Consider the following 57,671-nt stretch of genomic DNA (forward strand, 5'->3'; position numbering starts at 1 on the left):
GTTGTACAACCCGGTTATTTTAAAAAGATATACAAAAGCTTGGAAAGCAGGAGAACAATTAGAAATGGCATTGCCATTTTATAGGCAATTAGAAGCAAAATTCAACAAACAATTTGATCATCAGCTTCCGGTATATAGACGGTTTGCTTCTATAGAAGAACAAAATCGTTGGTATGAAGTGTGCGACAAACCGGAAATGGCTTCATTTTTGTCAACCCAACTAATTAAAGACTACAATAGCTGCATTGACGCTCCATTTGGATATGGGGAGGTATTAGGGACCGGAAGAATAGCTATTAAAGCACTACAAAAAGCCTACAAAGAATATTTATCCGATAATAAAAAATACGTTTCAGAACCATTTGAATATGAACGTCTGGAAATAGATGGCAATAAGCTTAGCTATAAAGACATAGCTCCAAAAAAAATAGTTTTTTGTGAAGGGTTTGGCATGATAAAGAACCCATTTTTTAACTATTTACCATTGAATGGAACAAAGGGAGAATTGATCACAATAAAAGCTCCCAAATTGATATTGAGCGAAGTAGTAAAATCAGCAGTTTTTATAATCCCATTGGGAGATGATCTATACAAAATAGGAGCAACATATAAATGGAAGGATAAAACCAACAAACCAACTAAAGAAGCAAGAAAAGAACTATTGGAAAAGCTTGCAACCTTTTTGAAATGTGATTTTGAAGTGATCAATCAAGAGGCAGGGATACGTCCAACAGTTGCGGATAGAAGGCCTTTAATAGGACAACATCCAAAGCATAAAAATATATACCTGTTAAATGGATTAGGTACGAGAGGTGTCATGGTAGCCCCTTATGTTTCAAAGCAATTGTATAACCACATTGAATATAGAGAAGAAATAGATAAGGAAATAACTATTGAGCGTTATGAATCAAAATATGTTAATACAACGAGTTAAAACTAGGTTATTTTGAAGAATTAGCGTTGTATTTTATAAAAAAATTGATCCAGATATTTCTGGAAAGCCGCATAATAACAGGCATAAAAGCAATCAATGTGGCGACGATAACAATAAAAGCCACTTTTAACCCTGTGCCGATAAAAAGATAAGAAACCATAAAAGCTGCTAAGGCAAAAGCAATACCTACGGCATAGCTCACGTACATAGCTCCGTAGAAAAAGGAAGGTTCTATTTTGTACTTTAATCCACAATGGGAACATGCAGTGTTCATCATAAGTGTTTCAGAAGGAATGTACATATTCTTAGACCGGTACATGCTTTCAGATTGACACTTTGGACAGGTTCCTGTTAAAATACTGTAGAGTTTCGTTCCTTTTTTTAACATTTGCAAAATGTTTTTTACAAAAATACAATAGGAATCTATTAATTGAGTAACTGTAGTTACAAATATGTTGAACATTCATAATATATCGGTAGTATTTGGGGGAGAAAGTCTTTTTGAAGAAGTGACTTTCAGGTTAAATGCAGGTGATAAAGTAGGCCTAATAGGAAAAAATGGAGCAGGGAAGTCAACCATACTTAAACTTTTGGCAGGCGAAATAACCCCTGATACAGGAACAATAGCATCTGATAAAGATGTAAAAATAGGTTTCCTAAAACAGGATATTGACTTTGAAAAAGGCAGAACCGTTTTAGAAGAAGCCTATGAAGCTTTTGTAGATATAAAAAAACTAGAAAAAAAGTTAGAAGAAATAAATACCCAATTAGTTGAACGGACCGATTATGAAAGTGAAGCGTACCATGATTTAATGGTGGCCCTTAATGATACAACTCATCAGTATGAGATAATAGGAGGATACAATTATGAAGGCGATACTGAGAAAGTATTGATAGGCTTAGGCTTCAAAAGGGAAGACTTTCAAAAGCCGACAGAAACATTTTCGGGGGGGTGGCGCATGCGGATAGAATTAGCAAAATTATTGCTACAAAACAACGATGTGTTATTGTTGGATGAACCGACCAACCACCTCGATATAGAGTCCATCATCTGGTTAGAACAATTTCTAAAAAACTATAACGGAGCAGTGGTCATTGTATCACATGACAAGATGTTTTTAGATAATGTGACCAATCGTACTATTGAAATTTCATTGGGTAGGAGCTACGATTATAATAAGCCTTACTCAAAATATTTATTGCTGAGGAAAGAAATTAGAGAACAGCAGTTAGCTACTCAAAAGAATCAGGAAAAACAAATACAACAAACAGAGCGGCTAATAGAAAAATTCAGGGCAAAAGCCTCCAAAGCCTCCATGGCACAGTCACTTATTAAAAAGCTTGACAAAATAGACCGAATAGCGGTAGATGAAGAAGACAATAGTGTTATGAACATACAATTTCCGGTAGCTGTTCAGCCCGGAAAAGTAGTTGTTGAGGCGCATAGCATATGCAAGCATTATGGCAACAATCAAGTTTTAAAAGATATAGACCTTTTAATAGAAAGAGGTGCGAAAATAGCTTTTGTAGGACAGAATGGACAGGGAAAAACTACGCTAGCAAAAATAATCGTTGGTGAAATACCACATCAAGGGGCCTTGAAACTAGGGCACAATGTACAACTAGGCTATTTTGCACAAGATCAAGCAGCATATTTAAATACAGAGAGAACAGTACTTGACACGATGATTGACGCTGCCAATGAAACCAATAGGGCTAAGGTGAGAGATATTTTAGGCTCTTTTCTCTTTAGAGGAGATGAAGTAGATAAGAAGGTAAAAGTGCTTTCAGGAGGCGAACGTAACCGGTTGGCATTGGCTAAAATGTTACTCCAGCCATTTAACGTATTGGTAATGGACGAACCTACCAATCATTTAGACATTAAATCGAAACATGTTTTAAAACAAGCCCTCAGTAATTTTGAAGGAACCTTGATATTGGTTTCACACGACCGGGATTTTCTTCAGGGACTTACAACCAAAGTGTATGAATTCAGAGATAAAAAAGTAAAAGAGTACCTGGGGGATATTGATTTTTATCTTGAAGAACGGAAAGCGCAAAGCTTTAGAGTCATAGAAAAAAAGGAGAAAACAATAAAACAAAAAGAAACGTATTCAAAAAATAACACCTACGAAAACCAGAAAAAATTAAAATCATTAACTAATCAATTGAGTAAAATAGAACGAAAAATCACGGAAATGGAAGAAGAAATTGCCCAGGCAGACCATAAACTGGCAAGCGACTATGAGACTATTAGCAATTCTTCAGATTTTTTTATTGATTATGAAGTTAAAAAAGACCAATTAAAGAAATACATGGAAGAATGGGAAAAATTGCAGGAAGCGATTGATAATTTGAGTTAATTTTAGGAAAGTTTTAACCATCAATAGCATAAATAAAAAATAGTTTTGTAAACCAACCATCGTATACATTTGTCATATGAGAAAGATCATACTTTCTGTTTTAGGGATTGCACTTATCATCCTCTCCATTTTTTTAGCAAAACTCATTATCGATAGCAAAAAGAAGCCCAAACCTAGAGAAAATAAGATAACAAAAACAGTATTTGCCGATACCATAACAAATGGTGAAGTACCGATTGTTATAAAATCTCAGGGAACACTAACCGCTAAAAGGCGTATTGAACTATTTTCAGAAGTGCAAGGCGTTTTTAGGAAAAGCAGCCGGCCTTTTCTCACAGGGCAGCTATACAAACAGGGAGAAACACTGCTTTATATAGACAATGCTGAATACTATGCCTCGGTACAAGCTCAAAAAAGCAACTTGTACAATATAATTGCGGCTGCTATGCCGGATATCAGGCTTGATTTTTCGGAAGCATATCCAAAATGGCAACAGTACTTTAACAATTTTGACATTGATAAACCTGTTTCCAAGCTACCTGAAGCAGCTTCAGACAAAGAAAAATATTTTATAGCTGGAAGGAACATAACCGGGACGTATTACAATATCAAGAACCTAGAACAACGATTGTCCAAATACACTATTTCTGCACCTTTTACAGGAATATTGACTGAAGCATCCGTAAGGGAGGGGACGTTAATACGAAACGGTCAGAAATTAGGGGAATTTATAGATCCTTCCGTGTATGAGCTAGAAGTGTCTGTAAGTAAATCATATAGTGATTTTTTAAAAACAGGAGCAAAGGTTACCATGTATAACTTTGACAATACAAAGACTTGGGAAGGAATCATTAAGCGGATAAATGGACGCGTTGACCAGCAATCGCAGACCATTCAGGTATTTATAGAAGTTTTGGGGGCCGGATTACGTGAAGGTATGTACCTGCAAGCTGCATTGAATACAAAAAATGAAACAAACGCTGTAGAAATATCCAGAACATTACTCTTGGACAATAAAGAAATATTTATAGTAAAAGACAGTATGTTACAAACGCTTCCTGTGAAACCGGTTTATTTCTCAGAAAAGAAAGCTGTTGTAAAAGGAATTCCCGATGGTACAATAATTTTAGCTAGGCCTGTGCCAGGAGCTTATTCCGGAATGCAGGTGAGTATATACAAATCAGAAGAACAATAACCTGCACACATGAGAAAAATAATTGCTTATTTTATTAAATACCATGTGGCTGTTAATGTTATCATTATTGCCTTTTTTATTTTTGGAACCGTAGGGGCACTTTCCTTAAAATCATCTTTTTTTCCATTGGTCGATTCCAAAATAATTAATATAACAGCAGTGTACCCGGGCGCTTCCCCACAAGAAATAGAAGAAGGGATCATCCTTAAAATAGAAGATAATTTAAAAGGGTTGGAAGGCATAGATAGGGTGACTTCTGTTTCCCGGGAAAATTCAGCGGGTGTTACTGTAGAGATCATGAAGGGAGAAAATATTGACTTTATGCTGCAAGAAGTTAAAAATGCAGTAGATCGTGTCCCTTCCTTTCCTGTGGGGATGGAGCCCATCATAGTAGCTAAACAAGAAGCGACACGGCAAACAATCAGTTTTTCAACCAGTGGAGAAAATATTCCTTTAGTTACACTGAAACAAATAACCCGGGAGATTGAAAATGACCTTAGAGGAATGGAAGGGATTTCACAAGTAGCAATTTCCGGCTATCCTCAGGAAGAAATTGAAATAGCTGTCAAAGAAGATGCACTTATTGCCTATAATTTAACCTTTAGTGAAGTAGCCCAGACAGTTTCCCGTGCAAATATTCTGGTAACGGGAGGAAACATCAAAACCAACACAGAAGAATACCTGATACGGGCAAGCAATAGGTCGTATTATGGAGATGAGCTTGACAACCTTATTGTAAGGGCTTTGCCCAATGGAAATATCATCCGGTTAAAAGATATAGCAAAAGTAAGAGACCGTTTTTCAGAAACTCCAGATGCATCCTACTTCAATGGAAAACTATCAGTAAATGTTATAGTGAGCAACACCAATACAGAAGATTTAATATCTACAGCTGAGAAAATAAAAGAATACATTACTGAATACAACCAAAAGCACAATAACATTCAATTAGATGTGGTAAGCGACTCTTCTATAACACTTACTCAACGGACACAGTTATTGGCAGAAAATGCCATGATAGGAATCTTATTAGTGTTATTTTTTCTATCCACATTTCTGAATACCCGTTTAGCATTCTGGGTGGCTTTTGGGTTGCCGATTTCCTTTTTGGGAATGTTCATCTTTGCCGGAATGTTTGATGTTACCATCAACGTATTGTCCTTATTTGGGATGATTATTGTAATAGGCATTTTAGTAGATGATGGAATTGTAATTGCCGAAAATATTTTTCAACACTACGAAAAAGGAAAATCACCTATAAAAGCAGCCATAGATGGAACCTTAGAAGTAATTCCACCTATAGTGTCTGCCATTGTTACTACGTTACTGGCATTTGCTACATTCTTTTTTCTAGATAGTAGAATAGGAGAATACTTTTCAGAAGTATCAACGATTGTAACACTTACGCTAACGGTCTCACTATTTGAGGCACTGGTTATTCTGCCTGCCCACTTAGCACATTCGAAAGCACTAAAGAAAAAAGAAAACAATAGGGAAGTAAAACCAAATAGGATAGCTATGTTCTTTGCCAAAATGAGGCAAATAAACAAGATAGGTGATAAAATCATGAGGTATTTGAGAGACAAAACATATAGCCCAATACTTCGCTTTGCGCTTAAAAATCAATTATTTACTTTTTCAATCTTTATTGTCTTTTTTGTACTTACCATTGGTGCTATAGGAGGAGGAGTTATAGGAACCACATTATTCCCCAGTATTGCCAGCGACCGTATAAATGTGAACCTAACGATGCCACAGGGTACAAATGAACGTATTACAGATTCGATCATACAAACGATCGAAACTGCAGCTTGGAAAGTAAATGATGAGTATACTACAAAGCAAACAGGTAACAGGCAAGTGATAGAGAATGTCATAAGGAGAATTGGTCCCGGAAGTTCGGTAGCCTCATTGACCATTAATTTATTGCCGGGGGAATTCAGGGATGCTTCAGCTCCTGACATTACATCGACCTTAAGGGAAAAAGTAGGCCCTGTAATAGGGGTAGAGAACCTGATCTTTAATTCTGGAGGAAACTTTGGAGGGAGTCCGGTATCAGTTTCCTTATTGAGTAACAATATTCAGGAATTAAAAGTTGCTAAAGAAGAACTAAAAGCAACACTTTCAAAAAACCCGTTGCTCAAAGATATCAATGACAATGATCCGGCTGGAATAAAGGAAATAAAGATTAATTTAAAAGAAAAAGCATATCTATTAGGGCTAGATTTACAGTCGGTGATGAATCAAGTACGCGCTGCTTTCTTTGGGTTTCAGGCACAGCGTTTCCAGAGAGGACAAGATGAAATCCGTGTTTGGGTACGATACGATAGGGAAAACCGCGAGTCTATCCAATCATTGGATGCAATGCGTATTGTAACACCTACAGGTGAGCGTGTACCTTTAAGTGAAATAGCAAGTTATGAGATAGCTAGAGGGGATATTGCCATCAATCACTTAGATGGATTAAGAGAAATACAAGTGAGTGCCGACCTTAAAACCCCGGGAGAGAGCGCTACAGATATTCTGGAAGACATAAGAACAGTGATTATTCCTGAAATACAGTCTAAATACCCTACGATAAAAGCTTCTTTTGAGGGTCAGAACAGACAGGCCAGTAAATTGCAAAACTCTGCAAAAGCAACTTTTCCGGTTATTTTGTTTTTGATATATGCTGTTATTGCATTTGCCTTCCGTTCCTACAGCCAGCCATTACTTTTATTAATGATGGTTCCATTCAGTGTTATAGGGGTTGCATGGGGGCATTGGCTCCATGGCTTTTCTATAAATGCACTATCATGGTTGGGCATTGTTGCTTTAATTGGGATTATGGTAAACGATGGCTTGGTGCTGATAGGAAAATTCAATACCTTTTTAAAAGAAGGAATGAAATATGAAGAAGCGCTATACGAAGCAGGAAGATCCCGTTTTCGGGCTATCTTTTTAACATCTATCACAACGATTGCTGGATTGGCCCCTTTAATTCTTGAAAAAAGCAGGCAAGCGCAGTTTTTAAAACCAATGGCTATTTCCATTTCATATGGAATTGCCATAGCAACAGTATTAACTTTATTAATGCTTCCTATATTTTTATCAGTGAGCAACTATATAAAAGTAACAGCAAAATGGTTAATTACAGGCAAATCAGTGACAAAAGAAGAGGTAGAACGTGCCATAAAAGAGCAAAAACAAACGGATGAAGCACATTAATCAATACATATCCATTATACTTCTAGTTGCAGGAGTACATATAGTTTCCCCACAAGAAGTGCTCAAAAAACAAATGGCAGTAGAACTGGCATTACAAAACAATTTTGATATACAAATAGCTGAGAACAATGCTCAGATAGCTGAGAACAATGCAGGAATATTAAATTCGGGGTACTTACCCAGCATTACAGGAAATGCAGGAGCTGCCTACAACAAAGACAATCTGGAAAGTACCTTTAGAGATGGTAACACAGTTGAACTTAACGGTGCAGAGACAACCCGTTATAATGCTTCAATTAATTTGAATTATACCTTGTTTGATGGATTGGGAAGATTGTACAATTACAAAACATTAAAAGAACGCTCGGCTCTTTCCGAGTTGCAAGTGAGAGAAACCATAGAGAATACGATTCTTCAATTGTTTTCGGTATATTATGAAGTAGCCCGCATAACCGAAAATGTAGCAAACCTTAAGAAAACATTAGCTATTTCTAAAGACCGTTATACAAGGGCAAAATATCAAAACGAATATGGGCAAAATACAGGATTAGATCTATTAAATGTACAAGTAGATGTAAATACAGATAGTATAAACCTGATAAATGCTGAACAAGCTCTACGCAATGCTAAGCGGGACCTTAACTTGGTATTAAACAGAGACCTGTCAACTGCCTTTGAGGTAGATACTTTAGTTGCTTTTATTCCAGACCTTGTAATGGAAGATCTTTATAAGCAGGCAAAAATTAATAATGTACAGTTATTGCAAACGGCACAAGGTTTAAAAATAAATGATTATACCATAAAGTCACTTAAAGGGAATTATCTCCCAAGTATTGGTTTAACAGGTTCTTATGGCTGGAATAAAAATAACAATAACTCTGCATCTTTTGTAACACAGTCTACTTCAAACGGGTTGTCAGTAGGGGCTTCTTTAACATGGAATTTATTTGACGGCGGCCGTACGATTACCTCAGTAAAGAATGCTAAGATCACTTATGAAAATCAAGAATTGCTCCAACAGCAAACAGAGATGCAGGTAGAACGGAATATTAAAAATGCCTGGGAAACTTATAAAAACACGTTATATGTTTTGGAAGTCCAGAAACAAAATGTACTTACAAACCAAGATAATTTTGACAGGACACAAGAACGCTATAAAATAGGACAAGTAACTTCATTAGAATTTCGACAAGCACAATTGAATTTGCTCAATGCAATTAATGCACAGAACCAAGCAAAATATACAGCTAAACTAGCTGAGTTACAGGTTTTGCAAGTAAGTGGACAGCTATTAAACATTGCGTTTTAGTATTACCTTCATTAAAAAATCATGCATAGTTAGTTTTATAATTAAGGCAGTTATTAACTAATTAAATGTTTTTCAAAACAAAAACTATTTTCGGCATGGGTGTATGGAGGGTAGTTTGGAATTATTTTATAACCTAACTTTTTATACAAAGCGATAGCTTCCGGCTGCCTTTTTCCAGTTTCCAAAATACATTTTTTATAACCCAATTCAATTGCCCAATGCTCTAGTTTAGTTAGTATTTTAGAAGCAACCCCTTTGCCTCTATTTTTAGGGGGCACATACATGCGTTTTATTTCTACAATTCTAGTATCATATTTTTTAAAAGCACCACATCCTACTGGCTTATCGTGCTCATATGCTATAATTACATGTTTTATGCTATCAATTTTATTAAACTGATCATAAAAAGCATGCTCATCCCCATCCCTGATGGCAAGATCAGCGTTTAGATGTTTTACAAGATGGGTAAAATCCTGATTTTTAGAATCTGTTTTTATAAGAGTAATCATGAAAAAAAGCTTTGAAAAAGATAACTACTTATCTAAGATATCAAAAATCGCAGAATATATAAAAAGACAAGAATAGACTTCATTAAATTGAAGTCTATTCTTTTTTCAGATACTATATTCAACAAAGAATATTATTGTGGGCGGCGCATTCTTTTTTGATGGTAGGCAAAAACTTTACCCATTATTTTCCATTTTCCATCAAGATTTTGCCATACCATATAGTCCGTATATAATTTTTTGCCGTCTTGATAAATTTCATTAACTGTTACAGCAGCATCATCTGTTACATTAACATCTAATAACTTGTATTCAATGTTTTCAAATTTCATATTCTTTAGCATATTAACCCAAGTATCAAGATCAAATTTTTTAAGTGTTCTCCCTTGAGGACTCATCATAGGTGCGTGAAATTGAAAGTCTTTATGAAAACCATCTCTGATGGCCTTTTCATTAAATTTTCTAAAAACCCCTTCTACATATGATTCTACTAATACAGCTTCGATAGCCGCTTTTGCATCAGAAGGTTTAGTCTGTGCGGTCATTGTGAACATTGGTGCGGCTACCAATATAAGAACTAATTTTTTCAATTGTTTTTTCATGATTACTTGATTTTAAAATTATTGTATAACATTATTTAATTTCTATTTCTGATTGAAAAATACCTCCTGGGACACGACGCTTGTTCGGGTTGTCAGGATCATGGTACGATACACCATCTACAATAAAACGATAATAGTGCTTACCGGTAGGAAGGTCAATTTTAGTGACCCATTTACCCTTTTCTTTTTTTAATGGATACTTAAACATGTTCCCATTAGTAAATGCGCCATGTACGGTTACCACATGGGCATTTTCATGACCCTTTAACTGAAATGTTGTTTTTCCGCCCATAGTAGGCTCAGGCAGTAATCCCATATGCTTTAATAGTAGTCCTGTAAAAGCATCTTTGATGAAAGTTGCACCATGAGGGTCTCTATTAGATAATATTGCAATTGCATATCCTTCATTCCAATATATCTGTAGCTCCCCATTGGCGCCTCCGCCACCTCCGCCATGACCGGTTGTTTGAATGCCAAAGATGTTGTTTGCATAAAATCCGTATCCGTACATTCCTCTACTTCTACCATCAACCCTTCCCTTTATCATTTCTTCAGTATTCTTTTTGCTAAGTAGCTCATAATTTTTTAAGCAATTAGAAAATTTTATCCAATCAATCACAGTAGAATATCCGCCACCACCTGAATTTCCATCATGGTCATATTCTACTAGTTCTGGTTCACCATTTCCTTGATTCATCCAATTAGAATAATGAGAGGCCATATTCTTTAAGTTTTTGTCATTAAGCTTAAATCCGGTATTTTCCATTTTAGCAGGATCAAAGATGTTTTTTTGGATATAATCAAAATAAGATATCCCAGTCACTTCTTCAATAATCAAACCTAAAACAACATAGCCGGCATTGCTGTAAGACATCCGTTCTCCAGGTGTAAATGCTAAAGGCTCATTTACAAATTGAGGGAGATAATCTTTTAGCTCAACTAAATATTTGGAGGCAGACATTCTTGGTAAAGAAGTAATCCCTGAGGTATGTGTTAATAAATGTTCTACGGTTATTCTACTGGCAGCATCTTTATTTGGATAATCAGGAATGATATCAATTAGTTTGTCACTTAATTTTAATTTTCCTTTTTCTACTAACTGCATAATGGCCATACCTGTAAACATTTTTCCCATAGAAGCATAATTATACTTTGTTTCAATGGTATTTGGGGTCTTTTTTTCCTTACTTGACAATCCGTAAGTTTTTTCAAAAATGTGTTTTCCATCTTTAGCAACAATAACGCTTCCGGAAAAATCCATATTCTTCAAAACAGCTTCAAAGTCGCTAATTAAAGCTTTCTGGTTAACCTTCTGAGCATTTATGCTCAGAATTGAAATGGCCAAGGCAATGATTGTTATAAAATTAGTTTTCATGATTTTTTATTAAATGTTAATTATTATTAATCAAATCAAGTGCTTTTTCTAAGGCTTCCTCAGCGGGCACTTTATGATGAGGTTCTATTCCAGTAGATTGAAACCCTTTCCCTGTGGAGGGATTCCATACTCTTCCTTGAGGTAAAAACATTTGAAGACTTTCACCTACAGGGACCATGCCTCCAAAATGTCCACCGCCACCAGTGTTTTCACCTACAATGGTCACACGATTGTTATTGTTTAGGCCAAATGTGAATGACTCTGCAGCTGAAAAAGTACGCTTACTAGTGAGAATATAAACAGGAATATCAACCAATGTTTTTCCTGAAATATTTTCTAATGTCCACCTTTCTTGTGGGGCATCCCAACCTCTTCGATAGGAAGTAGAAAGATGAGTAGGAGCATTAAAGAGATATGATGATAAATGAAGAACCATTTCCGGAGAGCCGCCAAAGTTTCCTCTTAAATCAATAATTAAAGCATCTACATCTGATAAAAAAGCCATAGCAGCATCTGCTTTTTTGATTGCTTCCGGTTCGGATGAAAACATGGAAAACTTTAAATAACCAATATTATTAGGTAAAATCTCTACATGGTCAAAACCATAATTATTTACATTTGGCACACCTCTTTGTTGAGGTGTTCTTCTAACAACCCTTCTTTCTGCATTTGGTGTTTGCCCTTCAGGTGTAGTTCCGCCAGGAACCATTCTCACAACCCTTCTTCTATTAGCTCCAGGCGCTTCTCCTTCTGTAAACCGTACATATAAATGCCTGTCATTGCTTAGATCAAATAATGTTTTAGTAAGTGCTTTAGAAAATGATTTTTTGCTTTGAACAGTATCAAAAATTCCTTTTTTGTATAGCTTTTTTAGAGAGGTTGCTATCTCTTTTCCTTTATCTTCATATATATATCCCTCTATTAATTGTTTAGAAATAGAGTCTATAGTCACCTTTATTTCTTTTTTATTAATTTCTTGACCATATGAATTAGTCGTAAAAAAACTAACACTAAAACCAATAAATAGTATAAGTAATATGAGTTTCTTCATTGCTTAGTACAATTAATTTTTTGTAAATGTATAGCAGTAATAATATAGATAATAACTTTACTAAGTTTGAACTGATGAAATATGGGAATATTTATGCAAAGTGCAATTATTTATGTGCCAAGTACTTCACATATAAAACAAGTCTTTTTGAACAAAATTCTCAATATGTTTTATTTAGCGCTATTATATGCTGTATTTTTGAAGTTAAATGAAGATAGATAAAAAAAATTATTTTTTTTTCCTCCATGCTCTTTTTTGGGCAATTACTTTTTGGGGCACATATAACATACTGGCTACTGCGAAGTTTTATACCATGAAAATGCACCCTGTTAAGGGAAAGGAAATTGCACTAGAGACTATCCATGAGCCAAACTATATCTACATTATATTAGTAGATGTTTTACTTAAAATGATCATGGTTTATGGAACGCTGTATATACTTATACCTAAATTTATTCCAAGTAAAAGATATCATCATTTTGTTATCTCGGCAATAGTTCTTTTCTCTATTACATTAATGGCAGGGCTCTTTTTTGAACAATTTTTTTCTGGAAAGTATATAGAACAAGATCTTTTTAAAAATTCATCTCGATTTTTAACTAATAGTATTGTTTTCCATATTGGGATATTTTCATTAGCACTAGGATATTACTTTTCTGTAAATTGGTATAAAATAGAAAAGCAACGTCAAAAACTGGAAAAAGAAAAGCTAGTATCTGAGTTGAAATTTTTAAAATCACAAATAAACCCTCACTTTTTATTTAATACGCTCAATAATATTTTTGCGATAGCCAGAAAGTATGAAAACCCACTATTGGCTGATTCTATTAATAAGCTTGCACACTTGATGCGATATATGCTATATGAAAATGATGTTGAAAAAGTTTCGTTGGATCGCGAAATTAAGTATTTAAAAGATTTTATAGAATTACAAAAATTAAGGTTATCAAATAACCAGTACAATACCATTGAATTTAATGAATCTGGCAACGTCAATAAATATACCATTGCTCCATTGCTCCTTATCCCGTTTGTTGAAAATGCTTTTAAATATAGCATTAGTTCAACAAGTAAAATAGAGATAAAGATAGCATTGAATATAGAAAATGAGACGTTAATTTTTACTGTAGAAAACTCTGTAAACTATAATAATGTTAACAACCATGAGGATAGTGGGATAGGCTTAAAAAATGTAAAAAGAAGACTAGAGTTGATCTATCCCGATAAATACAATCTCGAAATAAAAGAACAAAACAAACGATATTTCGTAAATTTAAGGTTAGAATTAGATTCAGAAATTATTCAATAAACAGGTATGAGATGTATTGCTATTGATGATGAGCCGATGGCACTTGAGATTATAAAAGATTATATAGAAAAAATCCCATATATTAAATCATGCCATACATTTACGAATGCTATAGAAGCACTCGCTTATGTTCAACAAAATAGAGTAGACCTTATTTTTTTGGATATTAATATGCCAGATTTATCTGGGATACAATTCTTAAAGGCATTAGACACAAAAATACCTACAATACTTACTACAGCATATTCGGAGTACGCTCTTCAAAGTTATGATTTTGATGTGGTAGATTATTTACTTAAACCAATAGCTTTTGACAGATTTTTAAAAGCTGTTCAAAAAGGACTAAAAGTGCTAAATATAAGTAATGATGTAATTACTGAAGATAATAAGGTAACAGAAAACGATTTTATTTCGATTAAAAGTGGCTCGAAGATATATCGAATAAAAACTTCTGAAATAAAATATATTGAAGGGGCAGGGAATTATTTAAGCTTTATAATGGAGAATAGAAAAATATTGTCTCTTATGAAAATGGATGAAGCTATTAATACATTGCCTTCTTATTTCGTTAGAACCCATAAATCATACATTGTCAATACCAAGCAGATTAATGTTATTGAAAATGACAGTGTAACAATAGGAAGTAAACGGATTCCCATTAGTAAAACATACAAAAATAATATACCAACCCTATAGACATAAGACTGTCTACCCAACAGCAATTTTAACCACATACCCTTCGCTACCCCGTACATTAAAAACAATGCCCTCTTCAAAAATGAGATATTGCCCTTTGATGCCCTTTAAAATACCGGTATATTGAGGTGTTTTATCTAGGTTTAAACTTTTTACTTTTTTAGGATATTCTAATACAGGGTAGTTGAGTTCGTATACTTTTTGGTTATTTTCAAGATAATACGGCTTCACCTCTTCGGGAAGAAAATCATCTAGCCGGTCTTTTTCAGCAATTAAGTCAATAGAGGTGATATCATTGGTTAACATTTTTCGCCAATTTGTTTTATCGCTCATGTGTGCTTTTAAGGCAACTTCCGTAATACCGGCCAGATATCGATTCGGAACCTCCACTACTTCAATGGCGGTATGTGCACCTTGGTCAATCCATCGTGTAGGCACCTGCACTTTTCGGGTAACACCTACTTTCAGATCACTCGATACAGCTAGATAGACAACATGTGGTTGTAACTGCATTTCTTTTTCAAATTCCAAATTGCGGTCTTCTTGCCCTAAATGGGCTTTGCTCAATTCAGGGCGCATTACCCAGTCACCTGTGCGAGGCGTTTCAAAAAAACAGCTTTTGCAAAACCCCTGCCGATAGATAGGCAGGTCTAAATGGCAATTAAGGCATTCGTGTTTTACAAAAGAAATGGTTACTTCCCTATCAAGCAACTGATTTAGATTGATAAAATCATTTTCCATATCCAAGTAATATTGAATAGGGGTTCCTTGTTCCGTTTTCATTTTTGTTAACACACCTTCGAACATGCTAAAAGATTTAGTACTTTTAAACTTTAAAGATAGTATAAAATGCCAATACCGCTGTTTAATTCTATTGCCTCTTGGCTACTAAAAAAACGTATCCACCAAATAGAACTTTTTTTAAAATACCCTGCGGAAGTACAAACCGAAGTATTAAATCAGCTCTTAACACTTTCACAGCATACAGAATTTGGCAAGATGCATGGATTTGAGGGAATGAAAAATTATGAAGCATTCGCTTCAAATGTACCTATAAACCATTATGAAGCTATAGAACCCATGATTGAACGCACCCGGAAAGGCGAACAAAACATTTTTTGGCACACACCTGTAAAGTGGTTTGCAAAAAGTAGTGGGACTACTAATGCAAAAAGTAAGTTTATTCCAGTGAGTGGAGAAGCTTTGGAAGACTGTCATTACAAATCTGCGAAAGATCTTTTATGTCTGTATTTAAACAATAATGAAAACTCGCAATTGTTTACAGGCAAAGGCCTTCGGTTAGGGGGGAGTAAAGAGTTATATGAAGACAATGGCACCTATTTTGGTGATTTATCAGCCATTTTAATAGATAATATGCCTTTTTGGGCTGAATTTAGTAGTACCCCTAGCAACAAAGTATCTTTAATGAGTGAATGGGAAACCAAATTGGAAGCCATCATCAATGAATCCATCCATGAAAATGTCACGAGTATGGCAGGTGTCCCTTCTTGGATGCTGGTGCTACTTAACAGGGTGATAGAAAGAACTGGAAAAGAGCATCTTTTTGATGTATGGAAAAACCTAGAAGTGTATTTTCACGGTGGCGTGAATTTTGGGCCATATAAGGAACAGTATAAGAAGCTCCTTCCAGGGGATCAGTTTAAATATTATGAGATTTATAATGCCTCTGAAGGCTTTTTTGCAATTCAGGACCGAAATGATTCTGATGAATTGTTATTGATGTTGGATTATGGTATTTTTTATGAGTTTATTCCGATGGACACCTATGGAACTACAAATGAATTGGTAGTGCCATTATGGGAGGTAGAAACGGGAAAAAATTACGCAATTATTATTACCACTAACTCAGGCTTATGGCGTTACAATATTGGCGATACGGTGCGTTTCACTTCAATAAGCCCATACCGGATAAAGGTAACGGGAAGAACCAAGCACCATATCAATGTTTTTGGAGAAGAGTTGGTCATTGAAAATACCGAAGAAGCACTTAAAAAAGTTTGTGAGGTTACAAAAAGTGAAATTGTGGATTATACGGTAGCGCCAGTTTTTATGAAAGGAAAAGAGAAAGGGGCACATGAGTGGTTGGTTGAATTTAGAACATCGCCAAAAGATTTAAATCAATTTGAAAGTATATTAGATGAAACATTAAAGTCGTTAAATTCTGATTATGAGGCAAAGCGATACAAGAATATGACACTTAAAAAACCTGTATTTAATGTAGCCCGTAAAAATCTTTTCCACGATTGGTTAAAATCAAAAAATAAATTGGGAGGGCAACATAAAGTGCCTCGATTATCTAATGACAGGACTTATTTAGAGGAGCTATTAACATTAAATCAATAAAAATAATAAACCTCATAGGTTTTTTTTAAAGCCTATGAGGTTTCAATATCAATGTGTTTTTTTACGAAACTGCCTTTAGTTTTTTAATGGTATCTCTTGATAGTTTTTCTTTAGCATATGTTTTGTCTACTACCAATGAGGTTTCTTCTGAGCTAGGGAGCTCAAACATCGCATCAGTTAGGATAGCCTCACAAAGTGAACGTAAACCACGAGCTCCAAGCTTATATTCTATGGCTTTTTCTACGATATAATCCAAAGCACCGTCAGTAATGGAAAACGCAATGTCATCCATTTCAAAAAGTTTGATGTATTGCTTTATAATAGCATTTTTAGGTTCTGTTAGAATAGCTCTTAGGGTCTTAGCATCTAACGGGTTCATATGGGTAAGTACAGGTAACCGGCCAATAATTTCTGGAATTAAACCAAAGTCTTTTAAATCTTTGGGAATAATGTATTGTAGCAGGTTTTCATTATCGATATGCTCTTCACTTTTAGAAGCACTATACCCGACAGCTTGCATGTTAAGCCTTCGGGTAATGATGCGTTCAACGCCATCAAAAGCACCTCCGGCAATAAAGAGTACATTTTCGGTATTAACTTCTATAAATTTTTGATCAGGATGCTTACGTCCCCCTTTTGGAGGAACATTTACTGTAGTCCCTTCCAATAATTTCAACAATGCTTGTTGAACACCTTCTCCGGACACGTCACGTGTAATGGATGGATTGTCACTTTTACGGGCAATTTTATCAATTTCATCAATAAAAACGATACCCCTTTCTGCTTTTTCAAGATTGTAATCGGCGGCTTGTAGCAAACGGGTCAAAATACTTTCTACATCCTCTCCTACGTAGCCGGCTTCAGTGAGTACAGTAGCATCTACAATAGCCAAGGGCACATTGAGCATTTTTGCAATGGTTTTGGCCATAAGTGTTTTCCCGGTACCGGTTTGACCAACCATAATGATATTACTTTTTTGGATATCAGTATCATCGCCCCCTTTTTGCAATAATCGCTTATAATGGTTATAAACCGCAACAGATAAGACTTTTTTAGTGGCTTCTTGTCCAATGATGAATTGATCTAAAAATGCTTTAATTTCTATGGGCTTCTTTAATACCAATTCATTGGAAAGTTCACTTGTTTTGGACTGTCTAGATTCTTCTACGACAATCCCATGTGCTTGCTCGATACAACGATCACATATATGGGCATCTAGCCCGGCAATTAATAAATTGGTTTCCGGTTTTTTTCTGCCACAGAAGGAGCATTCTAATTCTTCTTTTGCCATGAGGATTATTTTTTAAATAGGGGGCAAAATATCATTAGGTTTTTACCAATATTTCATCAATCATGCCATAATCTTTGGCTTCATTGGCTTTCATCCAATAATCGCGATCACTGTCTTCATGAACTTTTTCAAATTTTTGCCCGGAATGTTTCGCGATTATTTGGTACAGTTCGTCTTTTAATTTTAATATTTCCCGTGCGGTAATCTCAATATCACTTGCTTGTCCTTGTGCACCTCCCAATGGTTGGTGGATCATCACCCGGGAGTGTGTTAGCCCGCTTCGTTTTCCTTTCTCTCCTGCACAAAGTAATACAGCAGCCATTGATGCGGCAATACCCGTACAGATGGTCGCTACATCAGGTTTGATGAATTGCATAGTATCATAAATACCCAAACCTGCATATACACTTCCACCCGGGGAATTAATGTATATCTGGATGTCTTTTGATGCGTCTACACTCTCTAAGAAAAGTAATTGTGCCTGTATAATATTTGCAATTTGATCATCTATGGCAGTTCCCATAAAAATAATCCGGTCCATCATTAGCCGGGAAAAAACATCCATTTGTGCTACGTTCAATTGCCGTTCCTCTATAATATAAGGCGTCATACTACTAACAATTTTATTGTAGTACATACTGCTAACCCCATGATGTTGGGTAGCATATTTTTTAAATTCTTTTCCGTAATCCATAAAGGTCTGTATGTTTTTATACACTAAAAATTATAGTGTCATTTAAGATTGAGGAATTGGTTTTATATGCTTTCAAATATAAGTAATTAATTTTTCACCTTACCCGTAAACCTCTTTTACAAAGTTTTCATAGGTGATTTCCTTAGTTTTCAGATTTGCTTTTTCTTTGTATAGGGCTAATAGTTTCTGGCTCATTAATTGTTCTGAAAGCCTTTTTGCTTCTTCCTGATTGGAGAGTATACGGCCAGCAATGTCGTCAACATCTTTATCATCAGGGTTGCTTTGCCCGAATTGCATCATTTGTTTTTTAATGTATTCCTTTGCAAAGTCTTTAAGCTCATCAAAAGTGATGTTGAGGTTGTTTTCTTGAATGATTTTGCCTTCAATGAGTTGATACCTAAGGCCTTTTTCAGATTTTTTATATTCTTCGTCAGCTTGATCTTCAGTTAATGGGTCTTCTCCGGTAGCCTGAATCCATTTTTTAAGAAACTCTGTAGGAAGGTCAAATTTTGTGTTGGATACCAGATATTCAGTAATGTCATTAAGGAGCTTTTGATCGGATTGCTGTACAAATTGTTTTTCACTGTCTTCTTTGATTTTGGCTTTTAATTCCTCTTCAGAGGTTACCACATCTTTTCCAAAAAGCTTATCAAACAATTCTTGATCTAATGATGCCAATTCCCGTTCATTAATTTCCTCTATCTGGAAAGTAACATCTATTGCCAGATTATGTGCGTCATCATGGCTAATCCCCAGATGTTTTATGAGTTCATGATCATCATTAAACAATCCTTTGGTATTGAAAGAAATAGTATCGCCTATTTTAGCACCTATTAATTTTTGGACATTCTTTTTCCCTTTCAAATTTTCTGTTGACAGGGTAGTTTTTTGGCTGATGTCTTTTTCTTCATTAACAAACGTACCGGTTACTTCATTTTCTTTTTCAACAGTATCTTTAGAAATAAGTTTTCCATACTGCTTTCGAATACGGATTACTTGATCATTGACCATTTTTTTATCTGCGATGATCTGATAGTGAGGGATTGTTTTTTTGCTTTTTAGCTGGATATCAAAGATAGGAGCCAGCCCAAGGTCAAATTCAAAGGAAAATTCTTCAGCTTCCCAATCAAAACCTTCTTGTGGTTTTGGTAGTGGATTGCCCAAAACATCTAGTTTTTCCTCAACAAGATATTTATTAAGCGACTCCTGAAGTAATTTGTTTACCTCATCTACGAGAACAGCTCTTCCGTATTGTTTTTTAACCAACCCCATAGGAACATGGCCCTTACGGAACCCGGGAATATTGGCTTTTTTTCGGTAGTCATTTAAAATTTCGGCAACCTTATCACTATAATCATCTTTTGTGATGGCAACTTTCACAACTGCATTCAGGTCATCGATATGTTCTCTGGTAATATCCATAAGTATTGTATATATAAAGTTAAATCAGGAAAACCCTAATAAAAATTAGGCTTGCAAAATTAGAACATTTTTACAAGCTAGCCAAGTTTTTAATACGCTGAAATTCAAAGGATATGTTAATGTTATTTACCCTCTTTTAAAAGTGAAAATAATATAGATTGAAAGAATGACAACAACAAACTGAATATTACGGCCCACCATATTGTAGAAACGCTAAAACCGCCTACAAGCTTATCAGCAAATATGATAATGATGGCATTTATGATAAGTAAAAACAATCCTAGTGTTACGATGGTTACCGGCAATGTAAGGATGACTAAAATGGGTTTTACGATAACGTTTAACAGACTAAGCACCAATGCTACAATAATGGCTGTCCAATAAGTATCTACACTAACTCCTGGCAATACTTCAGAAAGGACTACAACTGCTATAGCTGATAATAATGTTTTTAAAATGAATTTCATTATGCTTGTTTTTACATTTTATAAAGATACAATATTCATTCTAAGCACGTAAAAAGTCAAAGGATAATTTGAAAAACTGCTCCGGGTTTTCAGCATGCAACCAATGCCCCGCATTTTCAATTGTGGCAATAGCCGCTTTTGGGAAATGATATTTGATGATAGTTTCGTCTTCTGGAGCAATATAGTTAGATTTGCCACCTTTTAAGAAAAGAGTAGGGCCTGAATAATGCGCTGTGCTTGAAAGGGCTTTACCAAGTGACTTAATAGTAGCGGTAAGTACTTTAAGGTTGAACCTGAATGCAAATTGGCTTGGGGTTTTCCGATAAAGACTTTTTAAAAGAAATTGCCTGACTCCAAGTTCAGGAATGTATTTGGCCAACTGTTCCTCTGCTTCGCTTCTATTGTTTACTGAATTACAATCAATAGCATTTAGTCCTTCTAATATAGTTTGGTGATGGACAGGATAATATTTAGGGGCGATATCAGCTATAAGCAGTTTAGAAACATTCTCGGGATAACTTGTGGCAAAGAACATTGCTGTTTTTCCACCCATGGAGTGACCGATGATATGTGATGTGTTAATATTATAATGTTGCATATAGTAAAGAAGGTCATCAGCCATCACCTCATAAGAAAATTCATTAGAGTGAAAACTCCGCCCGTGGTTTCTCTGGTCAATAAGATGCACTTGAAAACCATTTTCAGCATAGCTGTTCCCTAGTGTTTTCCAGTTATCGGACATACCTAGAAAGCCATGCAAGATAATAAGCGGAAGCCCTTCTCCTATAATATTAGAATGTAATAGCTGCATATTACGCCAGTTTATGAAGGTACATATTTACAACATTTTCAAATCCATAATACAAGGCCTCTGAAATGAGGGCATGCCCTATGGACACTTCCAGAAGGTTAGGGATGTTTTCTTTAAAAAAACGAATGTTATCTATATTCAAATCATGCCCCGCATTGATTCCTAGGCCTAATTCAGAAGCTAGCACAGCTGCTTTCCTATATGGAGCGATGCCTTTTTCAGCGTCTCCTTTTTCGTAAGCTATTGCATAAGCTTCCGTATAAAGCTCTATACGGTCTGTACCGGTTTCTAGTGCTCCTTCAATCATTTTAAGATCAGGATCCACAAAAATAGAAGTTCGGATGCTATTCTTTTTAAACTCTTGGATTACCTCTTGTAAAAAGATTTTGTTCTTTATAGTGTCCCAACCAGCATTAGAAGTAATAGCATCTTCAGCATCGGGTACTAATGTTACTTGTGTAGGTTTTATGTCTAAAACCAGACCAATAAACCTTTGAATGGGGTTCCCTTCAATATTAAACTCTGTATGAACAATGTTTTTAAGGTCTCTTGCGTCTTGATAACGAATATGACGTTCATCAGGGCGCGGGTGAATGGTAATCCCTTCTGCACCATATTCTTGAATGTCCTTGGCTACTCGCAAAAGATCGGGCACATTAGCACCTCTGGAGTTTCGGAGTGTGGCTATTTTATTGATATTGACACTAAGTTTTGGCATAATTTTTCCATCAAAGTATAAATGAGTGACAAAAATACAAAGTAGCTGCTGCTTATTGTCACAGAAATTAATTAATTTGCTGAAGAATTGATTAGGATGGCCAATACGAACGCATACATACGATATGATATTCAACCTTTAACCCCCACTACCTCAGTAGCAGATGTGAAGGCTATTTTTGCAGTACATACATATACGCATATGCCCGTTGTTGAAAATGATTTTTTAATTGGGAACATTTCTGAAGATGACATCCCTGCATTTGAGGATGAGCACACTATAGAAGAATATAGGTACACATTAGATGCCTTTTTTGTAAAAAAAGATACTATTTGGCTAGATGTGCTGGAAGCATTTGCCCGGCATGACACCAATGTAATGCCTGTTCTGGACGAGAAAAATGAATATATTGGATACTATGAGTTGATAGATATTGTATCATTATTTAATGAAACTCCATTTTTGAATGAGCCTGGAGGGATTTTAGTTGTTGAGAAAGGCATGAAAGATTATTCATTTAGTGAAGTTGCTCAAATTATAGAGAGTAACGAAGGAAAGCTTTTAGGGGCATTTATTTCTGACAGCCATGATGATATTGTCCAAATCACAGTAAAAATATCTGGTTCAGGGCTAAATGCCATTATGCAATCATTCAGGCGTTATAATTATGTCATAATTTCAGGCAATGAAGATGATCTTTACCTAGAAGAGTTAAAAACTAGATCAGATTACCTTAAAAAATTCCTTGATATATAATGAAAGTAGGAGTTTATAGTTATTTCCGACATGATGGTTCCGAAGAGTATGTAAAGCTGCTTTTGGAAGAGCTGGCGAATTACAATATGGAAGTATATGTTGAATCAAATTGTTGGGAAAATGTAAATCAAGAAGAGATTAGCACAGAAGCATACAAGACATTTGAATCTTATGAAGATTTAGATGATTCTTTCGACCTGTTTTTTAGTGTTGGGGGTGATGGAACTATCTTAAGAACTATTTTGTATGTCAGGGACCTTAATATTCCTATTCTGGGCATTAATACCGGAAGGCTAGGGTTTTTGGCAACAGTACAAAAAGAGGATATCCGTAGGGCAGTGAAAGATATGGTTGAAGGGAACTATGAAGTTGTAGAAAGAACATTGTTAGAGGTTCAAACTGATACGGTAATTAATGGTATAGGTGAACTTAATTTTGCATTAAATGAAATAGCAGTGAGCAGAAGGAATACAACTTCTATGATTACAGTAGAAACATACTTGGACGATGCATATTTGACGTCCTATTGGGCAGATGGGCTTATTATAGCGACACCTACCGGCTCTACCGGTTACTCTTTGAGTTGTGGCGGGCCCGTAATAGCACCTGATACTTCGGGATTGGTGATTACTCCTATTGCACCACACAATTTAAATGCACGCCCTTTGGTAATTCCTGATAATGTTACAATAAAACTTAGCGTTTCAGGAAGGGAGAAAACACATCTTATTTCATTAGATTCCAGAATTGCCACTACCAATAATCAAACAACATTGATTATCAAAAAAGCTCCGTTTACTATAAAAATGATAGAGCTTGCTTCCGAAAGCTTTTTAAAAACTCTCAGAAAAAAGATGCTTTGGGGAGAGGATAAGCGCAACTAGGCAATAAAATCATCTAAAAATTGTTTATCAAACACATCGTTTGTGCTTTAAATTGCTATTGAGCAACGAGAATTAGTATATTTGCAAACTCTTAAAATTTATGGGGAAAAACATATTGATGATTATTGCTCTTATTGGAGCAAATGTAGGGGTCGCCCAAAACCATGAATTGGGTGTTTTTATTGGAGGGAGTAATTATGTAGGGGATATAGGCCCTACTAATTATATAAACCCAAACAATATTGCTTATGGGGTTTTATATAAATGGAACAGAAACAGTAGATTTTCGTATAGAGCGAGTTACACGATGACAGATATTGAAGCAAATGATTTGGATTCAGATAGTGGCTCTAGACAACAAAGAGGATTAAAGTTTAAAAATACAGTGAGGGAATTATCGGCAGGAATTGAGTTTAACTTTTTGGATTTTGATTTACATAATTTTAGAAATCCTATTACTCCTTATGTGTATGGAGGTATTTCATATTTCAGTTATACATCCTTATCATTTAATGTCTTTGGGGAAACAGTAGACAATGGTAACAAAAATACATTTGCTATTCCAATGGTAGTGGGCGTTAAGGCTAAAATAGGCCGACATCTCATATTAGGAGCAGAAGTAGGAGTAAGATATGCACTTACAGATAACTTGGATGGTAGCAACCCGGAGAACCTTCCTAGTTTGAGATTTGGAAACATTAATAGTGATGACTGGTATGTGTTTTCGGGAATAACACTCACATATAGTTTTGGTAGAGACGCATGTTTCTATAATCATAGATAGACAAGATAAAAGGCATCATGAGCCAGAAAGACCTCATTAACAAAAAAACACTTCCCAAACATGTAGCCATCATAATGGATGGGAATGGGCGTTGGGCTAAACAAAGAGGAAAGATGCGAGTCTTTGGACATGAAAATGGAGCTAAAGCAGTAAAAGAGGTAGTAGAAGGAAGTGCTGAAATAGGAATCAAAAACTTAACATTATATGCTTTTTCTACTGAAAATTGGAAACGGCCAAGGTTGGAAGTTGAAACATTGATGCGCTTGTTGGTAACCCATCTCCGAAAAGAAGTGAAAACATTGATAGATAATAATATTCGGCTCAAGACAATTGGAAATTTATCTACACTTCCCAAACAAACACAAAGAGAATTAATAGAAGTCATTGAAAAAACCAAAGAAAACACACATATGACACTCACAGTTGCATTGAGCTATGGTTCAAGAGAAGAATTGAAAAATGTTTTTAAGTGTCTGTGTGCCAAAGTTAAAAATAATATAATTTCTGTAGAAAATATTGATGAATCAATTATAAATGCACATCTTTACACCCATGATTTGCCCGATGTTGATTTATTGATAAGGACAAGCGGAGAACATAGGGTAAGTAATTTTTTATTGTGGCAAATAGCATATGCCGAATTGTATTTTACAGACATATTATGGCCGGATTTTAAAAAAGAAGATTTATATTCGGCCCTGTTAAATTATCAAAATAGAGAACGGAGGTTTGGAAAGACAAGTGAACAGCTTAACTAAAAACACTTTTTTTATAAGCGTTTTTTGGTTACTATTAGGAATATTTATTTTATGTAGTCATTCGACAAATGCCCAAGAGACTACCTTTGATAAAGGCAAGAAATATATTTTAGGAGGTATCGAAGTTACAGGTATAAAAAGTTACAATGAACAAACAGTTGTAACTTTTACAGGACTTCGAGTAGGCCAACCCATCACTATTCCCGGAGAAGAAATAAGTAAAGTACTCAACAAACTTTGGAAACTGGAACTATTCAGTGATATCAACTTATACATCACCAATATTGAAGGGGAAACAGTTTTTTTAGAATTAAACATTAAAGAGCTTCCAACACTTTCAGAAGCAAAAGTTACAGGAATAAAAAAACGAAAAATAAAGGACATCGTAGATGATACTGAGCTTAAAAAAGGCAAAAAACTAACAGAAAGCTTTTTGACAACAACCAAAAACTATATTATAAATAAATATAGAAAACAAGGGTATCTCAATGCAAAAGTGAATATGGTTTCTACACCGGATACCACTGACACAAATTCAGTTAAATTATTGGTCAATATAGATAAAGGAGATAAAGTAAAAGTCAGAAATATTACGTTTGAAGGAAATGAAAAGTTAAAAAGGAAAAAATTGCGTTCTGCAATGAAGAACACTAAAGAAAAATTTCCTTTGCGGTTTTGGAAAAAGTCAAAATTTATTGAAGATGATTACAAAGAAGACTTAACGGGTATTATAGATGCATATAAAGAAAGAGGCTATAGAGATGCTCGCATCACATATGATACAGTTAAATATGATAGAAAAGGAAACACCATTGATATTGATATAAAAGTAGAAGAGGGCAATAAATATTATTTTGGAACTATTGATTTTGTTGGCAATACCGTATATACAGATGAGCAATTAAGGCAAGTATTAGGTATTAAGAACGGAGAAACCTACAATGGTGTACTTCTTAAAAAACGAGTTCAAGATAACACAAAACCGGATGCCCAAGATTTGACAAACCTATATCAAAACAATGGGTATTTATTCTCAAGGATCAACCCGGTAGAAGTTTCTGCAGAAAATGATACGATCGATTTTGAGATTAGAATTATAGAGGGAAAACCAGCTTATATCAACAATGTCCGGGTTGTTGGGAATGACCGAACCAATGACCATGTTATTTACAGAGAGATACGGACTAGACCGGGACAATTGTACAGCAAAGAAAATATTATAAGAACCATAAGGGAATTAGGCCAGCTAGGGTTCTTTGACCCGGAACAAATAACTCCGGACATCCAGAATGTAGATCCTAATGCAGGAACTATTGACATCGAATATGGATTGGTTGAAAGTGGGGCAAGCCAGGTAGAATTGCAAGGAGGTTTTGGAGGAGGAGGTTTTATCGGGACCTTGGGGTTGTCATTTAACAATTTTGCTATAAAAGACATCTTTAATAAAAAGGCATACAAGCCCGTGCCTATGGGTGATGGACAGAGATTATCCTTGCGTTTACAAGCTAGCAGGTCATTCCAAACCTATAGCTTTTCATTTTCAGAACCATGGCTGGGAGGTAAAAAACCTGTACAATTCTCAGCGTCATTATCACATACAGTTCAATTTTTGTTCAACCCATTTAATAGAGATGTTGACCGTGACAGAAGATTTTTGATTACAGGGCTTACTTTAGGGCTGGCAAAGCGATTGGAAGTTCCTGACAACTTCTTTACATTATCACACGCAATTAGTTTTCAACATTACAATCTAAAAAATTATAACACAGCGTTATTTACATTTGGAGATGGATTCTCAAACAACATAGCATACACCATAGCATTAAGCAGAAACAATACCTATACAAACCCCATCTTTCCTCTTGGAGGTTCTCAGTTTTCAATTAGTGCAAAAGTTACAGCACCTTATTCATTATTTAATGATATTGATTATGGTGATTTAGAAAACCAAGAAGAATTCCAAGTAAAAGATGCTCAGGGGAGAATTATTGGAATAGACGGCCGACCCATTTCTGAAACTGGATTAGATCCAATTCCAGATAGAGGGAAAATAGATCAGGAACGATTTAAATGGTTAGAATTCTATAAAATTAAATTTAATGGTGCATGGTATACCCGGATAATTGATAAACTGGTATTAAAGACCCAAGCAGAATTTGGATTTTTAGGAGCATATAACAATGATCGTGGGGTAGTTCCTTTTGAACGTTTTTTCTTGGGAGGTGATGGGCTAGGTAATTTCACACTAGATGGAAGGGAAACTATTGCACTGAGAGGATATCCTAATCAATCATTGTCTGACCCTGATGGATCAACCATCTACAATAAGTTTTCATTGGAAATGCGATATCCATTAACACTTAAGCCTACAGCATCTATTTATGGACTTACATTTTTAGAAGGAGGCGCAGCATATAACAATTTTCGGGAATATAATCCGTTTCAATTACAAAGGTCGGCAGGAATTGGAGTGAGAATATTCATGCCTGCATTTGGTCTTTTAGGAATTGATTTTGGCTATGGGTTTGATGATATCAATGGTACAGGACAAGCCAATGGTTGGGAAACACATTTCATAATAGGTCAACAATTTTAATGTTTGGCATGATATTTTCTACACTTAAAACATATAAAATATGAAAGCCAAGATTCTTTTATTAATGGTAGTAAGCTTTGGAGTACATTTAACATTTGCTCAAAGAGGAGTAAGAATAGGTTATATTGATATGGAATATATTCTTCAAAATGTAGAAGAATATCAAGAAGCAAATACCCAACTCGATTCTAGAGTTCAAAAGTGGAAACTAGAAGTAGAGCAAAAAAAGAATGAGATAGATCAAATGAAGAAAGATTTAGATGCTGAAAAAGTATTATTAACAAAGGAACTGATAGCAGAAAGAGAAGAAGATATAAAAATATTAGAAGAAGAGATGTTGGAGTATCAGCAGGACAGATTTGGCCCTAATGGAGATTTGGTGATCCAAAAAAGACTGCTTATTCAACCAGTGCAAGATCAGGTGTTTAATGCAGTTCAAGAAATTGCGGGCAACAAGAGATATGATTTTATTTTTGATAAATCTGCAGATGTCGTAATGCTGTATTCTGATAAAAAATACGATATTAGCGACTTGGTTTTAAGAAGTATTGACCGCACAAGAAAAATAGATGAACGAAAGGGGAATAATAATAAAAAAAGCGAAAAAGATAAGTTTGAAATAGAAAAAGAACCCAGTCCAGAAGTTCAAGAACGTATAAAAGCAGCAGAGGAAAAAAGAGAAGAAAAAGCCAAAACCCTCGAAGAGAGAAGACAAGAGAAGATAAAAGAAAGAGAGGCATTAAAAAAAGCATATGAAGAAAGAAGGAGAAAACTATTAGAAGAACGCGAAGCAAGAAAAAAAGCAGCCAAAGAAGCTAGAGAAAAAAAGAAAGACAGCATTAATTAAAAAACAATACGAAAATAAATAACACTTAAAATTTAATACATTAGATATCATGAAGAATTTAAAATCATTTGTAATTGTTATTGCATTATTCATAGGAACAATTGGGTATGTAAATGCACAAAGTAAAGTAGCGCATATTAATGTTCAAGAGTTAGTTTCACAGATGCCCGAAATGAAAGCAGCTCAAGCAGAGCTAAAAAAGCTTGAAGAAACGTATAAAGCAGATCTGTCTAGTTCGGCAAAAGAACTTCAGAATAAACTTGTTCAATATCAAAATGAGGCGGTGTCAAAAACACAAGAAGAAAACAAAAAGCGCGCTGAAGAAGTTCAAGGAATGGAAAAAAACATATTAGAAGCAGAACAAGCAGCAGGAAAAGAACTTCAGAAAAAACAAGTGGAACTTTATGAGCCAATACTTAAAAAAGCAAATGACGCTATTCAAAAAGTTGCCAGAGCACAAGGTTTTGAATATGTGTTAGATGCCTCTCCGGGAGGGGGAGTTATAATGGCTGACGGGAAAGATTTGCTCGCAGATGTTAAAAAATAGTTAGGTTTTTAGAATTTTATTAAAAAAAATAGTTAAGATTATAAATAGAGCCGGTTTTTTCCGGCTTTTTTATTTTACGTGAATTACTGATTTAATGTCGAATTATGGTTTTACCACCTTTCTTATAATTGAAATACATATATTACTTAATATATAATTTTTTTCTTTCATTTTTAAAAAGTAATGACTCTTCACTTTAAATTATTTTTTATTTTAGCTATGAACAATTTAGTAGTTTTAAACAGCCATATTATAACTTAAACTCTTTGAAATTATGCCTAAAAAAAATCATACTAAAGGCGAATGGGTCATAAAAGAAGAAAGTAACCATCTATGTATCTATGCTGAAAATGGAAAGCTTATAGCTCAAGTTAAAAAAAACATTGGAGATGCAGAAGGTGAAGCGGAAGCAAATGCTAGGTTGATTTCCGCAGCTCCAAAATTAGTTCAGATAGCAGAGATGTTTTATGATGATATGTTGAATTCAAATAAAAGAGGGACTATCATTTGGAATGTAACCGAGAAAGTGTTAAAAGGTTTATATAGCGCAACAGTTAAAAATGCTGAGTGGGAACCAGAGGAAAAATATTTATAACTCTTACATTCTGATTAAAAATGGCATCAGTATTTTTATTCGAATGTGAAAACTAATAAAGGCATATAGGCCTTGTCCAGTAATTCCTTAATAAGATGTTTTCCATTTTTGAAATGAACTTTATCATTAGTCATAGAAGCCACTAATATCACTTCTATAATCAATGGTTAACCGATCATATATATTTAACCTATAAGTATCTGCTTTTTTTATAGGTATAAGACAATTTTAATTGTAAATACATTCCCCTTAACCTATTTAATATTCCCGAAAAGTATGTTATTGAGCAAATAGTTATCTTCAAGCTCTATAATATAAATTAAAAGTCTTCAATTTCAAATGACATTTGTTGCCCCAATGGAGGTATAATTAAAAACTAAAAGCTAACTGATTTTGATCATTTTTTATTTGAAACAATTAGACCACCTTTACAAAGAATAGACAAAAAAGAACTGACTAAAGAATTAAACGATGACTATAACATCAAATGAGCTTATTCTACGGCCTCGGTTTAAATTAGAATTATCCCGGTCAAATGAAGATGTATTACAATTATTTGAAAAAAAACATTCTAAAAAGTCACCTTTTGTTGTAAAACGGATCGATAACCACGTGTTTATAAAGCTTACAAAAGAAGAAAGTCATTTTTGGTCACCTCAATTGCACCTAGAGATAGATGAAGTTAATAATTCAAAGAGTGAATTATATGGCTTATTTGGCCCTAATCCTACACTTTGGACTTTTTTTATGTTTTTGCACTTTGGGATAGCTACTATTTTTATCATTTTTGGTGTTTGGGCATATTCAAACTGGTCATTAAACCAATCATATGCTATGCAATTAGGGGTTATGGTCTTAATGGTGTTTTGTTGGGGAGCCCTATATTTTATAGGACGAATGGGAAAAGCAAAAGGCAAAGTCCAAATGAACATGCTCTATACATTTATGAAAGATGTTATTAATGATTGAGAATACGTAAAAATTATTTAGAACTGTATCCAAACCTTCTAAGTTGGTTCGGGTTGCTCCGCCAGTTTTTATTTACTTTCACGTAAAGTTCTATGTGAATTTGTTTACCAAAAAATTTTTCTAAATCTTTTCTCGTTTGTACCCCTACCCTTTTTAGAGCACTTCCTTTATGTCCTATGATAATGCCTTTTTGTGTGTCACGTTCTACCATAATAACCGATCGGATCCGGATGATATCTTTTTCTTCTAGAAACTCTTCAGTCGCTACTTCAACAGCATAAGGGATTTCTTTTTTATAATTTAATAGGATTTTTTCCCGGATAGTCTCATTTACAAAAAAACGTTCTGGTTTATCCGTTAATTGGTCTTTAGGATAGAAAGGAGGTGCCTCGGGGAGTAAATCAATAATGCGGTTAAAAATCTCTTGAACATTAAAGTTTTTTAAAGCAGAAGTGGGATAAATCTCTGCATTGGGGACTTTTTCTCGCCAAAATGTTACTTGTTCCTCCAATACTTCTTGAGACGAAGTGTCTATTTTGTTGATCAGAAGTAAAACAGGGATTTTTGTATTTGTAATTTTTTCGAAAAAACTATTATCCTTTAAGGTAGTTTCTCCAATTTCTACCATATAAATTAATATATCAGCGTCATCAAAAGCAGACTTAACAAAATCCATCATAGAAGATTGTAATTCATATGCCGGTTTGATTATTCCGGGGGTATCGGACAATATCACTTGAAAATTTTCACCATTGACGATACCCAATATGCGATGGCGGGTAGTTTGTGCCTTCGATGTAATTATAGATAATTTTTCACCTACAAAAGCATTCATTAAAGTTGATTTACCCACATTAGGGTTTCCAATAATGTTTACAAACCCTGATTTATGAGTACTCATACTTTCGCTTTTTTAAATATACTTTTATCGATTCATTAACCTTTGGGGCTAAATAAATTACAGCTATCATATTGGGAATGCACATAATAGCAAATGCTAGGTCAATTAAATTAATTATGAGATCTAGTGTAGCTATTGCGGCAAATATGATGCTAAAGATATAAATATAGTTGTAGAATTTGCCTATTTTTTCGTTGGTTAAGAAAGATAAACATTTAGTACCGTAATAAGAATATGTAAACAAGGTGCTTAAAGCAAAAGCAGCAACAAGAACCATAAGTATTTCTGCTCCATACCCAAAAAGCAACTTCTCAAAAGCGTTTAATGTCATAATAATTCCATTGCTTTCACCATCTGTATAAACCCCGCTGATAATAATAATAATTGCAGTAAGCGTACATACAATAATAGTGTCGATAAAAGGCCCCAACATGGCTGTTAAGCCTTCATGAATAGGCTCCGATGTTTTTGATTGTCCATGGAACATAGGAGCATTTCCAACACCCGATTCATTGGAGAAAACAGCACGCCGGACCCCTAAAATTACTAACCCCCAGAAACCTCCTTGTGCAGCAGCATTAAAATTAAAAGCTTCTTTAAAAATAAGACTAAAGGAAGGAAATACTTTTTCAGGATTTAACCCCATCATTATAATTACTGAAACAAAATAAAGGAACACCATAAAAGGTACTATAGCGGTAGATACACGCACTATTTTTTTTAACCCTCCAAAAATAACAATGGTAGTAAAAATGACCAAAGTGATTCCTATAATAAGCTGCCAATTAAATGTTCCCAAAGCCAAAATAGTTTCATTTGGTTGAACAACGTGGATAACGGTTTGTGTGAATTGATTTACTGTAAACCCAGGTAAAACACCAACCAAACCTGCAATACAAAAAGTAACAGCTAAAGGTTTTGCCTTAGGTCCCATACCGATAGACATATAGTACATAGGCCCTCCTATTACAGTATTTTTAGTTGTTTTCCGGAACATAACTGCAAGCGTACACGAATAGAATTTAATACACATACCAATAAGTGCAGTAACCCACATCCAAAAAACAACTCCCGGCCCACCATAGTAGATTGCAATAGCAACCCCCGAAATGTTTCCCAAGCCTACTGTTGCGGCTACTGCTGAAGATAAGGCCTGTATATGGGTAATTTCTCCTGTTGCGTTAGATTTATCATACTTTCCTGAGACTATTTTTATAGCATGAATAAAATATCGGTACGGAATCCATCGCGAATAAAACACCAGATAAATACCGCCCCCTATAACAAAGAACAGCATAATCCATTCCGCATAAGATATAAGAATGCTTAGAAGTTGGTTAAGTACATTCAATAGAATAAAGATTTGCTCATAAAAGTAATTAATAAAAAATAAACATAAATAGTATAGGTTTTCAACTCAAAAGTTGTATGCTTTATCCTCTTGGAAATTAGGTACATAGAACCTTTAAGAAGAATTTAGAATTTGAATCCTTGAAAAGTTTAAAATTCCTTGTATATTTGCAGTCCACATCGCGGGATAGAGCAGTAGGTAGCTCGTCGGGCTCATAACCCGAAGGTCACAGGTTCGAGTCCTGTTCCCGCTACAAAGAAGCTTCTTGAGAAATCAAGGAGCTTTTTTTATAGAATCAATGAGGGACTTCTTTCTACAGTGCTTCTTTTTGAGGTCTAATAGGGATAGTGAGCTAACCCTGTTCTCAGGAACAAAAGCAAAAGGCCATTAAACAAATGATAATGTAGTTTTTGATTATTTGGGAATCACTTTTTTATGTTTAATTTAATCCGAAATTTAAGAAACATACATGATTTTTATAAAGTAAAACTCAAAAAACAATTATTCAATCTTCATACAAATGAAAAAAACAAAAAATATTTTATTAGCTATTCTAGGTGTTTTATTAATTACTACTAGTATTATGTATCGTAAATACCGTAGAGCTCAATTGAAAGCAGAGCAACAAAAAGTATATAGGGAAGAGGCTGAAAAAATGTTAGAGTTTAAACGAAAACGGGATAGTATAGAGCGTAAATCTAAATTTGATTCCGCCCAAAAAAAACAATTAGATGAGTTTAATAAAAATTTTGATGAAGTAGCCGAAAAACGTAAAAAACTGGAAGAAACTATTAAAAAATTGCAAGAAGAAGCTAAAAAAACAAAAGAATAGAATGCAAAAATCTGCAATAATTGAATGTAATATGTATCATTTATAGAAGATTTTAGGTAAATTTATAAACTTAAACCCTGTTGTGATTATAAAAAACCCAAACATGAAAATGTTTGGGTTTTGTTTATATAGGAGGCCTTTTTTCTATCAATTCGCCCCAAAAATTAGTATTTTGCTTCAAAAAAGTAGCATTAGCCACTTTTTATATGTTTTTAACACATCAGTTTTTTACTATTAACCTTTATATTTTTATTTGAACCTAATAATTGTTTCTAATGAATAAAATAATTTTCATTACAGGGGCTACCTCAGGCATAGGGAAAGCTACTGCCGAAATCTTTGCAAAAAATGGGGCGAACCTTGTCTTGACAGGAAGAAGGAAAGAAAAACTTTCTAAAATTGCCAATAGCTTAACGAATACATACAATGTGGAGGTATTGCCACTTTGTTTTGACGTAAGCAAAAAACAAGAAGTAACGAATGCAATAGTATCACTCCCTGAAAAATGGCAATCGATAGATGTACTTGTCAATAATGCTGGGCTGGCACTGGGATTGGATAAAATACAAGAGGGAAATGTAAGGGATTGGGATACGATGATCGATACCAATGTAAAAGGGTTGTTATATGTAAGTCACGAGATTATCCCATTGCTCATAAAAAACAAAAAAGGGCATATCATTAATATTGGCTCTACTGCAGCACGGGCTATCTATGAAAAAGGCAATGTGTATTGTGCCACTAAATTTGCAGTGGATGCATTGAGCAAAACCATGCGGGTAGACCTTTTAGAACATCAAATCAAGGTTACCCAGATTTTGCCTGGGGCAGCAGAGACAGAATTCTCCAACGTTCGGTTCAAAGGAGACAATAACAAAGCAGACAGTGTTTATAAAGGCTATGAACCGCTTACTGCAGAAGACATAGCGGATACTATTTATTACGTAACAACATTGCCCCCGCATGTTTGTATCAACGAATTGGAAATAACAGCGTTAGCACAAGCAAACAGCAACTATTTTTATAAATCAGAGTAAAAAATCATAAATCAAAAAGTATAAAAATGAAAATGACAAGTGGCGCATACATTGCAAAATTCTTAAAAAATGAAGGTGTTGAAGTGGTGTTTGGTATTATTGATGGAACCTACCAAGGATTGGTCGTAGGATTGAAAAAAGAAGGAATCCGGTTGATTACCCCACGGCACGAAACCACCGCAGCACATATGGCAGCTGCTTATTCAAGGCTTACGGGAAAACTAGGCGTATGCATTGCTAGCAATGGTCCGGGAGTAGCCAATATTTTACCCGGAATAACTGTTGAAAATGCAGAGGGAAACCGGGTATTGTTAATAACCAGTTCCCGGAGAGTAGGCATAGGCTATCCGGACAGAGGGGGCACCTATCAGTATTTTGACCAAGTGGGGGTTATGAAAAACATCTCTAAATATGCGGTAACCACCCCGCATGTAAACAGAGTCCCTGAATTGATGCGAAAAGCCCTTCGGAAAAGTTTTTCAGGCCGGCCGGGAGTAGTTCATTTTGACCTTCCGGAAGACCTGATGAACAATAAATTTGAATTCCCTGAACTACAACAGCCCGAAACCTACCGGCTTAAGTACCGGTTGAGTGCTCCCAAAGCAATGGTAGAAGAAGCTGCAGAACTTTTGATAAATGCTAAAAACCCTGCCATTCATGCAGGAAGTGGAATCATTCACTCAATGGCTTTTAAAGAATTACAGGAAGTGGCCGAATTGCTAAAAATTCCGGTAGTAACCAGTTGGGGGGCAAGAGGGGTCATCCCGGAAGATTCCGAGTGTGCTGTCCCTATGATTCACATTGACGTGAACAATAAAGTGAGAAAAGAAGCTGATGTTATTTTAGTGATCGGTTCCCGATTAGGGGAAACTGACTGGTGGGGAAAAGCACCTTATTGGAACTTACCCGAAAAACAAAAAATTGTCCAAGTAGATGTGGACGAAGATATTATCGGTAATATCCGACCTGCTGATATTGCGATCCTTTCCGATGCTAAAACTTTTTTACAAGACCTGCTAAAAGTGGTAAAACCTTCCACCAAGAAGATAGCTATTGCCAAGCGGAACAAGACCATAGAAGGCATTCAAAAACTAGTAGTCAAAGACAGGGCCAAGCTCGATAAAAAACTATCAGACAAAGGAACGCCTATGCTCACAGCTCATGTGCCAGCAATAACAAATAAGGTGTTTGATAAAGATGCCTTGGTAGTCTTTGATGGAGGCAATAGTGCTGTTTGGGGCAATTTTTATCACAAAGTATACACCCCTAACACCATGTTGGCAACTTACAAATTTGGGATGTTAGGTGCAGGGGTAGGGCAAGCTATAGGAGCCGCTGCCGCATTTCCCGATAGGCAAGTGTATTGCATTATAGGAGATGGAGCCATGGGCTTCCACCCGCAAGAAGTAGAAACAGCAATCAGAAATGATTTAAAACCGATATTTCTTGTAATTTGCGATAAACAGTGGGGTATGGTAAAGATGACCCAACAATTTGCATTGAAACCAGTAAAAACACTCATTAAAAAAGAACTTTCTGCCGAAGAAACCATCAACACCGATTTAGGAGAAATCCAATTTGATAAATTAGCAGAAAGTATGGGGGCACATGGCGAGCGGGTGGCAGCCCCTGAGGAATTGGAACCCGCCATAGAAAGATGCTTACAGGCAAATAAATGTGCCGTAATACATGTAGATGTAGACCATGTAAAACATATGTGGGCTCCGGGACTCCTAAAATTCAAAGCCATGCACCAAGAACCAAAAGGAAAATAAATGTCTGGTGTTGATGATATTATATTAAACTTTAACCCCAAAAGCATCATGATCCTGAATATTATACTCGGGATTGTGATGTTTGGCGTATCTTTAGATTTAACATTAGAAGATTTCAGAAGGGTTATAAGAAGCCCTAAAGGGCCATTAATTGGATTGGGGGCACAATTTATTCTGCTACCGGCTTTTACTTATTTGTTGATTGTACTCATAAAACCCGCACCTTCCATTGCGATGGGCATGATTTTAGTAAGTTCTTGCCCGGGAGGCAACATGTCCAATTTTTTTACCAATTATGCCAAAGGAAACACAGCCCTTTCCGTAAGCATGACTTCTGTATCTACAGTCATTGCTATATTCATGACCCCTTTCAATATCTCTTTTTGGGGAAGCTTAAATGAACATACAAGCAGGGTACTTTCAGATGTAAATTTAAATGGAGCCGACATGCTTTTGACTATTTTTATGATTTTAGGAGTACCATTGGCATTGGGAATGGTTGTTTCTACAAAAAAGTCTGTAATAGCGAATAAATTGAAAAAACCTTTTAAATATGCTTCCTTATTATTTTTCTTAGGATTTATTGTGGCGGCTTTTTCTGCCAATATCCAAAACTTTCTCACCTATATAAAATATGTGATGGTCGTTGTTGCCATTCATAATTTAGTAGCATTGTCCTTGGGTTATTTTTCCGCGAAACTAGGGAGCCTTCCCGTAAAAGACCGAAGAGCCATTTCATTTGAAGTAGGAATTCAAAATTCGGGATTAGGACTGTTGTTGATTTTCGATTTTTTTAACGGTATGGGTGGAATGGCATTGGTAACAGCATGGTGGGGCATATGGCATATCGTTGCAGGCCTTGTTGTAGGGACCTATTGGTCGACCCGAAAAAAAACAATGAACGAAACAACTGTTGGATGATAAGAGAAATATCGAAATGAAAAAACGAATTTTAATAACCGGTGCTGCAGGCTATATAGGAAACAAATTAATTCACAAACTAGCTGAAGAAAACACGGAAGCTATAGAATTAGTTGCGGGAATTGACATAAAACCACCTCAAGAACAAATGCCCCACGAGAAATTTGAGTTTCACCAATGCGATATACGCTCTGACATTCTTGATACACTTATCAAAGAAAAAAGAATAAACACCATAGTTCATTTAGCTTCTGTGGTAACCCCAACGAAAACCATGACCCGAGAGTTGATGTACGAAATTGATGTAGTAGGGACTAAAAAACTATACGAAAGTGCGATCAAACATAGGGTATCACAATTTGTGGTTACCAGTAGTGGGGCAGCTTATGGTTATCATCATGACAATCCTGAGTGGTTGTATGAAGGTGATGCGCTGAGGGGCAATAAAGAATTTGCTTATTCAGACCATAAACGGTTGATAGAAGAAATGCTTTCAACATATAGAAAAACCAATAAACTTCCCCAACAATTGATATTGCGCCCCGGGACTATTCTCGGAAAAAATGTCTCCAACCAGATAACCGCTTTATTTGAGAAAAAAGCGATTATCGGTATTCAAAACGCTACAACCCCTTTCGTCTTTATTTGGGATGAAGATGTCGTAAATATCATTCTACAGGGAATCAAAGAAAACAAATCGGGAGTTTTCAATCTGGCAGGCAATGGATATGTTACCCTAAAAGAAATAGCAAACATTTTAAAAAAACCATATGTTGCCATACCGGCATGGGTTATAAAATCAGTTTTATGGCTGCTACACAAAGTGAAATTGACCCAATATGGCCCGGAACAAGTACGGTTTTTAAGGTACAGGCCCGTGTTGGCAAATGATACATTAAAAAAAGAATTTCCGTATACACCAACCTATACCAGTAAGGAAGTTTTTGAATATTACCTCAATACCAAAAGTTGAAAAATAAAGTCGTTGTAATTACAGGAGCCGCTAGTGGCATAGGTGCTGAATTTGTAAAACAATATGCAAAAAGAGGCGCACATGTGGCTTTGTTGGATAGGGATGCTTCCGGATTGGCAAAATTGAGTGAACAGCTACAAGATTCTAACATACCGCACCTTACCGTTACGGTTGATATTACTGACAAAGAACAGGTAGCCCAAGCCTTTTCTAAAGTCATTGAAAAATTCAAAACAATTGATGTATTGGTTAACAATGCAGGCATTAGCCATATCAGTAGATTTGAAGACACTCCGGTAGCGATTATCGAAAAAGTAATGGCGGTAAATTTCTACGGGGCTGTTTATTGTACCCATGAAGCCATCAATCACCTTATTAAAAGTAAAGGACAGATAATAACCCTATCCAGCGTAGCAGGGTTTTCACCATTATATGGGAGAACAGGCTATTCGGCCAGTAAACATGCGTTGCATGGCTTTTTTAATTCCCTGCAAGCAGAAGTCAGGGAAAAAGGTGTGCACATGCTTATGGCATGCCCTTCCTTTGTAAAAACGAATATTGAAGACCGGACACTCAATGAAGAAGGGCACCCTTTTGGCAAAAAGAAAAGCGTTATTGGTCATGTAATGGCCCCTGAGTACGTAGTATCAAAAATACTCAAGGCAGCTGACCGGAAAAAGAACATTGTGTATATCTCAAAAACATCCAAAATAGCACGGTTGGTCTCTTTCTTCCTGCCCGGTATTTTTGAACGTAAAATGCGAAACCGGGTGCGTAAAGATTTCTAAATAGATTATCGATTGCGATTTTAGAATTGTCGCTATCTTTGCACCTTTCAGAAAATTATTTTTATACAAGATAATCAACAGCATTATGCAATTGTCAGAACAAGAGATCGTACGAAGGGAAAAACTGGAAAAATTACGGACATTGGGTATCAACCCTTATCCAGCTGCTTTATACCCGGTTGACCATACGTCTAAACAAGTAAAAGAACAGTTTTCAGAAGGTAAAAAAGTAGTGATGGCCGGGCGTTTAATGTCCTTTCGTATTCAAGGAAAAGCTTCTTTTGCAGAATTACAAGACAGTGCTGGCAGAATGCAATTGTATTTTAACCGCGATGAGATATGCCCGGGAGAAAACAAAACCAAATACAACGAAGTTTTTAAAAAACTAATCGACTTTGGGGATTTCATAGGCATTAAAGGTGAACTGTTTACCACTCAGGTAGGCGAAAAGACCGTATTGGTGAAAGATTTTACGATACTTAGTAAAACCCTTCGGCCACTTCCGTTACCAAAAGTAGATGCAGATGGTAAAACACATGACGAGTTTAACGATCCGGAGCTTCGTTACCGCATGCGGTATGTAGATTTGGTAGTGAACCCACAAGTAAAAGAAGTATTCGTTAAGCGTACCAAATTGTTTAACGCTATGCGGACTTTCTTTAATGAAAAAGGGTACTTTGAAGTAGAAACACCTATTCTACAATCCATTCCGGGAGGCGCAGCAGCGCGGCCGTTCGTTACGCACCATAATGCTTTGGACATTCCTTTATACCTTAGGATTGCCAATGAACTATACCTTAAAAGATTGATTGTAGGTGGTTTTGATGGCGTATACGAGTTTTCTAAAAACTTCCGCAATGAAGGGATGGATAGAACACATAACCCTGAGTTTACCGCGATGGAAATCTATGTGGCGTATAAAGATTACCATTGGATGATGGAATTTACCGAAAACCTGTTGGAATACTGTGCCATCCAGGTAAACGGAACGACGAAAGCAACATTTGGGGAATACGAAATTGATTTTAAAGCACCGTATCCCCGGGTTACGATGGCAGACGCGATTAAACAATATACCGGTTTTGATATTTCAGGAAAAACAGAAACAGAAATCAGGGAAGCAGCTGTAAAAATGGGAGTAGAAGTAGACGACACGATGGGAAAAGGAAAGCTGATTGATGAGATTTTTGGCGAAAAATGCGAAGGGAATTTTATCCAGCCGACCTTTATTATTGATTATCCAAAAGAAATGAGCCCGTTGTGTAAGGCACATCGAAACGACCCTGGGCTTACCGAACGCTTTGAGTTGATGGTGTGTGGAAAAGAGATTGCCAATGCGTATTCAGAATTGAACGACCCTATTGACCAGCGGGAACGTTTTGAGGCACAATTAAAACTCTCAGAACGTGGTGATGATGAAGCCATGTTTATTGACAATGACTTTTTACGCGCCCTCGAATTTGGAATGCCCCCAACCAGTGGGTTGGGTATTGGCATGGACCGGTTAGTGATGTTTTTAACCAACAAACAATCGATACAAGAGGTACTGTTCTTCCCACAGATGAAACCGGAGCGTAAACCTATAGCGATTAGTGACGAAGCAAAACATATCTTAGAGTTCCTTAAAAAAACTGAAAAAATACCTTTGGCAGCTTTAAAAACCGAGGCAGGGTTGTCTAACAAAAAATGGGACAAAGCCATTAAAGAACTTACAAAGAACCAGCTGGCCAAAGTCTCTAAAGAAGAGGAAGGATTGTTTGTGGAGGTTATTGGATAGTATATTTTAGCATGAATTAACATAAAGAAGGCTACCTGTTCAGGTAGCCTTCTTTATGTTACATATTACCGAAAAACTATTCTGCTTTTTTTCTTTTACTACTAGAGGTGTCTTTAACTGCATTTTCAGGAATTTTTACAAGATCATCCGTAAATGGTTTTGTGAAAGACCAGTTCTTATAAGTATGAAATCCAAAATCTTCACCTTCAGGACCTAAAGTTATTAATTTAACAGGGACTTTAAATTCGTCTACAACTTCATATTTTTCAAATTTTTTGATCATTGGACCAAAAAACTCTACCTCAGCCGGCAATCCCATTGCATCCAATATTGCCCCATAGGCTACAACATATTCCATTGCCTTGAGTTCATAGGTTTCAGGGTCGATCATAAGGTCATAATAATCTTTTGGAGATTCACCAGCAGTAGGTTCAAATGTCATCTTAACTGCAATATACTCTTTAGGTTCATCAAATATTTCTCTTGTTCTAACCTCTCCAAGTTTTACTCCATTATCTTGGGTAAGCCAAGGGATATTTGAAAAATAATATGCTAAATGTGCTGTAAACTTTGCAGGATTACCACGTTTCCAGTTTACTGAATAATATCCTTTTCCATTATAAAATATTTCTGCTTTATCCAATGGCCAGTTCTGGTATACTCTTCTTTTTCCTTGTTCTATAATCTCATCAGAAGTCCAAGGATCGGAAGGGTCAAATGGCCCAATATACGTGTGTTGATAGCTAACACTTGGACTGTTTTTCCATTTCTCCAAATCACCGTGTGCTTTAATCATTTTTTCGATTACTTCTTTAGTCTCTTCAGAAGCATATCTAGGGTCAAGTGCAGGGGCTGTGTTTTCAGTAGTTGTTTCCTCTGACTTCTTTTTAGTGTTACAAGCAGAAATTGATACAATCAATACAACTAATGTAAATACGTAAGCAATTCTTGTTTTCATAATATGTTTTCAGATTTTAATTTCTAGGGTGCAATATTATGAGGAATGATTAACATATAAAGCTTTCCGGAAGCTGTTTGTGACAACCTGTTCGAAATTGTGATAGAATTAAAGCTATTCTTATACTGGGAGGTCTTTTAATTTTAATTTTTCTGCAATATCCTCTTTATAGTTTCGGCTGGTAATAATTTCATTTTTGTCTTTCAATAAAATCCTATACATACCGCTCTTCATATAATCAACTTTCTCTACATAATTCACATTAACAATGTATGAACGGTGTACACGAATAAATTCATCCGTATTTAAACTGGAGTATAAACTGGTCATCGTTTGCCTCAGAACATATATTCTTTCATTCATGTGCAATTTCATATAATTGCCAGCACTTTCAAACCATATGATTTCATGAACATTAATTGAAACGTCAATTCCTTTATCTTTAATATTTATGACTTGAATTGTTTTCTCATCTTTAGTGATAAGTGCGTATAGTTTTGGCCAGTGGGAAGCGATAAAATTTCTTATCTGAGCTTCATTATTTGAGGTGAAATGGAATAAAATAACAATTGCTGTTGATTCTACCAATCGACTAAAGAAACCACTGGTGAGGTGGTTACTATATTCATTTCCAAATATTTCATCATACGGTACTTCGTTTTTGAAATAAAGAATCAGATAGAAAAAAAAATTTGCCAATAATTGATGTATAAATGCAATAACAACAATAAATAAGGAATGCTTAATAAAAAGGGACACTTTTTTATAGTCTTTTATTTTTATAATAAGAACATAAATTAAGGGTAATAGCGTTACCCATAGTAAAATACTAATTGTATAAAATAAACTATCATTAACCCAGTTAGAAAATTCTTGAGGCCTGAAATAAAACAATATAAATTCGTTTGCCGATACTATTATCGCCAAGGGTATCGCTAAAAACAGTAAAAGTAACCGAACCCTATTTCCCATTATTATATCTTCACAAATATTTTTTAGTGAACAAATCTAATTAAAATGATATGCATTTGGGTAAGTCCAGTTACTAAAAAAACATGTCTGTTTTATGTTTTCAATTAAAAAGCCACCCTTGGGTGGCTTTTCCTAACTAACTCAAACAATTTTTCATAAAGGTCAAATTGCATACTTTTACATGATTGAGGGTTTCGCATGTGGGTTAAATCCCTTTGGAAGATACTTTTTCGTATCAAACCCTAAATCTATGATTTCTTCTTCATCCTTTTCGATATATAGAATGCTTTCCATAGGGATGGCATAAGGATCAAAGTTTTCAGGTAAATACTTTTCCGTATCAAATCCTAAATTAATTTCTTCCTCTTCCTCAATATATTCAATAGAGTGGATATCGAAGTACACTTCATAAGGGTTGAACCCTTTTGGCAGATACTTTTCCGTATCAAATCCTAAGTCTACTACTTGCTCCTCTTCTATATAATTAATAGTACTGAGGTTCAGTTCTTTTTCTTTTGTCAGTTCGTAAGGGAATTTCAAATCGGTTAGGTTGTTTTCCCTGGCGTTACTAACAAATAAACCTTCTAAACTTGCCATGGCTTCATAATGGATGAGCTCATTGGCAACGGTTTTTTCTTCCTGCGTAGCCACATTTTGTAAAAAAAGTAAACTACAAATAACTAATAGCTTGTTCATTTCTATAATGTTTAATCGTTCTTTGATTGTTTACTATATAGACTACCGAAAAACAGAAATGTTACGTCTTTATGAAATATTTAACTATCCGCGGTTAGAAGGTTTAAGCCGTTATAAACAAAAGAAAAACAAGATACATGGAAGGTTTTTTAATATCTGAAATGATTATTCTGAGAATGTATGGATTAAACATTTTGTCCGTTTTCTGGTCATAGGGATATAACCTAAATATTATATAAGATGAAAAAGTTAGTTAGTTTATTAGTGCTTTTGTTTTTGGCATTTTCTATGACAGCACAAGAACGTGGGCAAAAAAAGGAACGCGAGTATAGAAAACATCGTGTAGAGCGATTTAAAGATTTTACTCCTGAACAAATGGCTACGCTCCGTACAAAACGAATGGCATTAGCGTTGGATTTAAATGAAAGCCAGCAAGGAGCAATTTTAACATTAAACACTCAAATGGAAGAGAAACGTAAGCATCATATGGAGGAACGTAAAGCATTTAGAGAGTCAGAAGAAAAACCTTCTGTGGAAGCACGTTATGAAAAGATGAACGAAATGCTTGATGAACGATTGAGATTACAACAAGAAATGAAACAAATTCTCTCTGCCGAACAATATGAAACGTGGAAACAACAAGACAAAGGAAAGCGGTTTTACAAGCATAAACTCGGATGGAGAAGAAAATAATAGTTGATATATTATAATAAGGTCATTTCGAAGAAGTACAACGACTGAGAAATCTTTTATAATATTATCTTGGATTTCTCATCAATAAAAAGAGTGAGTTTGAAATGACTTTATACTTTTTTAGAAAACTATTTTAAATGATAAAAATGGTATCTTTGATATAAAATAAACCATAACCTAACTATCTTATGAAAAACCGAATTCGATTAACTATTGCTTTTCTTCTGCTTTTTGCAGTACAGTTTTCCAATGCGCAAGCAAAAGCTGCCATCGTAAATAATCCAGAAGCTATTGCTAAAGAGAAAATGGAGAAAATAGACCGTATCATTGTTTTAAATACAACCCAAAAACAAGGTCTTTATGATGCTATTTTGAGTTTTGAACAGCGGAGAAAAAACTTTGACCGTTCAAAGTATAAAAATACAGAAGCCGGTAGAGCATATGCTAACCTGAATATCGAATTGGACAATACTATTCAGCGCATCCTTACCAAAGAACAACTCCAAAAATTAGAAAAAGGTGGGTACACACCTTTGGATGTTCATTAATTATAACGTAGCAACTACTTTTTTTGCAGCTTCAATGGTAAAATCAAGATCACCATACGAAAGGGCGTCATTTAAAAACCAACTTTCAAAGGCACTGGGAGGTAAATAAACCCCCTCGTTGAGCATCCCATGGAAGAACTTTTTAAAGGTCTCATTATTCCCTTTTGCAGAAGAATCAAAATCAATGACCGGTTTATCTATAAAATGAACAGAAATCATGGAACCTATTCGGTTAATAGTATAAGCAACTTTTGAACCTTTCAAAACTTTTCCAAGCCCGGTATGCAGATAAGCTGTTTTTTCCTGAAGGCTTTTAAATATTTCAGGACTATTGTTTAGTTCAGTTAACATGGCTAACCCTGCGGCCATTGCCAAGGGGTTTCCACTCAATGTGCCTGCTTGATATACAGGCCCTACAGGTGCTAAGCAATGCATGATTTTATCCCTGGCAGCAAAAGCCCCTACGGGGAGTCCTCCGCCAATTACCTTTCCAAAAGTTACAATATCTGCATCCACATTTAGAAGTTCCTGTGCTCCTCCCCTTGCAAGCCGGAACCCCGTCATCACCTCATCAAAAATGAGTAGTATGCCATTTTTATCGCAAAGAGTCCTCAACCCTTCCAAAAAACCTTTTTCCGGCAAAATGCATCCCATATTGCCGGCTACCGGTTCAATGATGATCGCTGCAATCTCTCTCGGATTTGCCCGGACAATTCGGTTTACATCCTCCAGGTCGTTATACCGGGCTAATAGGGTGTCCCTTGCAGTACCTTGGGTAACTCCTGGGCTGTTAGGCGTTCCAAATGTAACGGCTCCACTCCCGGCTTGGATAAGAAAAGCATCGGCATGGCCATGATAACACCCTGCAAACTTGATGATTTTTTCCTTACCTGTGTAGCCGCGTGCCAACCTTATAGCACTCATGCAAGCTTCTGTGCCACTATTGACAAAACGGATTTTATCAATATTTGGCACCATAGAAATTGCCAGTTTAGCAATCTCCGTTTCAATTTCCGTAGGCATTCCAAAAGAAGTCCCTTTTTTAGCTTTTTCAATAACTGCTTTTAACACAGGCTCGTAAGCATGCCCTAAGATTAAAGGCCCCCAAGAGGCAATATAATCAATAAACTTATTGCCATCTTCATCATAGAAATAAGCACCTTTGGCCTCTTTAACAAAAATAGGATGTCCGCCTACTGCTTTAAAAGCCCGTACAGGGGAGTTAACGCCTCCGGGAATAACTTTAGTAGCCTCTGCATACAGAGCACTGCTTCTTTGGTAAATCATTTATTTAGAAGAAATTATCAGTTTTTGCCCAATATCAATATTGATGCTATCAAGCTTGTTTATGTTCATAAGTTCATCAATGGTAAGGCCATACCGCTTTGATATGGAGTATAACGTATCGCCTTGTGCTACTGTATGGATTTCTTCAGATAGAACTTCTCTAGGAACTTTAGGTTCCGTGGCTGTATTTTCCACAACAGCAATACCTTTTTCTTTCAACACTTCTTTGTCGTATTTATCAAGGTCGTAGCGTTCAATAATAGAAATTAATTTTTCAGGGTACTTTTTATCTGTAGCATAGCCGGCTTTGCGCAATCCTTTGGCCCAAGCTTTATAATCATTTTTTCGGAGGTCAAATAAAAAATCATATCGGGAGCGCGTGGTTAAAAACAAGCTGTGGTCATTAAAGGAATGCATAGGATGGTTGTATTTTCTGAAACACTCTCCTTTTTCATCATCATCGTGGTAGGCACGGTCACCTTCCCACCCGGTATGGCATTTAATCCCAAAATGGTTATTGGTTTTCATGGTGAGCTGCCCTTTTCCCGAACCACTTTCCAGAATTCCTTGCGCCAGTGTTATACTCGCAGGGATTCCATGATTGCGCATGTTCTGTTTAGCGATTTCATCAAACGTGTCAATATAATCTTGTGTAGAGACAATATTGAACACAATAAATTCATCTTCTTTAGAAGCAATTTTATTGGAAGGTTCTTTTATAACAACTTCTTCAGAAGAACGCTTTTTTTTATGTGTTTCTCTGATAATCCGTTGTTTGCTTCCACAACTAATAAATAAGAAACCTACAATGAATAAACCTATATACTTTTTCATTACAAATGAATTAAAGGCAACTTTTTTCTTTTTAAGAAGTTATTCATACCAGTGATTCCTTGCAAACCACCGGTATGAACGGCCAATATTTTTGTTTTCTCTTTAAAATAACCTCTTTTTATCAAATCTAGTACACCAAACAGCATTTTTCCTGTATAAACAGGATCCAATGAAACTCCGGTTTCTTTCTTAAAACCATTAATAAACACAATCAGTTCTTCACAAACCTTGCCATAACCTCCAAAATGATAATAGTCTATCAGTTCCCACTGATTGTTATTGGCAAATTTACGAATATCATTTTTCAAAAAAGAACCTTTCAATGCCGGAAATCCTAAAACTTGTTGACGGGGTTTTAAACAATTAATGATCCCCGAAACAGTCCCTCCGGTACCAACGGCTACACAAACAATGTCAAAATAAGCATCTTTTTCTGTTAAAATCTCTTCACAACCTTTAATGGCCAGTTCATTAGTTCCCCCTTCAGGGATGAGGTAAAAATCACCAAACTTTTGATCTAATTTGTGAATAAACTCAAGTGTATTTTTATTTCGATAATTACTTCGAGAAACAAAATGAAGGTGCATGCCACATGCTTGAGCAAACTGTAGGGTTGGATTGGCTGTTGTTTTGCTCTCCAATTCCTCTCCACGGATAATTCCGATGGTTTGAAACCCATATTCTTTTCCAGCAGCAGCTACAGCGGAAATATGGTTGGAAAAAGCCCCTCCAAAAGTCAACAATGTATGCTGTGAATCTTCTTTTGCCTTGAGAAGGTTGTATTTGAGTTTTCGATATTTGTTCCCTGAGATATGTGGATGTAGAAGATCTTCTCTTTTTATAAATAATTCAATTTTTTTCTCCTTCAATACGGGAAGTTCAATTTTTTGATTTATGGAAACAATTGTTGAAAAATCAAAAGACATTTAAAAAACAATTTATTCAATGGTAACATTGGATGGTCCAATTTTAGGAACCATATCAAATTCATATATCTTTGTAAAGATAAGGAAACCTCAACATGAAAAAGATACTACCACTAGAAGAAGGCGATTTTTATTGGTCGCCGGAAGGGTATCGGGTATTTACAGAACAATACCTTTTAAAAAGAGGCTATTGCTGTGAAAGTGGCTGTAGGCATTGTCCTTATGGATACAACCAAAAAAATAAAAACAAAAGAGAATAATGACTTTTGAAGAACAACTACAGGAAGGCATCCCGGATATGCTTCCATCATTAAAACTCTATGATGAGCAAGTAAACCATGCGCCAAAGAGAAAAGGTTTGCACACTAAGGAAGATAAAAAACTGGCTCTAAGGAATGCACTCCGTTACTTTGAAGCGAAACACCATGCAACGTTACTTCCTGAATTTGCAAAAGAACTCGATACTTATGGAAGGATTTATATGTATCGTTTTCGCCCGGATTATGAGATGTATGCACGGCCGATAGAAGCCTATCCTGCAAAAAGCCGACAAGCTGCAGCTATTATGCTCATGATTCAAAATAACTTAGATCCAAAAGTTGCCCAGCACCCCCACGAATTGATTACCTATGGAGGTAATGGGGCTGTTTTTCAGAATTGGGCACAGTACCGGCTTACCATGAAATACCTTTCTGAAATGACTGATGAGCAAACACTGATTATGTATTCCGGACACCCTATGGGTTTATTCCCATCACACAAGGAAGCCCCGAGAGTGGTAGTTACCAATGGTATGATGATTCCTAACTATTCCAGTCAAGATGATTGGGAGCACTTCAATGCTCTAGGAGTTACACAATACGGGCAAATGACAGCAGGTAGTTATATGTACATTGGTCCTCAAGGGATTGTACATGGCACTACGATCACCGTATTGAATGCAGGCCGGAAAGTAGCAAAAGAAGGAGAAGGTTTAGCCGGAAAGCTATTTGTTTCTTCCGGATTGGGAGGCATGAGCGGTGCGCAACCCAAAGCAGGGAATATTGCCGGATGTATTACGGTATGCGCAGAAGTAAATGCAAAAGCCATTGAAACCCGCCATTCGCAAGGATGGGTAGATGAGGTTATCGATAACTTAGAAACTTTGACTGCCCGTGTGAAAAAGGCAAAAGCAACCAAGGAAGTTGTTTCCATAGCCTATCATGGAAATATAGTAGAAGTTTGGGAACACTTTTATGAGGAAGGAATTTATATTGATTTAGGTTCCGACCAAACATCGCTGCACAATCCATGGTCAGGAGGGTATTATCCTGTGGGACTTACCTTTGAAGTGGCTAATGAAATGATGGCTGCCGATCCTGAAAATTTTAAAAAACAAGTTCAGGAGTCGCTACGGCGACAAGTTGCAGCTATCAATAAACACGCCGCCAAAGGCACCTATTTTTTTGATTATGGAAATGCATTTTTATTAGAAGCTTCCCGTGCAGGAGCTGCTATTATGGCTGATGATGGTATTCATTTCAAATATCCTAGTTATGTGCAAGACATTATGGGGCCTATGTGCTTTGATTATGGTTTTGGGCCTTTTCGTTGGGTATGTGCTTCCGGCAAATCGGAAGACCTGGCAAAAACAGATGCGATTGCTTGTACCGTTTTGGAGGAAATGGCAAAAAATGCCCCTCAGGAAATTACCCAACAAATGCATGATAATATCCGGTGGATAAAGGGCGCACAAGATAATAAACTGGTAGTCGGTTCACAGGCACGTATCTTATATGCGGATGCTGAGGGGAGGATTAAAATTGCCCAAGCCTTTAATGATGCTATTAAACAAGGTGTTATTGGCCCTGTAGTTTTAGGGCGTGATCACCATGATGTGAGCGGTACCGATTCACCCTATCGTGAAACATCAAATATCTATGATGGCTCGCAATTTACTGCAGATATGGCCATTCATAATGTGATTGGCGATAGTTTTCGAGGTGCTACTTGGGTAAGCATTCACAATGGTGGTGGTGTTGGTTGGGGAGAGGTAATTAATGGCGGATTTGGTATGGTTCTTGATGGTAGTAAAGAGGCAGCCAACCGGTTACAGTCCATGCTTTTTTGGGATGTAAACAATGGGATTGCCAGACGAAGTTGGGCACGAAATAAGGAAGCTGTTTTTGCTATCAAACGTGCTATGGAAATAGCCCCTAGTTTGAAAGTAACGTTACCGAATGAAGTAGATGAAAACCTTTTAGAAGAACTTTAACAGAATGCACTTGAAAGGCATTTTCCAATTTCGTATTTTTATATAGGCAATGATGAACTATAGAAATTAACTCAAAAAGCAATTAATTATGAAACCATTAAAACCTTTTCTGCTGCTTTTGCTACCTGCCTTATTGATTTCTTGTGTATCAGTTCGTGTGGCAACTGACTATGACAGGCAAGCTGACTTTGACCAATACAGAACCTTTGCATTTTTTAAACCGGGAATCGATAAAGCCGAAATATCCGATTTGGACAAAAAACGGATTTTAAGAGCTATTGAAGCTAAAATGATATACAAGGGCTATGCAAAATCAGAGAACCCTGATATGCTAATCAGTATCTTCACCAAAGAACGAGAGCGTGTAAATGTGTATAACAATTACGGCTTTGGTTGGGGCTGGTGGGGCAATCCTTACTGGGGCTGGGGCTGGGGAGGTAACTTCAACAACGTATCTACCCGCACAGAAGGAGTCCTTTATATAGATATTATTGATGCCAAAAAGAAAGAGCTTATCTGGCAAGGTAAAGGTAGCGGATATTTACTCGCTTATAGAGATGTAGCAAAAAAAGAACAACGCATCCGCGAGTTTGTAGACGAAATCCTAAATCAATATCCTCCGGGAATAGAAGAAATAAATTAAATAGAGAGGCTGTACTTTAGTTCAGCCTTTTTTAACCATTATAATCATCTTCGCCTTGTTTTTTTGTATTTTTACATGTATCGTAAATTAACAAAACAAATAGCAATGTCCTACGAAAGTAATCCGATATTAGACAAACTTCCAAAGCACTTAAAGCAATTTATAAAGCCTCAGAATTATGAGGAATATTCGGCTATTGACCAAGCTGTTTGGAGGTATGTGATGCGTAAAAATGTCGATTACCTGGGGAAGGCAGCACATAGTTCTTATGTAGAAGGATTAAAGTCAACAGGGATCTCTATAGATAGCATTCCGAATATGTATGGAATGAACCGCATTTTGAAAGAAATTGGATGGGCTGCTGTGGCCGTTGATGGTTTTATTCCGCCCAATGCTTTTATGGAATTTCAGGCATACAATGTATTGGTTATTGCTTCGGATATACGGCAGTTAGAACATATTGAATATACGCCTGCCCCTGATATTATCCATGAAGGTGCAGGGCATGCACCCATCATTGCTAATCCTGAGTATGCTGAGTATTTACGAAGGTTTGGGGAAATTGGGGCTAAAGCGATCTCCAGTGCTAAAGATTATGAAATGTACGAGGCCATCCGGCATTTATCTATCATAAAAGAGGCTCCCGGAACACCAGAAGAAATAATAGACGAAGCCGAGAAAAAGGTAGAAGAGCTTCAAAATAATATGGGTGAACCTAGTGAAATGGCACTAATAAGGAACTTGCATTGGTGGACCGTAGAATATGGGCTCATAGGGAAGGTTGATAACCCAAAAATATATGGAGCAGGGCTTTTATCTTCTATAGGGGAGAGTGCGTGGTGCATGACAGATAAAGTAAAAAAGATACCCTATACAGTAGCGGCGGCATATCAGTCTTTTGATATTACAAAACCGCAACCCCAGTTATTTGTAACTCCTGACTTTGCACACCTTAATTTAGTGTTGGAAGAGTTCGCCAATACGATGGCGTTACGAAAAGGGGGATTAGATGGTGTTCGGAAACTGATTGCATCCAAAGCTCTGGGAACAGTGGAATTGAGTACCGGCATACAGGTTTCGGGAGTATTTACAAATGTATTGGAACATGAAGGAAAGCCTATCTATATTCAAACTACCGGAAAAACAGCCTTATCGTATCATGAAAAAGAGCTAGTGGGCCATGGAACTAATTACCATAGTGAAGGTTTTGGAAGCCCGACAGGTAAGTTGAAGGGAATTAATTTAGCGATTGAAGACATGAGCCCGCGTGACCTTCGTGCCTATGACATCTATGAGGGAGAATCTGTAACATTAGAATTTGAAGGGAATATTAAGGTAACGGGTGAAATTATCACTGGTAGCCGGAATTTACAGGGTAAAATTATACTCATCAGTTTTAAAAACTGTATGGTTACTCATGGAGATACCATACTATTTCGACCGGAATGGGGTGTTTATGACATGGCTGTTGGTAAAGAAATTATATCTGCTTTCAGTGGCCCGGCAGACGTAACTAGTTTTGATTTAATAACGCACGTGCCTTCTGAGCAAACGATTAAAGTAAAAAAATCACCGGAGCGTATTGTATTAGAGAACTATTATCAGCAAGTACGTGACATACGAGATGGTAAAAGAGATATGGAATTACTCGAAGAGATTTTTGAAGACTTGCAAAAAAATTACCCGAATGACTGGTTGTTGTCCGTTGAATTGTATGAACTTTCTAAAAAAGATAATCTGCAGGAGCTCTCAGAGATTGTTATAAATCACCTAAAGAAAGTAAAAGACAGACGTCCGGATATTGCACATTTAATTGATGGAGGGGTTTCTTTGGTAGATGCTTCCTATGAAAAAATAATTTCTTAAGAAAGTATTGGAATTAAAATACCATAAATGGATATTTTTCCTGAAGTTCTTTTGTTTTGTTTTTAATATTTTGTAGAAAAGTTTTATGTTGTTCCGAGTTTGGGTTAATAGGTCGGTGTGCTAATCCTTTTCGGACGGTTTCTATATCGTCCATCATAGAATAAATATGGGAAGTGATCCAGACGTGTTTAAATTTTTCCCAGATATAGTTGATTGCAATTGTGCTTGGGTGAATCATATCTTCTTTATAAAAGCGATAATCTCGAAGCTCATCCATCATAATTTCATAAGCAGGAAAATAAAAAATATTGTTTGACGGATTAATGAGTTGATGTACAGCAGCAATTAGGTGTGATTTGCTACGTTGATTTTCAATAAAACCATCTTTTAAATGTCTGACAGGAGAAATTGTAAAAAGAATTTTAGCATTGATATTAATAGCTTGAATACCCTTAATGCTTTTTTTTAGGCTTGTAGTTATTTCTTTTATAGGGGAGAGCTCTTTTGAAAATTTACATTGTGCAGCTTTATGACAATTGGCAACCAGTTCGTTGGTTTTTTTATGGCGATATCCCCATGCAGTTCCTAATGTGATGATGATATGCGAGGCATTTAATAGTTTTTGGTGCGTTGTTTGAATTGCTTTATTCAAATTAGAGATGGTATCTTCTTTTTTTGTGCTACTCAATATAGAATGTGCATCATATGAATGCCATTGATCATTCAAATAAAAAATATCTTTCTCTGTATATTGTTTATTGTGAATACTATTAGTAATAATACGTGCAATGGCTTCCGGGTGAAAAAGAAAGCCAAATGGGTTTTGAAGGTTTCGAAATTGATAATAAGTTAATTTACTTCCAATGTTCTCAGAAAAACATGATCCTAGCAATAATACCTTCGAATCATAATCAATTTGTTTTTCTTCAGGGTGGAGAGGAATGTTGGTTTGTAGCTTCATCATTTGAACCTCTATACAATATATTTTCTAGCGGCCGCTAATGCTTTTTCTATCCCTGCCGGATTTTTACCACCGGCAGTAGCAAAGAAAGGTTGGCCACCACCACCACCATTGATGAATTTTCCAAGTTCTCGAACTATTTGTCCGGCGTTGTATCCTTTATTGGTCACTAAGTTTTTAGAAATATAACAGGTTAGTATTGCCTTCCCTTCTTCTTCATTAGCAAATAAAACAAAAAGGTTATTATATTCATTGCCTAACTCAAAGGCTAGATCTTTGATTGCAGAAGCTGAAAGATCGATTTTAGCAACTAAAAATTGGATCTCATTAATAACCTCCAAGTTATTTTTTAAGCTGCCTTTCAGATTTTTTGCCTTATCTTTTAATAACGATTCCACTTGTTTGCGTAAAGCCTCATTGTCTTTTTGTAAAGAACTGATTACTTTTACAGGGTGTTTGGCATTATTTAGTATTTTTTTTACTTGGCTATATGCGTCAGCCTGATGCGTAAAGTGTTCTTTGGCAGCATCTCCTGTAATAGCTTCAATACGTCGTATTCCTGCTGCAATTGCACTTTCTGAAGTAATGATAAAATGCCATATGTCAGCTGTATTGGTTACATGTGTACCTCCACAAAGTTCTATAGACTTTCCAAAGCGTATAGTTCTAACGGCATCACCATACTTTTCGCCAAATAATGCAATAGCACCTTCCTCAATAGCTTTTTGATAAGGGGTTTCCCTATTCTCTTCCAATGGGATATTTTCTTGAATACGAGCATTTACAAAATCTTCTATTTGTTTGAGCTTATCATCGGAAACTTTTGAAAAATGTGAAAAATCAAAACGGAGTGATCCATTGTGTACCATAGACCCCTTTTGCTCTACATGTGTTCCTAAAATAGTCTTTAGTGCCTGATGTAATAAATGTGTTGCCGAATGGTTAGCGGCAGTTCGGGCACGTTGTTTTTTGTCAACGATTGCTCTAAAGGACTCTTCAGGGTGTCGGGGTAAATTTTTTACATAATGTACAATGAGATTGTTTTCTTTTTTTGTGTCTATGATGTATACTACCTCGCCATTTTTAGCCTCTAGGTAACCTTTATCGCCTACCTGTCCACCACCTTCAGGATAGAAAGGGGTCTGATTAAAGACTAGTTGAAAAATAATCCCTTCTTTTTTAGAACTGACTTTGCGATATCGGGTGATTTTAACCGTTGTTTCTAACGTATCGTAACCCACAAACCCTTTTTCGTTCTCATCAGATAATAGTTCCCAATCTTCTGTAGAAATAGCGGTAGCGGCCCGTGATCGTTCTTTTTGTTTTTGTAGCTCTTTATTAAATCCCTCTTCGTCAAGCTTGTAGCCACGTTCTCTTAAGATCAAAGCTGTCAGGTCAATAGGAAAACCATAAGTATCATATAACTCGAATGCTTTGGCTCCATCTACTACATTGTTTTTGGTTTTTGAGATGATACTATCAAGTATAGCAAGGCCTTGTTCCAATGTTCTTAAGAAAGATAATTCTTCTTCTTTGATTACATTGGTGATAAGATTCTTCTGTGCTGTTAACTCCGAGAATGTGCCTCCCATTTGCTTACTCAATGTGTTTACAAGCTTGAAAATAAAAGGTTCTTTTCTGTCTAAAAAAGTAAACCCATAGCGTATGGCCCGTCTTAAAATACGACGAATGACATATCCTGCACCGGTATTGCTAGGAAGTTGTCCATCAGCAATGGCAAAGGCTACAGCCCTTAAATGGTCAGCAATTACCCGTATGGCAATATCTTTTTCTTCTTCTTTTCCATAAGAAATACCACATATAGTTTCAATTTCTCTAATCAACGGTGTAAAAACATCCGTATCATAATTACTGGTAACATTTTGTAATACCATACAAAGTCTTTCAAAACCCATTCCGGTGTCCACATGGTTAGCAGGTAGCTTTTCAAGGCTTCCATCTGCTTTTCTATTGTATTGCATAAATACCAGGTTCCATATTTCCACAACTTGTGGATGGTCTTTGTTGACTAATTGTTTTCCGGAAATTTTTTCTTTTTCGCTCTCAGAACGTATATCAACATGGATTTCTGAACAAGGCCCGCAAGGCCCTTGATCGCCCATTTCCCAAAAATTATCTTTTTTGTTTCCTAAAATGATACGGTCTTCAGGGACAATCTCTTTCCAGATATTATAGGCCTCTTTATCCATAGAGAGCCCATCTTCCTTAGCTCCCTCAAAAACAGAAACGTACAAGGTGTTTTTGTCAATTTTGTATACTTCGGTCAATAGTTCCCATGCCCATTCTATAGCTTCCTTTTTAAAATAATCACCAAAACTCCAATTACCCAACATTTCGAACATAGTATGGTGATAGGTGTCCATGCCTACTTCTTCAAGATCATTGTGCTTTCCGCTTACCCTAAGACATTTTTGTGTATCTGCGATCCTATTGTTTTTTGGCACAGCGTTGTTCAAAAAATACTCTTTGAATTGGTTCATCCCTGCATTGGTGAACATCAATGTAGGGTCATCTTTTATTACGATAGGAGCAGAAGGTACAATAGTATGCTTTTTGTTCTTAAAAAACTGTAAAAAATGTGCTCGTATGTCTTGGGATTTCATAATAAAGTCTTAACCTCGTTATAGATAAAAGTAACTGATAAACAATTTTTATATATTTGTTTGTTATGCAATAACTACTGCTTGATTGGTAAAATCAGGCTGGATGTGCAAAAATAGGATATTTTTGAGTTATGTCTAAAGTAAAATATTATTATGATTCGGATACACTTTCGTATCGAAAAATAGAACCTAAAAAAGGAAGAAGACTTAAGAACATTGTATTGTTTATGATAGGGTCCATGCTTTCCGGGTTTATAGGATTGTTTTTATTGTTGAATACAAGTTTAATAGATACCCCTAAGGAGCTTTCACAGGAACGGGAACTTAAAAACTATGAATTTCAGTTTGAGATATTAAACAAGAAGCTTGCCCAAATAGAAGAAGTTCTTGCTAATATTGAAGACAGGGACAATAATCTATATCGGTTGTATTTTGAGGCTAACCCGATCCCTAATGCACAACGCAGGGCAGGTTTTGGAGGAGTAAACAGGTATAAATCACTGGATGGTTTTAATAATTCGGATGTAATTATTAATACCACAAAACGTATTGAAACTCTTCAAAAACAGTTGGTAATACAGTCTAAATCACTGGATGAGATTACAAAATTGGCAACAGAAAAAGAAAAATTATTAGTGGCTATTCCTGCTATACAACCTGTTAATAATGAAGATTTAAGTCGGATGGCCTCTGGTTATGGATGGCGTTCAGACCCATTTACAAAAGCCCGAAAATTTCATTGGGGGATGGATTTTACAGCTCCTAGGGGCACACCTGTTTATGCCAGTGGGGATGGCGTTGTAAAACGAGCAGATAACAGATCGGCAGGTTACGGAAGGCATATTCGTATAGATCATGGATATGGTTATGTAAGCTTATATGCACATTTGTCTAAATATAATGTGAGACGCGGACAAAAAGTAAAGCGAGGAGACCTCATTGGTTTTGTGGGTAGTACAGGAAGATCGCAAGCTCCTCATTTGCACTATGAAATCTTCAAAGAC

At 35.9% G+C, this 57,671-nt stretch carries 53 protein-coding genes and 1 tRNA gene (2 of these 54 cut by a window edge); 32 read left to right on the forward strand and 22 right to left on the reverse strand.

The window, feature by feature from the left end; genetic code table 11:
• A protein-coding gene (locus tag WBG21_RS10760) for an NAD(P)/FAD-dependent oxidoreductase (RefSeq protein ID WP_340077765.1) crosses the window boundary here: on the forward strand, positions 1 to 934 show its 3' portion. 128 nt of this gene lie to the left of the window's left edge; 934 of the gene's 1,062 nt are visible here — the last part of the coding sequence; its start codon lies off the left edge, out of view; it ends in the stop codon at positions 932 to 934.
• Positions 935 to 941: 7 nt separating this feature from the next.
• Here the strand turns inward: WBG21_RS10760 and WBG21_RS10765 are convergent, their stop codons facing one another.
• Positions 942 to 1,322, reverse strand: a complete 381-nt coding sequence (locus WBG21_RS10765) for a DUF983 domain-containing protein (RefSeq protein WP_340077767.1) — start codon at positions 1,320 to 1,322, stop codon at positions 942 to 944.
• 64 nt (positions 1,323 to 1,386) lie between these two features.
• On the opposite strand from WBG21_RS10765, the gene WBG21_RS10770 reads away from it, so the two are divergent.
• The 4 genes from WBG21_RS10770 (at position 1,387) to WBG21_RS10785 (ending at position 9,008) form a co-directional block, all read left to right on the forward strand.
• Positions 1,387 to 3,297 carry an ABC-F family ATP-binding cassette domain-containing protein gene (locus WBG21_RS10770; protein ID WP_340077769.1) on the forward strand — a complete coding sequence of 637 codons (1,911 nt, stop codon included), beginning with the start codon at positions 1,387 to 1,389 and terminating at the stop codon, positions 3,295 to 3,297.
• 76 nt (positions 3,298 to 3,373) lie between these two features.
• Positions 3,374 to 4,492, forward strand: coding sequence for an efflux RND transporter periplasmic adaptor subunit (locus tag WBG21_RS10775; protein WP_340077771.1), 1,119 nt, complete (start codon positions 3,374 to 3,376; stop codon positions 4,490 to 4,492).
• A gap of 9 nt (positions 4,493 to 4,501) precedes the next feature.
• Positions 4,502 to 7,699, forward strand: a complete 3,198-nt coding sequence (locus WBG21_RS10780) for an efflux RND transporter permease subunit (RefSeq protein WP_340077773.1) — start codon at positions 4,502 to 4,504, stop codon at positions 7,697 to 7,699.
• Positions 7,686 to 9,008, forward strand: a complete 1,323-nt coding sequence (locus WBG21_RS10785; protein ID WP_340077775.1) for a TolC family protein — start codon at positions 7,686 to 7,688, stop codon at positions 9,006 to 9,008. Before WBG21_RS10780 ends, WBG21_RS10785 begins: the two co-directional genes overlap by 14 nt.
• A 53-nt stretch (positions 9,009 to 9,061) precedes the next feature.
• On the opposite strand, the gene WBG21_RS10790 is transcribed toward WBG21_RS10785, so the two are convergent.
• The 4 genes from WBG21_RS10790 to WBG21_RS10805 all read right to left on the reverse strand — a co-directional run bounded on the left by WBG21_RS10790 (position 9,062) and on the right by WBG21_RS10805 (position 12,542).
• Positions 9,062 to 9,517, reverse strand: coding sequence for a GNAT family N-acetyltransferase (locus WBG21_RS10790; protein ID WP_340077777.1), 456 nt, complete (start codon positions 9,515 to 9,517; stop codon positions 9,062 to 9,064).
• 131 nt (positions 9,518 to 9,648) lie between these two features.
• Positions 9,649 to 10,116, reverse strand: coding sequence for a nuclear transport factor 2 family protein (locus WBG21_RS10795; protein ID WP_340077779.1), 468 nt, complete (start codon positions 10,114 to 10,116; stop codon positions 9,649 to 9,651).
• 31 nt (positions 10,117 to 10,147) lie between these two features.
• Positions 10,148 to 11,491, reverse strand: a complete 1,344-nt coding sequence (locus WBG21_RS10800) for a serine hydrolase (protein ID WP_340077781.1) — start codon at positions 11,489 to 11,491, stop codon at positions 10,148 to 10,150.
• A 16-nt stretch (positions 11,492 to 11,507) separates the two neighbouring features.
• Positions 11,508 to 12,542, reverse strand: coding sequence for a S41 family peptidase (locus WBG21_RS10805; protein ID WP_340077783.1), 1,035 nt, complete (start codon positions 12,540 to 12,542; stop codon positions 11,508 to 11,510).
• Positions 12,543 to 12,750: 208 nt separating this feature from the next.
• Here WBG21_RS10805 and WBG21_RS10810 point away from each other — a divergent pair, with 208 nt between their 5' ends.
• Together WBG21_RS10810 and WBG21_RS10815 are read left to right on the forward strand one after the other, a co-directional pair.
• On the forward strand, positions 12,751 to 13,851 hold the full coding sequence (locus WBG21_RS10810) for a sensor histidine kinase (protein WP_340077785.1): 1,101 nt from the start codon (positions 12,751 to 12,753) through the stop codon (positions 13,849 to 13,851).
• Between the two features lie 6 nt (positions 13,852 to 13,857).
• A complete protein-coding gene (locus tag WBG21_RS10815) occupies positions 13,858 to 14,547 on the forward strand; it encodes a LytR/AlgR family response regulator transcription factor (protein WP_340077787.1) in 690 nt (229 codons plus the stop codon).
• Between the two features lie 12 nt (positions 14,548 to 14,559).
• Here WBG21_RS10815 and WBG21_RS10820 read toward each other — a convergent pair whose 3' ends face one another.
• Positions 14,560 to 15,354 (reverse strand): DUF2797 domain-containing protein, encoded by a 795-nt coding sequence (locus tag WBG21_RS10820; RefSeq protein WP_340077789.1) that lies wholly within the window; start codon positions 15,352 to 15,354, stop codon positions 14,560 to 14,562.
• Between the two features lie 42 nt (positions 15,355 to 15,396).
• On the opposite strand from WBG21_RS10820, the gene WBG21_RS10825 reads away from it, so the two are divergent.
• A complete protein-coding gene (locus tag WBG21_RS10825) occupies positions 15,397 to 16,911 on the forward strand; it encodes a GH3 auxin-responsive promoter family protein (protein ID WP_340077791.1) in 1,515 nt (504 codons plus the stop codon).
• A 61-nt stretch (positions 16,912 to 16,972) separates the two neighbouring features.
• On the opposite strand, the gene clpX is transcribed toward WBG21_RS10825, so the two are convergent.
• The 6 genes from clpX to WBG21_RS10855 all read right to left on the reverse strand — a co-directional run bounded on the left by clpX (position 16,973) and on the right by WBG21_RS10855 (position 22,314).
• Positions 16,973 to 18,202 (reverse strand): ATP-dependent Clp protease ATP-binding subunit ClpX, encoded by a 1,230-nt coding sequence (clpX, locus tag WBG21_RS10830; RefSeq protein ID WP_340077793.1) that lies wholly within the window; start codon positions 18,200 to 18,202, stop codon positions 16,973 to 16,975.
• 34 nt (positions 18,203 to 18,236) lie between these two features.
• A complete protein-coding gene (gene clpP / locus WBG21_RS10835) occupies positions 18,237 to 18,896 on the reverse strand; it encodes an ATP-dependent Clp endopeptidase proteolytic subunit ClpP (RefSeq protein ID WP_340077795.1) in 660 nt (219 codons plus the stop codon).
• A gap of 99 nt (positions 18,897 to 18,995) precedes the next feature.
• Positions 18,996 to 20,318, reverse strand: coding sequence for a trigger factor (gene tig, locus WBG21_RS10840; RefSeq protein WP_340077797.1), 1,323 nt, complete (start codon positions 20,316 to 20,318; stop codon positions 18,996 to 18,998).
• A gap of 122 nt (positions 20,319 to 20,440) precedes the next feature.
• Complete coding sequence (locus WBG21_RS10845; RefSeq protein WP_340077799.1) at positions 20,441 to 20,785, reverse strand: phage holin family protein; 345 nt, start codon at positions 20,783 to 20,785, stop codon at positions 20,441 to 20,443.
• Positions 20,786 to 20,825: 40 nt separating this feature from the next.
• Entirely contained in the window at positions 20,826 to 21,596 is a 771-nt protein-coding gene (locus WBG21_RS10850) for an alpha/beta fold hydrolase (protein ID WP_340077801.1), read from the reverse strand.
• A gap of 1 nt (position 21,597) precedes the next feature.
• Positions 21,598 to 22,314, reverse strand: a complete 717-nt coding sequence (locus tag WBG21_RS10855) for a pyridoxine 5'-phosphate synthase (RefSeq protein ID WP_340077803.1) — start codon at positions 22,312 to 22,314, stop codon at positions 21,598 to 21,600.
• Positions 22,315 to 22,410: 96 nt separating this feature from the next.
• On the opposite strand from WBG21_RS10855, the gene WBG21_RS10860 reads away from it, so the two are divergent.
• From WBG21_RS10860 to WBG21_RS10900, 9 genes are all read left to right on the forward strand, one after another.
• Positions 22,411 to 23,070: a CBS domain-containing protein gene (locus WBG21_RS10860; protein ID WP_340077805.1), complete on the forward strand. Its 660-nt coding sequence runs from the start codon at positions 22,411 to 22,413 to the stop codon at positions 23,068 to 23,070.
• Entirely contained in the window at positions 23,070 to 23,954 is an 885-nt protein-coding gene (locus WBG21_RS10865) for an NAD kinase (RefSeq protein WP_340077807.1), read from the forward strand. Before WBG21_RS10860 ends, WBG21_RS10865 begins: the two co-directional genes overlap by 1 nt.
• Positions 23,955 to 24,054: 100 nt before the next feature.
• Positions 24,055 to 24,738 (forward strand): type IX secretion system protein PorG, encoded by a 684-nt coding sequence (gene porG, locus WBG21_RS10870; protein WP_340077809.1) that lies wholly within the window; start codon positions 24,055 to 24,057, stop codon positions 24,736 to 24,738.
• 17 nt (positions 24,739 to 24,755) lie between these two features.
• Positions 24,756 to 25,496: an isoprenyl transferase gene (locus WBG21_RS10875; RefSeq protein WP_340077811.1), complete on the forward strand. Its 741-nt coding sequence runs from the start codon at positions 24,756 to 24,758 to the stop codon at positions 25,494 to 25,496.
• Positions 25,468 to 28,092: an outer membrane protein assembly factor BamA gene (gene bamA / locus WBG21_RS10880; RefSeq protein ID WP_340077813.1), complete on the forward strand. Its 2,625-nt coding sequence runs from the start codon at positions 25,468 to 25,470 to the stop codon at positions 28,090 to 28,092. Before WBG21_RS10875 ends, bamA begins: the two co-directional genes overlap by 29 nt.
• A 40-nt stretch (positions 28,093 to 28,132) precedes the next feature.
• Positions 28,133 to 28,939 (forward strand): OmpH family outer membrane protein, encoded by an 807-nt coding sequence (locus WBG21_RS10885; protein WP_340077815.1) that lies wholly within the window; start codon positions 28,133 to 28,135, stop codon positions 28,937 to 28,939.
• A 49-nt stretch (positions 28,940 to 28,988) separates the two neighbouring features.
• The gene (locus WBG21_RS10890) at positions 28,989 to 29,486 is read left to right on the forward strand and encodes an OmpH/Skp family outer membrane protein (RefSeq protein WP_340077816.1); all 498 of its coding nucleotides are present in this window, start codon (positions 28,989 to 28,991) and stop codon (positions 29,484 to 29,486) included.
• A gap of 274 nt (positions 29,487 to 29,760) precedes the next feature.
• Entirely contained in the window at positions 29,761 to 30,081 is a 321-nt protein-coding gene (locus WBG21_RS10895; protein ID WP_340077817.1) for a hypothetical protein, read from the forward strand.
• Positions 30,082 to 30,552: 471 nt separating this feature from the next.
• Positions 30,553 to 31,050 (forward strand): GTP-binding protein, encoded by a 498-nt coding sequence (locus WBG21_RS10900; RefSeq protein WP_340077818.1) that lies wholly within the window; start codon positions 30,553 to 30,555, stop codon positions 31,048 to 31,050.
• Positions 31,051 to 31,063: 13 nt separating this feature from the next.
• On the opposite strand, the gene era is transcribed toward WBG21_RS10900, so the two are convergent.
• Positions 31,064 to 31,951 (reverse strand): GTPase Era, encoded by an 888-nt coding sequence (gene era, locus WBG21_RS10905; RefSeq protein WP_340077819.1) that lies wholly within the window; start codon positions 31,949 to 31,951, stop codon positions 31,064 to 31,066.
• Positions 31,938 to 33,302: an alanine/glycine:cation symporter family protein gene (locus tag WBG21_RS10910; RefSeq protein ID WP_340077820.1), complete on the reverse strand. Its 1,365-nt coding sequence runs from the start codon at positions 33,300 to 33,302 to the stop codon at positions 31,938 to 31,940. Before WBG21_RS10910 ends, era begins: the two co-directional genes overlap by 14 nt.
• A gap of 180 nt (positions 33,303 to 33,482) precedes the next feature.
• Between WBG21_RS10910 and WBG21_RS10915 the strand changes: the two genes are divergently transcribed.
• From WBG21_RS10915 to lysS, 8 genes are all read left to right on the forward strand, one after another.
• Positions 33,483 to 33,555, forward strand: a tRNA-Met gene (locus WBG21_RS10915).
• 267 nt (positions 33,556 to 33,822) lie between these two features.
• Positions 33,823 to 34,134 carry a hypothetical protein gene (locus tag WBG21_RS10920; protein ID WP_340077821.1) on the forward strand — a complete coding sequence of 104 codons (312 nt, stop codon included), beginning with the start codon at positions 33,823 to 33,825 and terminating at the stop codon, positions 34,132 to 34,134.
• A gap of 275 nt (positions 34,135 to 34,409) precedes the next feature.
• On the forward strand, positions 34,410 to 35,171 hold the full coding sequence (locus WBG21_RS10925; protein WP_340077822.1) for an SDR family NAD(P)-dependent oxidoreductase: 762 nt from the start codon (positions 34,410 to 34,412) through the stop codon (positions 35,169 to 35,171).
• A 26-nt stretch (positions 35,172 to 35,197) separates the two neighbouring features.
• On the forward strand, positions 35,198 to 36,946 hold the full coding sequence (locus tag WBG21_RS10930) for a thiamine pyrophosphate-binding protein (protein WP_340077824.1): 1,749 nt from the start codon (positions 35,198 to 35,200) through the stop codon (positions 36,944 to 36,946).
• Positions 36,947 to 37,867, forward strand: a complete 921-nt coding sequence (locus WBG21_RS10935) for a bile acid:sodium symporter family protein (RefSeq protein ID WP_340077826.1) — start codon at positions 36,947 to 36,949, stop codon at positions 37,865 to 37,867.
• A gap of 16 nt (positions 37,868 to 37,883) precedes the next feature.
• Positions 37,884 to 38,840: an SDR family oxidoreductase gene (locus tag WBG21_RS10940; protein WP_340077828.1), complete on the forward strand. Its 957-nt coding sequence runs from the start codon at positions 37,884 to 37,886 to the stop codon at positions 38,838 to 38,840.
• On the forward strand, positions 38,837 to 39,628 hold the full coding sequence (locus WBG21_RS10945) for an SDR family oxidoreductase (protein ID WP_340077830.1): 792 nt from the start codon (positions 38,837 to 38,839) through the stop codon (positions 39,626 to 39,628). Before WBG21_RS10940 ends, WBG21_RS10945 begins: the two co-directional genes overlap by 4 nt.
• Before the next feature lie 85 nt (positions 39,629 to 39,713).
• Positions 39,714 to 41,405 carry a lysine--tRNA ligase gene (gene lysS / locus WBG21_RS10950; RefSeq protein WP_340077832.1) on the forward strand — a complete coding sequence of 564 codons (1,692 nt, stop codon included), beginning with the start codon at positions 39,714 to 39,716 and terminating at the stop codon, positions 41,403 to 41,405.
• 76 nt (positions 41,406 to 41,481) lie between these two features.
• On the opposite strand, the gene WBG21_RS10955 is transcribed toward lysS, so the two are convergent.
• From WBG21_RS10955 to WBG21_RS10965, 3 genes are all read right to left on the reverse strand, one after another.
• The gene (locus tag WBG21_RS10955; protein WP_340077834.1) at positions 41,482 to 42,363 is read right to left on the reverse strand and encodes a hypothetical protein; all 882 of its coding nucleotides are present in this window, start codon (positions 42,361 to 42,363) and stop codon (positions 41,482 to 41,484) included.
• A gap of 120 nt (positions 42,364 to 42,483) precedes the next feature.
• Positions 42,484 to 43,335, reverse strand: coding sequence for a LytR/AlgR family response regulator transcription factor (locus WBG21_RS10960; RefSeq protein WP_340077836.1), 852 nt, complete (start codon positions 43,333 to 43,335; stop codon positions 42,484 to 42,486).
• A 177-nt stretch (positions 43,336 to 43,512) separates the two neighbouring features.
• Positions 43,513 to 44,031 (reverse strand): hypothetical protein, encoded by a 519-nt coding sequence (locus WBG21_RS10965; RefSeq protein WP_340077838.1) that lies wholly within the window; start codon positions 44,029 to 44,031, stop codon positions 43,513 to 43,515.
• 240 nt (positions 44,032 to 44,271) lie between these two features.
• Between WBG21_RS10965 and WBG21_RS10970 the strand changes: the two genes are divergently transcribed.
• The gene (locus tag WBG21_RS10970) at positions 44,272 to 44,724 is read left to right on the forward strand and encodes a DUF4890 domain-containing protein (protein ID WP_340077840.1); all 453 of its coding nucleotides are present in this window, start codon (positions 44,272 to 44,274) and stop codon (positions 44,722 to 44,724) included.
• Positions 44,725 to 44,912: 188 nt separating this feature from the next.
• Positions 44,913 to 45,272: a hypothetical protein gene (locus tag WBG21_RS10975; RefSeq protein ID WP_340077842.1), complete on the forward strand. Its 360-nt coding sequence runs from the start codon at positions 44,913 to 44,915 to the stop codon at positions 45,270 to 45,272.
• Here the strand turns inward: WBG21_RS10975 and hemL are convergent, their stop codons facing one another.
• From hemL to WBG21_RS10990, 3 genes are read right to left on the reverse strand one after another with little or no spacing between them, the layout of a single operon-like run.
• Positions 45,273 to 46,559, reverse strand: a complete 1,287-nt coding sequence (gene hemL, locus WBG21_RS10980; RefSeq protein ID WP_340077844.1) for a glutamate-1-semialdehyde 2,1-aminomutase — start codon at positions 46,557 to 46,559, stop codon at positions 45,273 to 45,275.
• Entirely contained in the window at positions 46,560 to 47,393 is an 834-nt protein-coding gene (locus tag WBG21_RS10985) for a glucosaminidase domain-containing protein (RefSeq protein WP_340077846.1), read from the reverse strand.
• Complete coding sequence (locus WBG21_RS10990) at positions 47,393 to 48,319, reverse strand: 1-aminocyclopropane-1-carboxylate deaminase/D-cysteine desulfhydrase (protein ID WP_340077848.1); 927 nt, start codon at positions 48,317 to 48,319, stop codon at positions 47,393 to 47,395. The genes WBG21_RS10985 and WBG21_RS10990 overlap by 1 nt, the downstream gene beginning before the upstream one ends.
• A 95-nt stretch (positions 48,320 to 48,414) precedes the next feature.
• Between WBG21_RS10990 and WBG21_RS10995 the strand changes: the two genes are divergently transcribed.
• The 4 genes from WBG21_RS10995 (at position 48,415) to WBG21_RS11010 (ending at position 53,082) form a co-directional block, all read left to right on the forward strand.
• Complete coding sequence (locus WBG21_RS10995) at positions 48,415 to 48,579, forward strand: DUF5522 domain-containing protein (RefSeq protein ID WP_340077850.1); 165 nt, start codon at positions 48,415 to 48,417, stop codon at positions 48,577 to 48,579.
• Positions 48,579 to 50,573 carry a urocanate hydratase gene (locus WBG21_RS11000; protein ID WP_340077852.1) on the forward strand — a complete coding sequence of 665 codons (1,995 nt, stop codon included), beginning with the start codon at positions 48,579 to 48,581 and terminating at the stop codon, positions 50,571 to 50,573. The genes WBG21_RS10995 and WBG21_RS11000 overlap by 1 nt, the downstream gene beginning before the upstream one ends.
• Before the next feature lie 88 nt (positions 50,574 to 50,661).
• On the forward strand, positions 50,662 to 51,216 hold the full coding sequence (locus tag WBG21_RS11005; protein ID WP_340077854.1) for a DUF4136 domain-containing protein: 555 nt from the start codon (positions 50,662 to 50,664) through the stop codon (positions 51,214 to 51,216).
• A gap of 105 nt (positions 51,217 to 51,321) precedes the next feature.
• Entirely contained in the window at positions 51,322 to 53,082 is a 1,761-nt protein-coding gene (locus WBG21_RS11010) for an aromatic amino acid hydroxylase (RefSeq protein ID WP_340077856.1), read from the forward strand.
• A gap of 13 nt (positions 53,083 to 53,095) precedes the next feature.
• Here the strand turns inward: WBG21_RS11010 and WBG21_RS11015 are convergent, their stop codons facing one another.
• Positions 53,096 to 54,046, reverse strand: coding sequence for a GSCFA domain-containing protein (locus WBG21_RS11015; protein ID WP_340077858.1), 951 nt, complete (start codon positions 54,044 to 54,046; stop codon positions 53,096 to 53,098).
• Between the two features lie 8 nt (positions 54,047 to 54,054).
• Positions 54,055 to 56,667 carry an alanine--tRNA ligase gene (gene alaS, locus WBG21_RS11020; protein ID WP_340077860.1) on the reverse strand — a complete coding sequence of 871 codons (2,613 nt, stop codon included), beginning with the start codon at positions 56,665 to 56,667 and terminating at the stop codon, positions 54,055 to 54,057.
• Between the two features lie 131 nt (positions 56,668 to 56,798).
• Between alaS and WBG21_RS11025 the strand changes: the two genes are divergently transcribed.
• Positions 56,799 to 57,671: the 5' portion of a M23 family metallopeptidase gene (locus tag WBG21_RS11025; RefSeq protein WP_340077862.1), read on the forward strand. 105 nt of this gene lie beyond the right edge of the window; only the first 873 of its 978 coding nucleotides appear in the window; it begins with the start codon at positions 56,799 to 56,801; the stop codon falls past the right edge of the window.

It is taken from the genome of Leptobacterium meishanense (assembly GCF_037645805.1).
Taxonomy (GTDB): domain Bacteria; phylum Bacteroidota; class Bacteroidia; order Flavobacteriales; family Flavobacteriaceae; genus Leptobacterium_A; species Leptobacterium_A meishanense.

Bases quoted from the DNA above. Each gene is read 5' to 3' on its own strand.
- WBG21_RS10885 (WP_340077815.1), top strand. From the start codon at position 28,133: ATGAAAGCCAAGATTCTTTTATTAATGGTAGTAAGCTTTGGAGTACAT.
- WBG21_RS10930 (WP_340077824.1), top strand. From the start codon at position 35,198: ATGAAAATGACAAGTGGCGCATACATTGCAAAATTCTTAAAAAATGAA.
- WBG21_RS10765 (WP_340077767.1), bottom strand. From the start codon at position 1,322: ATGTTAAAAAAAGGAACGAAACTCTACAGTATTTTAACAGGAACCTGT.
- WBG21_RS10790 (WP_340077777.1), bottom strand. From the start codon at position 9,517: ATGATTACTCTTATAAAAACAGATTCTAAAAATCAGGATTTTACCCAT.
- WBG21_RS10800 (WP_340077781.1), bottom strand. From the start codon at position 11,491: ATGAAAACTAATTTTATAACAATCATTGCCTTGGCCATTTCAATTCTG.
- clpX (WP_340077793.1), bottom strand. From the start codon at position 18,202: ATGGCAAAAGAAGAATTAGAATGCTCCTTCTGTGGCAGAAAAAAACCG.
- WBG21_RS11005 (WP_340077854.1), top strand. From the start codon at position 50,662: ATGAAACCATTAAAACCTTTTCTGCTGCTTTTGCTACCTGCCTTATTG.
- alaS (WP_340077860.1), bottom strand. From the start codon at position 56,667: ATGAAATCCCAAGACATACGAGCACATTTTTTACAGTTTTTTAAGAAC.
- WBG21_RS10770 (WP_340077769.1), top strand. From the start codon at position 1,387: ATGTTGAACATTCATAATATATCGGTAGTATTTGGGGGAGAAAGTCTT.
- WBG21_RS10900 (WP_340077818.1), top strand. From the start codon at position 30,553: ATGACTATAACATCAAATGAGCTTATTCTACGGCCTCGGTTTAAATTA.
- WBG21_RS10995 (WP_340077850.1), top strand. From the start codon at position 48,415: ATGAAAAAGATACTACCACTAGAAGAAGGCGATTTTTATTGGTCGCCG.
- WBG21_RS10955 (WP_340077834.1), bottom strand. From the start codon at position 42,363: ATGAAAACAAGAATTGCTTACGTATTTACATTAGTTGTATTGATTGTA.
- WBG21_RS10780 (WP_340077773.1), top strand. From the start codon at position 4,502: ATGAGAAAAATAATTGCTTATTTTATTAAATACCATGTGGCTGTTAAT.
- WBG21_RS10960 (WP_340077836.1), bottom strand. From the start codon at position 43,335: ATGGGAAATAGGGTTCGGTTACTTTTACTGTTTTTAGCGATACCCTTG.
- hemL (WP_340077844.1), bottom strand. From the start codon at position 46,559: ATGATTTACCAAAGAAGCAGTGCTCTGTATGCAGAGGCTACTAAAGTT.
- WBG21_RS10785 (WP_340077775.1), top strand. From the start codon at position 7,686: ATGAAGCACATTAATCAATACATATCCATTATACTTCTAGTTGCAGGA.
- WBG21_RS10865 (WP_340077807.1), top strand. From the start codon at position 23,070: ATGAAAGTAGGAGTTTATAGTTATTTCCGACATGATGGTTCCGAAGAG.
- lysS (WP_340077832.1), top strand. From the start codon at position 39,714: ATGCAATTGTCAGAACAAGAGATCGTACGAAGGGAAAAACTGGAAAAA.
- WBG21_RS10775 (WP_340077771.1), top strand. From the start codon at position 3,374: ATGAGAAAGATCATACTTTCTGTTTTAGGGATTGCACTTATCATCCTC.
- WBG21_RS10940 (WP_340077828.1), top strand. From the start codon at position 37,884: ATGAAAAAACGAATTTTAATAACCGGTGCTGCAGGCTATATAGGAAAC.
- WBG21_RS10860 (WP_340077805.1), top strand. From the start codon at position 22,411: ATGGCCAATACGAACGCATACATACGATATGATATTCAACCTTTAACC.
- WBG21_RS10820 (WP_340077789.1), bottom strand. From the start codon at position 15,354: ATGTTCGAAGGTGTGTTAACAAAAATGAAAACGGAACAAGGAACCCCT.
- WBG21_RS10855 (WP_340077803.1), bottom strand. From the start codon at position 22,314: ATGCCAAAACTTAGTGTCAATATCAATAAAATAGCCACACTCCGAAAC.
- WBG21_RS10825 (WP_340077791.1), top strand. From the start codon at position 15,397: ATGCCAATACCGCTGTTTAATTCTATTGCCTCTTGGCTACTAAAAAAA.
- porG (WP_340077809.1), top strand. From the start codon at position 24,055: ATGGGGAAAAACATATTGATGATTATTGCTCTTATTGGAGCAAATGTA.
- WBG21_RS11015 (WP_340077858.1), bottom strand. From the start codon at position 54,046: ATGATGAAGCTACAAACCAACATTCCTCTCCACCCTGAAGAAAAACAA.
- WBG21_RS10845 (WP_340077799.1), bottom strand. From the start codon at position 20,785: ATGAAATTCATTTTAAAAACATTATTATCAGCTATAGCAGTTGTAGTC.
- WBG21_RS10970 (WP_340077840.1), top strand. From the start codon at position 44,272: ATGAAAAAGTTAGTTAGTTTATTAGTGCTTTTGTTTTTGGCATTTTCT.
- WBG21_RS11000 (WP_340077852.1), top strand. From the start codon at position 48,579: ATGACTTTTGAAGAACAACTACAGGAAGGCATCCCGGATATGCTTCCA.
- WBG21_RS10805 (WP_340077783.1), bottom strand. From the start codon at position 12,542: ATGAAGAAACTCATATTACTTATACTATTTATTGGTTTTAGTGTTAGT.
- WBG21_RS10890 (WP_340077816.1), top strand. From the start codon at position 28,989: ATGAAGAATTTAAAATCATTTGTAATTGTTATTGCATTATTCATAGGA.
- WBG21_RS10895 (WP_340077817.1), top strand. From the start codon at position 29,761: ATGCCTAAAAAAAATCATACTAAAGGCGAATGGGTCATAAAAGAAGAA.
- WBG21_RS10975 (WP_340077842.1), top strand. From the start codon at position 44,913: ATGAAAAACCGAATTCGATTAACTATTGCTTTTCTTCTGCTTTTTGCA.
- WBG21_RS10920 (WP_340077821.1), top strand. From the start codon at position 33,823: ATGAAAAAAACAAAAAATATTTTATTAGCTATTCTAGGTGTTTTATTA.
- WBG21_RS10965 (WP_340077838.1), bottom strand. From the start codon at position 44,031: ATGAACAAGCTATTAGTTATTTGTAGTTTACTTTTTTTACAAAATGTG.
- WBG21_RS10985 (WP_340077846.1), bottom strand. From the start codon at position 47,393: ATGAAAAAGTATATAGGTTTATTCATTGTAGGTTTCTTATTTATTAGT.
- WBG21_RS10815 (WP_340077787.1), top strand. From the start codon at position 13,858: ATGAGATGTATTGCTATTGATGATGAGCCGATGGCACTTGAGATTATA.
- tig (WP_340077797.1), bottom strand. From the start codon at position 20,318: ATGGATATTACCAGAGAACATATCGATGACCTGAATGCAGTTGTGAAA.
- WBG21_RS10795 (WP_340077779.1), bottom strand. From the start codon at position 10,116: ATGAAAAAACAATTGAAAAAATTAGTTCTTATATTGGTAGCCGCACCA.
- era (WP_340077819.1), bottom strand. From the start codon at position 31,951: ATGAGTACTCATAAATCAGGGTTTGTAAACATTATTGGAAACCCTAAT.
- WBG21_RS10850 (WP_340077801.1), bottom strand. From the start codon at position 21,596: ATGCAGCTATTACATTCTAATATTATAGGAGAAGGGCTTCCGCTTATT.
- WBG21_RS11010 (WP_340077856.1), top strand. From the start codon at position 51,322: ATGTCCTACGAAAGTAATCCGATATTAGACAAACTTCCAAAGCACTTA.
- clpP (WP_340077795.1), bottom strand. From the start codon at position 18,896: ATGGATTACGGAAAAGAATTTAAAAAATATGCTACCCAACATCATGGG.
- WBG21_RS10990 (WP_340077848.1), bottom strand. From the start codon at position 48,319: ATGTCTTTTGATTTTTCAACAATTGTTTCCATAAATCAAAAAATTGAA.
- WBG21_RS10935 (WP_340077826.1), top strand. From the start codon at position 36,947: ATGTCTGGTGTTGATGATATTATATTAAACTTTAACCCCAAAAGCATC.
- WBG21_RS10810 (WP_340077785.1), top strand. From the start codon at position 12,751: ATGAAGATAGATAAAAAAAATTATTTTTTTTTCCTCCATGCTCTTTTT.
- WBG21_RS10875 (WP_340077811.1), top strand. From the start codon at position 24,756: ATGAGCCAGAAAGACCTCATTAACAAAAAAACACTTCCCAAACATGTA.
- WBG21_RS10925 (WP_340077822.1), top strand. From the start codon at position 34,410: ATGAATAAAATAATTTTCATTACAGGGGCTACCTCAGGCATAGGGAAA.